The 57,671-nt window shown below is 69.0% G+C and carries 43 protein-coding genes (1 of these 43 running past the window's edge); 23 read left to right on the plus strand and 20 right to left on the minus strand.

The window, feature by feature from the left end:
- Positions 1-1,235, minus strand: a 1,235-nt coding sequence (locus AWC03_RS20005) for a septum formation family protein (protein ID WP_420845684.1), incomplete at its 3' end; no start/stop codon positions are given.
- A gap of 121 nt (positions 1,236-1,356) precedes the next feature.
- On the opposite strand from AWC03_RS20005, the gene serS reads away from it, so the two are divergent.
- The gene (gene serS, locus AWC03_RS20010) at positions 1,357-2,616 is read left to right on the plus strand and encodes a serine--tRNA ligase (protein ID WP_085242459.1); all 1,260 of its coding nucleotides are present in this window, start codon (positions 1,357-1,359) and stop codon (positions 2,614-2,616) included.
- Here the strand turns inward: serS and AWC03_RS20015 are convergent.
- Positions 2,613-3,362, minus strand: coding sequence for an AraC family transcriptional regulator (locus tag AWC03_RS20015; RefSeq protein ID WP_085242460.1), 750 nt, complete (start codon positions 3,360-3,362; stop codon positions 2,613-2,615). The two genes, serS and AWC03_RS20015, sit on opposite strands and share 4 nt — an antisense overlap.
- Positions 3,363-3,416: 54 nt before the next feature.
- On the opposite strand from AWC03_RS20015, the gene AWC03_RS20020 reads away from it, so the two are divergent.
- Positions 3,417-4,001 (plus strand): class I SAM-dependent methyltransferase, encoded by a 585-nt coding sequence (locus AWC03_RS20020; protein WP_085242461.1) that lies wholly within the window; start codon positions 3,417-3,419, stop codon positions 3,999-4,001.
- Here the strand turns inward: AWC03_RS20020 and AWC03_RS20025 are convergent.
- Entirely contained in the window at positions 3,998-4,483 is a 486-nt protein-coding gene (locus tag AWC03_RS20025; protein WP_085242462.1) for a DUF2834 domain-containing protein, read from the minus strand. The genes AWC03_RS20020 and AWC03_RS20025 overlap by 4 nt on opposite strands.
- A gap of 70 nt (positions 4,484-4,553) precedes the next feature.
- Between AWC03_RS20025 and AWC03_RS20030 the strand changes: the two genes are divergently transcribed.
- The 4 genes from AWC03_RS20030 to AWC03_RS20045 all read left to right on the plus strand — a co-directional run bounded on the left by AWC03_RS20030 (position 4,554) and on the right by AWC03_RS20045 (position 11,645).
- On the plus strand, positions 4,554-5,174 hold the full coding sequence (locus tag AWC03_RS20030; protein ID WP_085242463.1) for a TetR/AcrR family transcriptional regulator: 621 nt from the start codon (positions 4,554-4,556) through the stop codon (positions 5,172-5,174).
- A gap of 64 nt (positions 5,175-5,238) precedes the next feature.
- Entirely contained in the window at positions 5,239-6,801 is a 1,563-nt protein-coding gene (locus AWC03_RS20035) for a phytoene desaturase family protein (protein ID WP_085242542.1), read from the plus strand.
- A gap of 169 nt (positions 6,802-6,970) precedes the next feature.
- The gene (locus tag AWC03_RS20040) at positions 6,971-8,413 is read left to right on the plus strand and encodes a condensation domain-containing protein (RefSeq protein ID WP_085242464.1); all 1,443 of its coding nucleotides are present in this window, start codon (positions 6,971-6,973) and stop codon (positions 8,411-8,413) included.
- Between the two features lie 13 nt (positions 8,414-8,426).
- The gene (locus tag AWC03_RS20045; RefSeq protein ID WP_142278445.1) at positions 8,427-11,645 is read left to right on the plus strand and encodes an MMPL/RND family transporter; all 3,219 of its coding nucleotides are present in this window, start codon (positions 8,427-8,429) and stop codon (positions 11,643-11,645) included.
- Between the two features lie 6 nt (positions 11,646-11,651).
- Here the strand turns inward: AWC03_RS20045 and AWC03_RS20050 are convergent, their stop codons facing one another.
- Entirely contained in the window at positions 11,652-12,743 is a 1,092-nt protein-coding gene (locus AWC03_RS20050) for a PE-PPE domain-containing protein (protein ID WP_085242465.1), read from the minus strand.
- Positions 12,744-12,784: 41 nt separating this feature from the next.
- Complete coding sequence (locus tag AWC03_RS20055) at positions 12,785-13,507, minus strand: GAP family protein (RefSeq protein ID WP_085242466.1); 723 nt, start codon at positions 13,505-13,507, stop codon at positions 12,785-12,787.
- Positions 13,508-13,934: 427 nt separating this feature from the next.
- Between AWC03_RS20055 and AWC03_RS20060 the strand changes: the two genes are divergently transcribed.
- The gene (locus tag AWC03_RS20060) at positions 13,935-15,365 is read left to right on the plus strand and encodes a condensation domain-containing protein (RefSeq protein ID WP_085242467.1); all 1,431 of its coding nucleotides are present in this window, start codon (positions 13,935-13,937) and stop codon (positions 15,363-15,365) included.
- Here AWC03_RS20060 and AWC03_RS20065 read toward each other — a convergent pair.
- Together AWC03_RS20065 and AWC03_RS20070 are read right to left on the minus strand one after the other, a co-directional pair.
- Positions 15,348-15,683: a hypothetical protein gene (locus AWC03_RS20065; RefSeq protein ID WP_085242468.1), complete on the minus strand. Its 336-nt coding sequence runs from the start codon at positions 15,681-15,683 to the stop codon at positions 15,348-15,350. The two genes, AWC03_RS20060 and AWC03_RS20065, sit on opposite strands and share 18 nt — an antisense overlap.
- On the minus strand, positions 15,680-17,230 hold the full coding sequence (locus tag AWC03_RS20070) for an MBL fold metallo-hydrolase (RefSeq protein ID WP_085242544.1): 1,551 nt from the start codon (positions 17,228-17,230) through the stop codon (positions 15,680-15,682). The genes AWC03_RS20065 and AWC03_RS20070 overlap by 4 nt, the downstream gene beginning before the upstream one ends.
- Before the next feature lie 414 nt (positions 17,231-17,644).
- Here AWC03_RS20070 and AWC03_RS20075 point away from each other — a divergent pair, with 414 nt between their 5' ends.
- The 4 genes from AWC03_RS20075 to AWC03_RS20090 are packed head-to-tail and all read left to right on the plus strand — an operon-like array spanning position 17,645 to position 20,824.
- Positions 17,645-18,412, plus strand: coding sequence for a lysophospholipid acyltransferase family protein (locus tag AWC03_RS20075; RefSeq protein WP_085242469.1), 768 nt, complete (start codon positions 17,645-17,647; stop codon positions 18,410-18,412).
- A gap of 6 nt (positions 18,413-18,418) precedes the next feature.
- Positions 18,419-19,174, plus strand: a complete 756-nt coding sequence (locus AWC03_RS20080; protein ID WP_085242470.1) for a lysophospholipid acyltransferase family protein — start codon at positions 18,419-18,421, stop codon at positions 19,172-19,174.
- A gap of 14 nt (positions 19,175-19,188) precedes the next feature.
- A complete protein-coding gene (locus AWC03_RS20085) occupies positions 19,189-19,974 on the plus strand; it encodes a lysophospholipid acyltransferase family protein (RefSeq protein WP_085242471.1) in 786 nt (261 codons plus the stop codon).
- Positions 19,975-20,008: 34 nt separating this feature from the next.
- A complete protein-coding gene (locus AWC03_RS20090; RefSeq protein ID WP_085242472.1) occupies positions 20,009-20,824 on the plus strand; it encodes a Cof-type HAD-IIB family hydrolase in 816 nt (271 codons plus the stop codon).
- 11 nt (positions 20,825-20,835) lie between these two features.
- On the opposite strand, the gene AWC03_RS20095 is transcribed toward AWC03_RS20090, so the two are convergent.
- Positions 20,836-22,470: an N-acetylmuramoyl-L-alanine amidase gene (locus AWC03_RS20095; protein ID WP_420845685.1), complete on the minus strand. Its 1,635-nt coding sequence runs from the start codon at positions 22,468-22,470 to the stop codon at positions 20,836-20,838.
- A gap of 131 nt (positions 22,471-22,601) precedes the next feature.
- Positions 22,602-23,606 (minus strand): PirG, encoded by a 1,005-nt coding sequence (locus tag AWC03_RS20100; protein ID WP_211279258.1) that lies wholly within the window; start codon positions 23,604-23,606, stop codon positions 22,602-22,604.
- A gap of 264 nt (positions 23,607-23,870) precedes the next feature.
- On the opposite strand from AWC03_RS20100, the gene glf reads away from it, so the two are divergent.
- From glf to AWC03_RS20155, 11 genes are all read left to right on the plus strand, one after another.
- Entirely contained in the window at positions 23,871-25,067 is a 1,197-nt protein-coding gene (glf, locus tag AWC03_RS20105) for a UDP-galactopyranose mutase (RefSeq protein ID WP_085242474.1), read from the plus strand.
- Positions 25,064-26,959 (plus strand): glycosyltransferase, encoded by a 1,896-nt coding sequence (locus tag AWC03_RS20110; RefSeq protein WP_085242475.1) that lies wholly within the window; start codon positions 25,064-25,066, stop codon positions 26,957-26,959. Before glf ends, AWC03_RS20110 begins: the two co-directional genes overlap by 4 nt.
- Positions 26,952-27,500: a phosphatase PAP2 family protein gene (locus AWC03_RS20115; protein WP_085242476.1), complete on the plus strand. Its 549-nt coding sequence runs from the start codon at positions 26,952-26,954 to the stop codon at positions 27,498-27,500. Before AWC03_RS20110 ends, AWC03_RS20115 begins: the two co-directional genes overlap by 8 nt.
- The gene (locus AWC03_RS20120) at positions 27,493-28,410 is read left to right on the plus strand and encodes a decaprenyl-phosphate phosphoribosyltransferase (RefSeq protein WP_085242477.1); all 918 of its coding nucleotides are present in this window, start codon (positions 27,493-27,495) and stop codon (positions 28,408-28,410) included. The genes AWC03_RS20115 and AWC03_RS20120 overlap by 8 nt, the downstream gene beginning before the upstream one ends.
- Positions 28,397-30,376 carry a terminal beta-(1->2)-arabinofuranosyltransferase gene (aftB, locus tag AWC03_RS20125; protein ID WP_276327148.1) on the plus strand — a complete coding sequence of 660 codons (1,980 nt, stop codon included), beginning with the start codon at positions 28,397-28,399 and terminating at the stop codon, positions 30,374-30,376. The genes AWC03_RS20120 and aftB overlap by 14 nt, the downstream gene beginning before the upstream one ends.
- A 330-nt stretch (positions 30,377-30,706) precedes the next feature.
- Positions 30,707-31,765, plus strand: a complete 1,059-nt coding sequence (gene ag85A, locus AWC03_RS20130) for a diacylglycerol acyltransferase/mycolyltransferase Ag85A (RefSeq protein ID WP_085242479.1) — start codon at positions 30,707-30,709, stop codon at positions 31,763-31,765.
- Positions 31,766-31,922: 157 nt separating this feature from the next.
- Positions 31,923-32,825, plus strand: a complete 903-nt coding sequence (locus AWC03_RS20135) for an esterase family protein (RefSeq protein WP_085242546.1) — start codon at positions 31,923-31,925, stop codon at positions 32,823-32,825.
- Between the two features lie 177 nt (positions 32,826-33,002).
- Positions 33,003-34,013, plus strand: a complete 1,011-nt coding sequence (culp6, locus tag AWC03_RS20140; RefSeq protein WP_085242480.1) for a carboxylesterase Culp6 — start codon at positions 33,003-33,005, stop codon at positions 34,011-34,013.
- A gap of 287 nt (positions 34,014-34,300) precedes the next feature.
- A complete protein-coding gene (fadD32, locus tag AWC03_RS20145) occupies positions 34,301-36,199 on the plus strand; it encodes a long-chain-fatty-acid--AMP ligase FadD32 (protein WP_085242481.1) in 1,899 nt (632 codons plus the stop codon).
- A 13-nt stretch (positions 36,200-36,212) separates the two neighbouring features.
- Complete coding sequence (pks13, locus tag AWC03_RS20150; protein WP_085242482.1) at positions 36,213-41,588, plus strand: polyketide synthase Pks13; 5,376 nt, start codon at positions 36,213-36,215, stop codon at positions 41,586-41,588.
- Between the two features lie 8 nt (positions 41,589-41,596).
- Complete coding sequence (locus AWC03_RS20155; protein WP_142278446.1) at positions 41,597-43,162, plus strand: acyl-CoA carboxylase subunit beta; 1,566 nt, start codon at positions 41,597-41,599, stop codon at positions 43,160-43,162.
- 9 nt (positions 43,163-43,171) lie between these two features.
- On the opposite strand, the gene AWC03_RS20160 is transcribed toward AWC03_RS20155, so the two are convergent.
- Complete coding sequence (locus AWC03_RS20160; RefSeq protein ID WP_085242484.1) at positions 43,172-44,017, minus strand: helix-turn-helix transcriptional regulator; 846 nt, start codon at positions 44,015-44,017, stop codon at positions 43,172-43,174.
- A 112-nt stretch (positions 44,018-44,129) separates the two neighbouring features.
- Here AWC03_RS20160 and AWC03_RS20165 point away from each other — a divergent pair, with 112 nt between their 5' ends.
- A complete protein-coding gene (locus AWC03_RS20165) occupies positions 44,130-45,065 on the plus strand; it encodes an SDR family NAD(P)-dependent oxidoreductase (protein ID WP_085242485.1) in 936 nt (311 codons plus the stop codon).
- 4 nt (positions 45,066-45,069) lie between these two features.
- Here AWC03_RS20165 and AWC03_RS20170 read toward each other — a convergent pair whose 3' ends face one another.
- From AWC03_RS20170 to AWC03_RS20215, 10 genes are all read right to left on the minus strand, one after another.
- Complete coding sequence (locus AWC03_RS20170; protein WP_085242486.1) at positions 45,070-46,842, minus strand: acyl-CoA dehydrogenase family protein; 1,773 nt, start codon at positions 46,840-46,842, stop codon at positions 45,070-45,072.
- Between the two features lie 10 nt (positions 46,843-46,852).
- A complete protein-coding gene (locus AWC03_RS20175) occupies positions 46,853-47,233 on the minus strand; it encodes an FHA domain-containing protein (RefSeq protein ID WP_142278450.1) in 381 nt (126 codons plus the stop codon).
- A gap of 65 nt (positions 47,234-47,298) precedes the next feature.
- The gene (locus AWC03_RS20180) at positions 47,299-47,766 is read right to left on the minus strand and encodes a hypothetical protein (protein WP_085242488.1); all 468 of its coding nucleotides are present in this window, start codon (positions 47,764-47,766) and stop codon (positions 47,299-47,301) included.
- A gap of 123 nt (positions 47,767-47,889) precedes the next feature.
- Positions 47,890-48,396: a hypothetical protein gene (locus tag AWC03_RS20185; protein ID WP_085242489.1), complete on the minus strand. Its 507-nt coding sequence runs from the start codon at positions 48,394-48,396 to the stop codon at positions 47,890-47,892.
- A gap of 158 nt (positions 48,397-48,554) precedes the next feature.
- Positions 48,555-51,767: an arabinosyltransferase domain-containing protein gene (locus tag AWC03_RS20190; protein ID WP_085242490.1), complete on the minus strand. Its 3,213-nt coding sequence runs from the start codon at positions 51,765-51,767 to the stop codon at positions 48,555-48,557.
- Positions 51,764-55,087, minus strand: a complete 3,324-nt coding sequence (locus AWC03_RS20195; RefSeq protein WP_142278447.1) for an arabinosyltransferase domain-containing protein — start codon at positions 55,085-55,087, stop codon at positions 51,764-51,766. The genes AWC03_RS20190 and AWC03_RS20195 overlap by 4 nt, the downstream gene beginning before the upstream one ends.
- A 68-nt stretch (positions 55,088-55,155) precedes the next feature.
- Positions 55,156-55,773, minus strand: a complete 618-nt coding sequence (locus AWC03_RS20200; RefSeq protein ID WP_085242492.1) for a maleylpyruvate isomerase family mycothiol-dependent enzyme — start codon at positions 55,771-55,773, stop codon at positions 55,156-55,158.
- Positions 55,770-56,255: an SRPBCC family protein gene (locus AWC03_RS20205; RefSeq protein WP_085242493.1), complete on the minus strand. Its 486-nt coding sequence runs from the start codon at positions 56,253-56,255 to the stop codon at positions 55,770-55,772. The genes AWC03_RS20200 and AWC03_RS20205 overlap by 4 nt, the downstream gene beginning before the upstream one ends.
- Positions 56,252-56,575, minus strand: coding sequence for an ArsR/SmtB family transcription factor (locus AWC03_RS20210; RefSeq protein ID WP_085242494.1), 324 nt, complete (start codon positions 56,573-56,575; stop codon positions 56,252-56,254). Before AWC03_RS20210 ends, AWC03_RS20205 begins: the two co-directional genes overlap by 4 nt.
- Positions 56,576-56,624: 49 nt before the next feature.
- A protein-coding gene (locus AWC03_RS20215; protein ID WP_085242495.1) for an arabinosyltransferase domain-containing protein crosses the window boundary here: on the minus strand, positions 56,625-57,671 show its final stretch. It continues 2,220 nt past the right edge of the window; 1,047 of the gene's 3,267 nt are visible here — the last part of the coding sequence; the start codon falls outside the window, past its right edge; it ends in the stop codon at positions 56,625-56,627.

The following is a 57,671-nucleotide window of genomic DNA, read 5'->3' on the forward strand; positions in this document are numbered from 1 at the left end:
GCAGCCGGCGGCGGCGCCTGGGGGGCCGGGGAATCCGATGCCGGCGCCTGGGGCGGCGCCACCGCCGGCTGCTGGCCCGGGAGGTGCTGATTGTTCGGAGGGATCTCGGGGGCGGAGCCGGCCGGGCTCGACGGCGACTGAGCCGGCACCTGGAGCGGGATCGGTGTGAGCCGCTCTTCGGGAATGTCGGGCGGCGGCACCGGCGGCTGACCGTTGATGAGCAGCTGTCCCTTGGCGCTGTCGACCAGCGTGGCCCAACCGCCGTTGCCCAGCGTCGCGCCGATGCTGCAGGCGACCTCGCGGCTTCCGGCCGTCCAGCTGGCCAGTGGGACGGTGGGGTAGATCAGCGTCAACGTGGTGGTGCGCAACTTGACCGGCGCCAGGTAGGCGTCCGTCATCTTGGTGCACTGATCCTTGATGAAGCCGTCCTGGTCGGGCTCCGCCGGCAGCGCGCCGGGGAACTTCTCGGCCAGGTTGACCGTGCCCGTCACCTCCATCGCGTGCGGGGCGGCGCACTCCACCGGGGCGTCGATCGGCTGGTTGGTGGTCGCGTCGATGCCCAGGCAGGTGCCGGCCGGCCAGACCTTGGACTGGTCGACGTCGGCGACCTTGCCCTTGAAGGCCTGTTGCTGATTGTTGGTGCCCGGCAGTTGCAACCCGCACAGCATGCGGCGCTCGCCGGACTGGCGCCAGGCCCGGTCCCCGGGCCACAGCAGGCTGACGGTGAACTTGCTGTTGGGATCGAACTTGGGGCCCAGGTAGTTGCGCACCGCGACCTCACACTGCTCCTGGGTGATCTGCTGGATGCGAGCGGGCGACGGGGGAGCGGCGTTGGGGCCGTACTCGGAGCCCGGGAACGTCCGCATGTCGATCGATTCGGCGACCTCGAACTTGTGGTCATCGGCGCAGTTGACGATCTTCGCCGACTCCGGGGTGGCGTCCGGCCACATCAGGCAGTCACCCCCGGAAGCCTTGTTGAAGGCGGCGTCGCTCCTGGTTCCGGTGGTCGGCACCGGGTTCCCGTCGAGATACCCGGACAACCGGCCCTGCCCGGTGCCGCCGATCGGCAGCGCGGTGACCAGGCCGGCAATCAGCAGGGCACCCAGCGCGGTGAGCAGCAGGGCGCGCCTGGTCGCCTGCGCGTGCAGACTCCGCGGCCACCGGAAGCCGGTGGGCGGCTGTTCCGGCGTGGCGGTGGGGGCCTCGGGGGCCTCCGTCTCGGGCGCTTGCGACATCGGCTCCATTCTGACAGCAGCGCTCGCCGTGGCGTGACAAAAGTTACTGATGTGAGTCCTGGGATGAGCCCGGGTGGACGCTCTGCCATCGGCCCGGAGGCGAAAAAGTAGTGTCAGGGCCGTGATCGACCTGAAGTTGCTCCGGGAAGACCCCGACGCCGTGCGCCGCTCCCAGCTCAGCCGTGGGGAGGATCCGGCGCTGGTCGACGCGCTGCTGCAGGCCGACACCGCGCGCCGGGCGGCGATCTCGTCGGCCGATGCGCTGCGCGCGGAACAGAAATCCGCCAGCAAGAGCGTCGGCGCCGCGTCCCCCGAGGAGCGCCCGGCCAGGCTGGCCCGCGCCAAGGAGCTGGCCGAGCAGGTCAAGGCCGCCGAAGCCGAGCAGGCCGAGGCCGAGGCAGCGTTCACCGCGGCGCACATGGCGATCTCCAACGTCGTGATCGAGGGGGTGCCCGCCGGCGGGGAAGACGACTACCGCGTGCTCGACGTCGTGGGCGAGCCCGCCGCGATCGACCACCCGAAAGACCACCTCGAGCTCGGCGAATCCCTCGGGCTCATCGACATGCAGCGCGGCGCCAAGGTGTCCGGCTCGCGCTTCTACTTCCTGACCGGCCGGGGCGCGCTGCTGCAGCTGGGGCTGCTGCAGCTCGCGCTGCGTCTGGCCGTCGACAACGGCTTCATCCCGATGATTCCGCCGGTGCTGGTGCGCCCCGAGGTGATGGCCGGCACCGGTTTCCTGGGCGCCCACGCCGACGAGATCTACCGGGTGGAGGCCGACGACCTCTACCTGGTCGGCACCTCCGAGGTGCCGCTGGCCGGCTACCACGCCGACGAGATCCTGGACCTGTCCGGCGGCCCGCTGCGCTACGCGGGCTGGTCGTCGTGCTTCCGGCGGGAGGCGGGCAGCTACGGCAAGGACACCCGCGGCATCATCCGGGTACACCAGTTCGACAAGGTCGAGGGGTTCGTCTACTGCACCCCCGCCGAGGCCGAGGCCGAACACGAACGGCTGCTCGGCTGGCAACGCGAGATGCTGGCCCGCATCGGGGTGCCGTATCGGGTGATCGACGTCGCCGCGGGTGACCTCGGGTCGTCGGCCGCCCGCAAGTTCGACTGTGAGGCCTGGGTTCCGACCCAGGGCACCTACCGCGAGCTGACGTCGACGTCGAACTGCACGACCTTCCAGGCACGCCGGCTGTCCACCCGCTACCGCGACGAGGGCGGCAAGCCGCAGACCGCGGCGACGCTCAACGGCACGCTGGGCACCACCCGGTGGCTGGTCGCCATCCTGGAAAACCACCAGCAGCCCGACGGCAGCGTGCGGGTGCCCGACGCGCTGGTGCCGTTCGTCGGCACCGAGCTGCTCGAGCCCGTCGGCTAACCGGCCTTCGTCACCGACCGGCCCGGGGTGTGCCCGAACGCCCGCCGATAGGTGTCGATGAAGGCACTCGCTGTGGCCCAACCGCATTCGGACGCCACCGAGGTGACGTCGCGGCGCTCGGCGAGCAGCGCCAGGGCGCGCTGCAGCCGCAGCTGGGTGCGCCACTGCGGAAACGTCATCGCCAGCTCGTCGCGGAACAGGCGGCTCAAGGTGCGCTGGCCCACGCCGACCCGATGACCGATCTGCTGCAACGTCAACGGTTCGCGCAGGTGGTCGGCGATCAGCGCGCACGCTTGCCGCAACCGGCCATCGACCGGAGTGGGAATCCACAGTGGCTCAACGGCGCTGATGGTCTGCAACTGGTCGTGCAGCACGGCCAGCATCCGGTGGTGCTCGGCGGTGTCGGTTGCGCCGGTTTGGGAGCAGGCGATGATGAGTTCGCGCATCAGCGGGTTGACCGCCAGCACGGCCGGTGCCGTGGGGCCGCGGCGATAGCGGCCGGGGTCCAGCGCGACACCGTGAAACTGCGTGTGGCCGTGGAACTTGTGTTGATGCCAGCAGCCCGCCGGTATCCAGATGGCCCGATTCGCCGGTGTGATCCAGGTGCCCGCCGGTGTGGTGACCGAGACCGCGCCCGACGACGGGTAGACGATCTGGTGCAGCGGGTGCCGGTGCCGCTCGATCCGGGCTCCCGGCGGCAGCGCCTGTGCCGACGTCGCCGGCCCGTGATGGCTGATTCCCGACATATCACGGCAGATTATCGGAAGTCCGCAACGCGCTACTCACCTAGCGTGGGTGATATGGCGATGAACCTGGTGCACCGGCGCCGGTGCAGTTCGGCGGGCTGGGAGAAGGCCGTCGCCGAGCAGCTGCTCCCGTGGGCATTGGAAGGCGTCGAATTGGGCGCGCGGACATTGGAAATCGGCCCCGGCTACGGGGCCACGCTTCGCGCGCTCGTCGAGCGCACCGCCTCGCTCACCGCGGTGGAGGCCGACGCCGCGATGGCCGACCGCTTGCGACACCGCTACGGCGAACGCGCCCGCGTCATCCACGGCGACGGCACCGACACCGGGCTGCCCGCCGACCACTTCACGTCCGTGGTGTGCTTCACGATGCTGCACCACGTTCCCGGCGCCGAGTCGCAGGACCGGCTGCTCGCCGAGGCGTTCCGGGTGCTGCGACCGGGCGGGGTCTTCGCCGGCAGCGACGGCGTTCCATCGCTGTCGTTCCGGCTGCTCCACCTCGCCGACACCTACAACCCGATCGCGCCGAAGGACCTCCCGGGGCGGCTCGAGGCCGCGGGATTCACCGAGATCCGCTCGGGCGTCAGCGGCCGTCGTCAGCGGTGGCGGGCCACCAAACCGGTGGGCCGGGCGACGGGCTAGGCGTCCACCGTCTCGCGGGCCTGTTGGTGCCGGCGCTGCCGCTCCATGGTTGCGAAGTAGAACGCGAACCCGAACGTGAAGCTGGTGAAAAGGCTGGACACGAAGTACAGCCACGGGCGCTTCAAACCGCGGCGGTAGCCGTCCACGATGGTGAACAGCGGCAACAGAATGACATTCGCGATCGTGTAATCCTGGCTGGCGGAATCCGCGGCGGGATTGGTGAACATCAGCCGGATGTATTCGGCCCAGCTGCCGTGCTCGCCCCACAACGGATTGGTGGACCCGTGCGAGTACTGCTGGACGTAGGTGATGTTGAAGTACCAACCCAGGGCTACCGAGGCGATGCCGATGACGTAGTACAGGCATTCCAGCGGTGTGAACAGCGGCCCGGCGGCCGGCCGGGCGAACACCTTCGAGTTCGAGGCGACGATCCAGCTGATGACACCGAACCCGAGCACTGCATGCACAAGAAGCGAGACCATGGGCGCAGTCTCACCCCGGACCCAAAGTTTTGTCAATACTGACAAAAGGCGGTTGGGGTACCTTACTTGCATGGTCCGGCCGGCGCAGACGGTGCGCAGCGAGCGCACGCGAGAGGCGTTGGTCCAGGCCGCCATGGTCCGGTTTCTCGCCCAGGGCGTCGAGGAGACGTCGGCCGAGCAGATCGCCGCGGACGCCGGGGTGTCGCTGCGGACGTTCTACCGCCACTTCAAGTCCAAGCACGATCTGTTGTTTGCCGACTACACCGGGCTGAACTGGTTTCGGTCCGCGCTGGACGCCCGGCCCGCCGATGAGCCGATCATCGATTCGGTGCAGTCGGCGATCTTCTCGTTCCCGTATGACGTTGAGGCCGTGACGAAAATCGCCGCGCTGCGGGGCGGCGAGCTCGACCCCGGCCGCATCGTGCGGCACATGCAGGAAGTCCAGGCCGACTTCGCGGGTGTCATCCAGGCGCAGCTGCATAGGCGTAGCTGCAGGGTGGGCGGGACGCTGGACGGGCGGCTGCGGGCCGCGGTGATCGCGCGCTGCATCGCGGCGGGTGTTTTCGGTGCGATGGAGTTCTGGATGCTCGGCGACGATCGGTCGCTGGGCGAGCTGGCGCGGATGTGTCACGCGGCGCTGGAATCGCTGCGCGCGGGGATCACCGACGCCTGGAACACCGACGACGGATAAGAGTTTCGTCATAATTGACAAAACTTCGGCGCCGTGTCAGCCTCCTGTCGTGGAGGGCAGGAACATGACACGGTATGACGCGATAGTTATCGGTGCGGGACACAACGGCCTGGCGGCGGCGGTGCTGCTGCAGAAGGCCGGCTTGCGGACAGTGTGCCTGGATTCCAAGCTCTATGCCGGCGGGATGGCGTCCACGGTGGAGCTTTTCGACGGGTATCGGTTCGAGATCGCCGGTTCGGTGCAGTTCCCCACCTCGAAGGTGGTGGTCGACGAGCTCGGCCTGGACACCCTGCCGACGCTCGACCTGGACGTGATGTCGGTGGCGGTGCGCGGCATCGGTGACGACCCGCTGATCCAGTACAGCGACCCCGTCAAGCTGTTCACCCACCTCAACGAGGTGCACGGGGCGGACGCGGTCAACGGGATGGCGGGGCTGATGGCCTGGAGCCAGGCGCCGACGCGCGCGTTGGGCCGGTTCGAGGCGGGGACGCAACCCAAGACTTACGACGAGATGTATGCCTGTGCTACAAACGAATTCGAGCGCTCGGCCATCGACGACATGCTGTTCGGGTCGGTCACCGACGTGTTGGACCGCTACCTACCCGACCGCGAGAAGCACGGCGCGCTGCGCGGCTCGATGACCGTTCTGGCCGTCAACACCCTCTATCGCGGGCCCGAAACCCCGGGCAGCGCGGCCGCGCTGGCCTTCGGGCTGGGCGTCCCCGACGGGGACACCATGCAGATGAAGAAGCTGCGTGGCGGCATCGGGGCGCTCACCTCGCACCTCGGCGAGCTGCTGGAGAGCCACGGCGGCGAAGTGCGGCTGCGGACCAAGGTGACCGAGATCGTGGTCACCGACGGGCGAGTCACCGGGGTGCGCACCGAGGGCGGCGAGGAGTTGACCGCTCCGATCGTCGTCTCCGGCGTCGCGCCCGACATCACCCTCAACGAGCTGATCGACCCGGCCTTGCTGCCCGGCGACATCCGGGCGCGGTACGCCCGGACCGACCACCGCGGCAGCTACCTGCAGATGCACTTCGCGCTCGAGGAGGCCCCGGAGTTCGCCGCGCCCTACCAGGCGCTCAACGATCCGGCCATGCAGGCGTCGATCGGCCTGTTCTGCACGCCGGAGGAGGTCCAGCAGCAGTGGGAGGACGCCCGGCGCGGCATCGTGCCGGCCGACCCGACCGTCGTGTTGCAGATCCCCACCCAGAACGACCCCGACCTGGCGCCCGCGGGCAAACACGCGGCCTCGGCGTTCGCGTTGTGGTTCCCGATCGAGGGCGGCGCGGACTACGGCGACGCGAAGGTCGAAATGGGCCAACGGGTGATCGACAAGATCACCCGGTTGGCGCCGAACTTCGAGCGCAGCATCATCCGGCACACCACCTTCACGCCCAAGCACATGGGTGTGATGTTCGGCGCCCCCGGGGGCGACTACTGCCACGGACTACTCAACCCCGACCAGATCGGGCCGAACCGGCCCGGGCCGAAAGGCTTCCGCGGCCAGCCGATACCGGTCGAGGGCCTGTACCTGGGCAGCGCGGGCTGCCACGGCGGACCGGGCATCACGTTCATCCCGGGCTACAACGCCGCCCTGCAGGCGCTCGCCGACCGCAACGCCTGACGGTCCGCCCCGGCGCCCTCAGCGCCAGGCCGCACAAAGCGCCCCACAGCGACGCGGGCTAGGCTACCCACGAACCCCAGCACCGCCGGTGTTCGGCGGATCCCGCCGACACGCAGTCAGCTGCCGTTCTCCACGCAGGGCCGTCGGTGCTGAAGCACGGGAGGTAGCAGTGCGGATCGGCCCATTGGATGTCTCCACGGTCGACGACTGGGCGCCGGCGCCCGGCACGTTGTTGTCGTGGCACCCGTCGCCGGCCGCGCGGGAGAGGGCCCTCGCGGCACCGGCGAGCGCCGTGCCGCCCAGCTACGTGCAGGCCCGGCACTTACGGAGCCTGTGCGAACAGGCCGCGCGCGGCCTGGACCATTCGCGGCTGTTGATCGCTTCGGTCGAGGTGCCGGGCCGCTGCGACCTGCGGGCCATGACCTACGTCATCAACGCCCACCTGCGCAGGCACGAGACCTACCGCAGCTGGTTCGAGTACCGCGACGCCGACCACATCGTGCGGCACACCCTCGCCGACCCCGCCGACATCGAGTTCGTCCCCACCGAGCACGGCGAGATGACCAGCGCGCAACTGCGCGACCACATCGTGTCCACCCCCGATTCGCTGCAGTGGGATTGCTTCAGCTTCGGGGTGATTCAACGCCCGGACCGCTTCACCTTCTACGCCAGCATCGACCACCTGCACGCCGACGGGCAGTTCGTCGGGATGGGACTCCTGGAGTTTCAGACGATGTACGCCGAGCTGACCGCGGGAAATCCGCCGGTCGAACTGGCGCCGGCGGGCAGCTATGCCGACTACTGCCTGCGGCAGCGCGACTACACCGAGGCCCTGACCGTCGACTCGCCCGAGGTGCGCGCGTGGATCGACTTCGCCGAACTCAACGACGGGACGTTCCCCGCGTTCCCGCTTCCCCTCGGCGACCCCGCCGCGCCCTACGCCGGTGACCTGCTGGGCGCGACGCTGCTGGACGAGGAACAGACGCATCGATTCGAGACCGCCTGTGTGGCGGCCGGTGCCCGATTCGTCGGCGGCATGTTCGCCTGCCTGGCTCTCGCCGTTCACGAGTTGACCGGCGCCGGAACGTATTTCGCTATCACGCCGAAAGACACCCGCAGCACTCAGGAGGACTTGACGACGCAGGGTTGGTTCACCGGACAGATCCCGATCGCCGTTCCCGTCGCCGGATCGTCGTTCAACGCCATGGCGCGAAGCGCCCAGGCGTCCTTCGATTCGGGCGCGGACCTGGCGCGGGTGCCCTTCGAGCGGGTCGTGGAACTCGATCCGTCGCTGCGCAGGCCCCCGCCGCTGTTCTCGCTGGTGAATTTCTTTGACGCGCAAGCCAGCCCGCTGTCGATGATGACCAAGCTGTTCGAGGGACTGACCGTCGGCGCGCACAGTGACGGCAGGGTCACCTACCCGCTCAGCACCATGGTGGGGCGGTTCGACGAGACGGCTGCGAGCGTGCTGTTCCCCGATCACCCCGTGGCCCGAAATAGCGTCAGCCGTTACCTGGGTGCCCTAAAATCCGTGTGCGTCCGCATCGCCGACGGCGGGGCGGCCGACGGTGCGCGTAACGTCGCCGGGCTGGACCGGCAGGCGGCGTACTGACGCTTGGCGAAGAATGCGGTTTTCCATGTCACTAGCGAAGACTGACCGGGACGACCCGGTGGGCGTCTTCCCCCGCCTCGGGCGCCTGGCCGCGCGAAGGCCGTGGCTGGTGATCGGCGTCTGGATCGCGCTCGCGGGAGTCCTTGCGCTGACCGCGCCGTCGCTGGAAGAGATCTCCCAGCAACACCCGGTCGCCATCTTGCCGTCCGACGCGCCGGTGCTGACCGCCACCCGCACCATGAACGCCGCGTTCGGCGAGGCGGGACTGCAGAGCATCGCCGTGGTGGTGCTCAGCGACGCCAAGGGCCTGAGCGCGGCCGACGAAGCCACCTACCGCAAACTCACCGAAGCCCTGCGCCGGGACACCCGAGACGTGGCGATGCTGCAGGACTTCTTGACCACGCCGCCGCTGCGTGAGCTGATGACCAGCAAGGACCACCAGGCGTGGATGCTGCCCGTCGGCCTGCCCGGCGACCTGGGTTCCCCCCAGTCCAAGCAGGCGTACGCGCGAGTGGCCGACACCGTGCGGCGGACCGTGGCCGGATCCACGCTGACGGCCAACCTGACCGGGCCCGCGGCCACCGTCGCCGACCTGAACGTCACCGGCCAGCGGGACAGGACGCGGATCGAGCTCGCGATCGTCGTGCTGCTGTTCGTCATTCTGCTGGTCATCTACCGGAACCCGGTCACGATGGTGTTGCCGTTGCTGACCATCGGCATGTCCGCGGTGGTGGCCCAGCGGTTGGTGGCCCTGGTCGGATTGGCCGGCCTGGGCATCGCCAACCAGACGGTCATCTTCATGAGCGGCATGATGGTGGGCGCGGGAACGGATTACGCCGTCTTCCTGATCAGCCGCTATCACGACTACGTGCGCCAGGGCGTCGACTCCGACCAGGCGGTCCTCAAGGCGCTGGCCTCCATCGGCAAGGTGATCGCGGCGTCGGCGGCCACCGTCGCGGTCACGTTCATGGGGATGATCTTCACCCAGTTGGGAATCCTGCGAACCGTCGGGCCGGTGCTGGGCATCTCAGTGGCCGTCGTGTTCTTCGCCGCCATCACGCTGCTGCCCGCCCTGCTCGTGCTCGCCGGGCGCCGCGGTTGGATCGCGCCGCGCGGCGATCTCAGCCGCCGCTTCTGGCGGCGGTCCGGCATCAACATCGTGCGGCGGCCCAAAGCGCACCTGCTGGCCAGCGCGCTGGTGCTGGTGATCCTGGCCGGGTGCGCGGGCCTGGCCCGGTACAACTACGACGACCGCAAGGCCCTGCCGGGCAACGTGGAAAGTTCGGTGGGCTACGCCGCGCTGGAAAAGCACTTCCCGGCCAACCTGATCGTCCCCGAGTACCTGTTCATCTCCTCGCCGCAGGACCTGCGCACGGCCAGGGCGCTGGCCGACCTCGAGCAGATGGCGCAACGGGTCAGCCAGGTGCCCGGCGTCGCCATGGTCAGGGGCATCACCCGGCCCACCGGGCAATCCCTGGAGCAGGCCAAAACCTCGTGGCAGGCCGGCGCGGTCGGCGACCAGCTGGACGCGGGCTCCAAGCAGATCGTCGACCACACCGGTGATCTCGACCGGCTGGCGGGTGGCGCGAACGTGATGGCGGGCAAGCTCGGCGACGTGCGGACCCAGGTCAACCAGGCCGTGTCCGCGGTCGGCGGCATGGTCGACGCGCTGGCGGCCCTGCAGAACATCTTCGGCGGAAATCGGGCGCTGGCCGAACTCGATGGCGCCGAACGGCTGGTCAACGGCATGCGTTCGCTCGGCGATGCGATCGGCGCGAACGCCAACTTCGTTGCCGACAACTCTGACTGGGCCAACCCGGTGCTGGCGGCGCTCGACAACAGCCAGATGTGCAGCGCCGAGCCGGGCTGCGTCAACGCGCGCGACGAGCTGCAGCGGCTGGTGACGGCGCGCGACGACGGGACGCTGGGCAAGATTTCGGAGCTGGCCCGCCAGTTGCGGGCGACGCAGGCCATGCAGACCCTCGCGGCGACGGTCTCCGGGTTGCGCCGGGCATTGTCCGCCGTCGTCGGCGCGATGGGCTCGTTGGGGATGGGCAGCCCGGGCGGCATGCGGGCGAAGATCACCTTCCTGCAGCAGGGCACCAACACTCTCGCCGACGGCAGCCGCCAATTGGCCGACGGCGTGCAGCAATTGGTCGACCAGGTCAAGAAGATGGGCTTCGGGATGGGCGAGGCATCCGCGTTCCTGCTGTCGATGAAGAAAGAGGCGACGACGCCGGCGATGGCCGGCTTCTACATTCCCGCGCAAGCGCTGTCGTACGCCACCGGTGAGGGCGGCAAGCCGGGGGCGTTGCCCGGCGAAGTGCGGGGCCTGCTCGGGGGCATGACCGCCGACCAGCTGAAAAAGCTTGCCGGCGCGTTTGTTTCGTCCGACGGACACGCGATGCGGTACTTGATCCAGACCAATCTCGATCCGTTCAGCACCGCGGCGATGGACCAGGTCAACGCGATCAGGGCCGCCGCGCAAGGCGCCCAGCCGAATACCACGCTGGCCGATGCCAAGGTATCGGTGGTGGGGTTGCCCGTCGTGCTCGAGGAGACGCGCGACTACTACGACCACGATCTGCGATTCATCATCGCGATGACCATCTGCGTGGTGCTGCTGATCCTGATCGCCTTGCTACGCGCGGTGGTCGCGCCGCTGTATCTGATCGGGACGGTGATCGTCTCGTACCTGTCGGCCATCGGCATAGGCGTCATCGTCTTCCAGCTGATCTTGGGCCAAGAAATGCATTGGAGCGTGCCCGGTTTGACGTTCGTCATCCTGGTGGCGGTCGGGGCCGACTACAACATGCTGCTGATCTCGCGGCTGCGGGAGGAATCCGCATCGGGAATGCGCTCGGGTGTCATCCGAACCGTGTCCTCGACCGGCGGAGTGATCACCGCGGCGGGTCTGATCATGGCCGCATCGATGTACGGCCTGGTCTTCGCGAGCCTGTCCACCGTGGTCCAGGGCGGCTTCGTGCTGGGCACCGGTCTGCTGCTGGACACGTTCCTGCTGCGGACGGTGACGGTGCCCGCGATCGCCGTTCTGGTCGGGCGGGCGAACTGGTGGCGGCCGCCGCTGTGGGCGGGTGCGAGGCGGTGGGCGCAGCGGTGGCACCGCGAACCGGTCAGACGCAAGCCGCTGCTGCCCGACGCCGAGAAGTCACCGGCGTGGATGGCCGAGCAGCTGGTCGGCTTCTCGCCGCACGAGGGGCTCAGGCTCTAGCCGGCCCTACTTCTTGGCTTTGAGCACCACGCGCACGAGTTTGGGCAACAGGCCCTTGCCGCCCCGGCCGAGTCCCGGTCCCGGCGCGACGTTTCGGGCCAGGTTTGCCACCGCGAACGAGTTGGTGGCCAGGTTGATACCCGCGGTCGCACCGCGGACGGGCCAGACGGCGGCGGAGATCGCCGTCGGGATGTGGGCGACGCCGTTGATCATCTGCACCGGGTTGTGCGCCGGGCCCGGGTCGTAGGCCCTGTCGATCAGCGGCCGCAGCGCCGCGTCGATCGGGCCGACCGCCTCGGGCGGCATGCCCGCCCCGTCGACCAGCGCCCGGGCCAGCGGCAGTTCGGGATTCCGGATGAAATACGTCGTCGAGGTGGCGCCCAGGCTATTGGTCGTCCTCTTGACGTCCCAGGGTGCGACGCGGGACGGGTCGGAGAACGCCGTGGCGGTATGGCCGTAATATCCCCCGGCCGCGACGGCGTTCAGGTCGGCCAGCAGGTTGCCGGGGTGGTTGGGCGGGTCGGAGAACGGGTCGTACTGGCCCACGATGCTGATCGTGTCGTACTGGCTCTCCACCGGAGCCGGGACCGTGTAGTCGATGATCGGCACGTGCGTCCCCGGCCCGAACGCCTTGTAGAGCAGGTTGTTGGGGTTGCCGGCTTTGATGAACGTCAGCTGGTCCGGCGGCGGTGCGGTCGGATCGTGCGCCAGGCGCGCCTGCTCGCGGTCGAGCGCCAGCGAGCCCTGCGACAGGCCGGCCACCGAGATGGGCCCCTGGGTGTTGCGGATGGCGGCGTCGAGGTTGTTCGCACCGGTGTTCACGGAGCTGTTGACGGTCGGCGAATCCAGGCCGGTGACCGGCCAGAAGCTGCCGGGGTAGGGCACGATGCGCCGGACGGCCGCGGGACTGTAATAGTTCTGGTCGATCTGCGGCTGCATCGCGGGATCGAAGTGATACAGCGATCTGAGCGGCCCGTACGGAGAGGGTGCCGTGCCCGGCACTATCAGAGCGGTGTCGGCGTCGGCGACGCCGTCATCGAAAATCGTTGCGCACGTCAGCATTCCCACGGCAAAGGCCCCGGCGAGCAGTTTATTCACGAACTCCCCTCGGACCTGTCGGTAGAGCTATAGCAGGGATGCTACCCCGCGCCGGCGCCGGTCAGCCCGAGCACCAGCATGAAACAGCCTCCGGCCGCGACCAGGACGGCGACGTCGCGGTGGCCGCGGGAGCGCAGCCAGGTTTGCAGCGCGGCCATCAAGGCCCGCGTTTTCTGCGGGGCTGCGAGGTAGCCGATCAGCGGGATCTCGGCCACGGTGAACGCCACCAGGTTGAAGGCCAGCAGGGCCTGAACCTGTGCGACCGGAGCGGCGTGCGAGGCCAGGATGGCCGCCATCGAGCCCATGTAGTTCGCCGACGGCAACGACGCGCCCATCCCGCTGACCGCTGCGACGCTGAGGGAGTCGCCGCCCAGGAACACGCGGGCGCGCTCGGCCAGCCGCTTCCGGGCGCTCGGTGCCTCCCGCTGAAGCAGCACGACGCCCCCACCGCCATCGCCGCTCGCCGCGGCGGGGCGGACGAGGTTGCGCAGCGACCAACGCGTGGCCAAGACGACGGCGATCAGCAAAGCGACCGCCCCGGATGCGATCTGGACCTGCGGCACGCTCAGGTGGCCCACGACCGGCGCTGCCCTGAGCACGAAGAGCACCACCAGACCCGCTCCGACCCCCAAGGCGAAGCCGCCACACAAGAAGACCAGCAGCTGCAAAAGCGGGCGCCGCCTGCTGAGGAGGAGGATCACCAAGCCGAGCCGTATCGGTTCGAAGATCACCGAGCCGGCCAATACCAGCACGGTGATCCACATGCTGGGCAACCGTACCGGACGCGGCCGGGCCCCGTCGGGTAACCCATCCGGCCGAAACCGTCGGCCGCTGATCACGCACCGACGGCGAATCTCGGCGTCTTGCGTTCAGCTGGACGTCATTCAGGCGTAACGCTCCCGAGGGGCTTCACAGTGCGGGTTCAGCCAAAGCGGTTATGCTGAGGATTCCGCAGCTCCATTGCGGCTGGAGAAATCCTGGGGGCGGCCGGGCCTTTCCGTTCGGTGCCCGCCGTTATTTGGTGTCCACCAAGGGATTTCGTGGCGGAGCCGACCACGTCCGGCCGCGGGCAGCGGCGGGCGCGGCTCCGTGGCGGCAGCGCGGACCGTAAGTTGCCTGAAGCATCGCTTTGCGGGGCCGCTCAGCCTGGGGCGATGCCGAGCCGAATAGTGCGGAGGTGCAGGGGATTCAGTGTTTGGCATAACGACACTTCGGGACTGGACACCGCAAGCAAACCCCGTCATCTGCTGGCATGCCTCCGCCGCGGCGAAGGCGAAAGCCGCAGAAGCACCGGTCAGCCCGGTGCCGCCCAGCTATCAGCAAACGCAACATCTTCGGCGCTACAGCGATCACGCGGCGCGGGGCCTGGACATGTCGCGCCTGATGATCTTCACCTGGGACGTCCCGGGCCGCTGCGACGTCCGCGCGATGAGTTACGCGATCAACGCGCACATTCGTCGACACGACACCTACCACAGCTGGTTCGAGTACCGCGATGCGAACCACATCGTGCGGCACACGATCGCCGACCCCGCCGACATCGAACTCGAGCCGATCGACCATGGGCCACTGACCCCGGAAGAGCTGCGCGACCACATCTCCACCCCACAACCGCTGCAGTGGGACTGCTTCTTCTTCGGCGTGGTGCAGAGCGATGACCGCTTCACCTTCTTTGCGAGCATCGCCCACCTGTGCGTCGACCCGATGATCGTCGGCGTCCTCTTCACCGAAATCCATCTGATGTACGCGGCCCTGGTCGGCGGCGACGCCCCCGTCGAACTCCCGGAGGCCGGCCGGTACGGCGACTACTGCGTCCGGCAGCGGGAGGAGATGGACGCGTTGACGGCCGATTCTCCCGAGGTGCGGGCGTGGATCGAGTTCGCCGCCGGCAACGGTGGAACGCTGCCCTACTTTCCGCTGTCCCTCGGCGACCTCTCGGTGCCCTACGCCGGAAAGCTCGTCACCGAGACGTTGCTGGACGAGCGGCAGACGGAGCGGTTCGAGCGGGCCTGCGTCGCCGCGGGCGCTCGCTTCAGCGGCGGGGTGTTCGGCTGCGCCGGCCTCACTCACCGTCAATTGACCGGCGCCGACGCGTTTTCCGTGGTGACCACCACCGACACCCGCAGGACGCCGACGGAATTGATGACGACCGGCTGGTTCACCGGCTTGGTCCCGGTCACGGTCGGTGTGGGCGCGGGTCTTTTCGAGGACGCGGCGCACTCGGCGCAGACGTCGTTCGATTCGGGCATCGAACTCGCGATCGTCCCGTTCGACCGGGTGCTGGAGCTGGCGCCCCCGGAAGCCGGGCTGAGCAGGCCACGGCCCGGCAACTTCGTGATGTCGTTCCTGGACGCGAGCATCGCCCCCCTGTCCTCGGTTGCCAACTCGGACTTGAACTTTCGGATCTACGACGAGGGCAGGGTCTCCCATCAGGTCTCCCTGTGGGTGATTCGCCTTCAGCACGAGACCAAGGTGACGGTGCTCTTCCCCGACAACCCGGTCGCCCGAGAGTCGGTGGGCCGGTACATCGAGGCCATGAGGTCGGCATACGTCCGGGTTGCCGACGGCAGAAGCAGCCAGGCGGTCGCGCACTCGCGCGCGCCGCTAACCGCGCTGACTTAGCAACTCGTCCAAAAGTGCGGTGAACTCCTCCGGCCGTGCCGGTGTGAAGGCCGGGCTGGGCCGAATCCCCGGCACGTCCAACGTGACCAACGTCGATTTGAACGGCCTGCCGACGTCCAGCGGCAGCCAGCGCCGGAAGTCGGAGCTGCCCCAGATCCGGAATCGTTGCGTGAACAGCCCCAGCCCCTCGGCCTTGTACCCCCGGACCTTGTTCAGCGCGATGACTTTCGACGTGCCGGACGGAAAGTGATAGCGGCGCAACGTGATCGCCGCACGGTCCAGTTGGATCAGGCCGTCGTCGTAAGACTGGCCGCTCATGCCCGCGAACTTCGCAACTGGTGGCCCCGCGCGGTCAGGCAGTGCCCGTCGTCCAATCGCCACTGCCAGCCGTGCAGGTTGCAGGTCAACGTGTTTCCCTCGACCACACCGAATTTCGACAGGTCAGCCTTCAGGTGCGGGCAGCGGCGCTGGATCTCCCAGCCCTCCAGCGTGACCGACGACGAATCGTCATGCGTCTCGGCGAACCAGCCGTCGGCGTAGGCGATCCGCTCGTCGGTCAGACACTTGAAGAAGGTGTACAGGTATTCGTTGTAGCCGCCGACGCGCCACGCCCGGAAGCGGGTGGACAAGAAGATGGTGTTGACCCAGTCCGGTTCCCGATCGCGCAGCACGGTGCGGACCAACTCCGGGGCGACCGCGAACCCGTAGCGGCACTTCTCGTCGGGAATGCGTTCGCGCACAGCACGCTTCGGGAAGTCGAGGACGACGGTCTCCGGGCCGATCACGAGTTCGACGGGATAGCCGATGCCGTCGCAGATCTCGTCGCTCTGCGACATGATCGGCTCGAACAGCGCACGCAGCGGCTCGAGCAGTGGCTCTCCGGTGGCGGGCGCCCAGCTCGCCCGTTCCGCGGCCACGACGGGAGCCATCCGCTCGGCGTAGTCGGCGATGTAGGCCTGTTTCCCGGTGGTGAAGATCGCCTCGACCTGGTCGTCGGGCAGTGGGTGGCGCAGCGAATTCAAGGCGGTGCCGGCGAAGTCCGCGGTGGAGCCGGGAATCATCAGCAGGCCGCCGTCGTGCCCGTGGCTGCGCATCTGGTCGAGGAACACCATCTGGTCCGGAAAGATGTTGGCCGCATCGCCGTGGTCGTCGTTGAGATGACGCAGCTCCGGGTCCAGGAAGCACGGCGGGCCGGCCGACGGGATGACCCACGTGGCGCCCACCTGCGCGATGTACTGGCGGGCCCGGTCCATCTGCCGCTGCCGCTTTTGGACACCGAACGACTCCTTGGCGCGGGCCGGCATGTCGTAGACCATCGGGTACCAGATCGCGCCGGAGTACTGCAGCATGTGCACGTCGATGCGCCCGAATGCGGATCCCAACACGTCCAGGTCGACCGGCCGGGCGTCGTTCATGTTGAAAGCCGTTGTCTCCCCGTCGGAAACCACCAGCGCCGAGTCGCCGAGCGGGCCATCGGCCGGCGCGCGCAGGGCGATGATCATGACGTCGAGGTCGCCCTTCGGGCCGCTGACCCGGTGCTTGACCGAATTGGTGGTCTCGAAGAACCGGTGGAAACCGAGCTCTTGCAACGCGTTCCGCAAGTCCGGCACCGGAAAGTCGGGCAGCAGGACGACCGCGTCCTTGTTGACGTGTTCGGCCAGATTCTTGGGGTCGAAGTGATCCTTGTGCAGGTGCGAGACATACAGGTAGTCGCAGTCGCCCAGCCCGTCCCAGTCCAGCGCGCTGTTGTCCGGGAAGGGGAACCACGACGCGAAGTACGCCGGATTGACCCAGGGGTCGCAGAGGATGCGGCCTGCGGGGGTCTCGATGAGAAACCCGGCGTGACCTACGCTGGTGACCTGCACAAACACCTTCCTGGGGTCCGTGACGGCCGATGGCCGGGTAACGGTTTTCCAGCCCCCGAGCTTAGCGCGAGGCGGCATGGTCGGCCCGTCCCACGCCTCGGTGGAACTCGATGCGTCCGGGCCCGGCTCCACGCCGGGGACGCGACGCAACCCGGCTTCAGGCACTCCGCCTCGCCGGCAACGTCCGCGACGCCGGCGCCGGCGACCGTGACGGACCCGGCGCCCGAGTGTTCATCGCCGTTGCGGGCCGTCATGAGCCCGGGTTCGCCGGCCCCGACGACGGCCACCGCCCCGGTGGCGGCAAACCGGCGGAGGACCGCAGGCGTCGGAACGGGGAACGTCGGGGAGGCCAACGGTCGGCCTCTTTCCGGCACTTGGGGTGGCTCACAGCCGGGAGCACTAGGCTGAACAGCTGTGGAACCGGTATACGGGACTGTCATTCAGCTCGCCCGCTTGGTCTGGCGCGTACAGGGTCTCAAGATCACCGTCGTGGGCGTCGAAAACCTGCCCAAGAACGGCGGTGCGGTCATCGCCATCAACCACACCGGCTACCTCGACTTCACGTTCGCGGGTCTGCCCGTCTACCAGCAGGGTCTGGGCCGCAAGGTGCGGTTCATGGCCAAGCAGGAGGTGTTCGACCACAAGATCACCGGGCCGATCATGCGGAGCCTGCGGCATATCTCCGTGAACCGGCAGGACGGGGCCGCGTCCTACGAGGAGGCGGTCAGGAATCTCAAGGACGGTGAGCTGGTCGGGGTCTATCCGGAAGCCACCATCAGCCGCAGCTTCGAGATCAAGGAATTCAAGTCCGGGGCCGCCCGGATGGCGGTCGAGGCCGGGGTGCCGATCGTTCCGGTGATCGTCTGGGGTGCGCAGCGCGTCTGGACCAAGGGGCACCCCAAGAAGTTGCTGCGCCCGAAGGTGCCCATCATCGTGATCGTCGGTGAGCCGATCGAACCGACGCTGGGGGTCGAGGAGCTGAAAGGGCTGCTGCACTCGCGGATGCAACACCTGTTGGAGCGGGCCCAGGAAATGTACGGGCCGCATCCGGCCGGGGAGTTCTGGGTGCCGCGCCGGCTGGGCGGCAGTGCCCCGTCGCTGGCCGAAGCCGCCCGGATGGACGCCGAGGAGGCGGCCGCTCGCGCGGCGCGGCGCGCCCGACCCGCGGGAGCGCCGGAGTAGCCAGCGATGGTGGAGCCGACCTTCCGCACGCTCGAGATTCTGGCTCGGCTGTCGGTTCTGGCCACCGGCACCCGAATCTCTTACGGCGGCGAGGAGAACATCCCGGATACCGGCGGCGCCGTGATCGCGATCAACCACACCAGCTATGTCGACTTTCTGCCGGCCGCGCTGGCCGTGCATCGGCGGCGGCGCCGGCTCAGGTTCATGATCAAGGCCGAGATGCAGCAGGTGAAGATCGTCAACTTCCTGATCAGGCACACCCGGACCATCCCGGTGGACCGGGGTGCGGGGGCCGGCGCGTACGCGGTGGCCGTGCAGCGGCTGCGCGAGGGTGAGCTGGTCGGCGTGTATCCCGAGGCCACGATCAGCCGCAGCTTCGAGCTCAAGGAGTTCAAGACGGGCGCCGCCCGCATGGCCATCGAAGCGGACGTCCCGATCGTTCCGGTGATCGTCTGGGGTGCACACCGGATCTGGACCAAAGACCACCCGCGGGCGCTGGGCCGCGCCAAGGTACCCATTAGTGTGCAGGTGGGGGCGCCGGTGCTGGCGGCCGAAGACATCGCGCGGACCGACGCCGCGCTGCGCGAAGCGATGACCGAGCTGCTGCACCAGGCGCAACGGGGTTACCCGCACGAGCCCGGGGCGTACTGGACGCCCCGCCGGCTGGGCGGAGGTGCACCGACCGTGGCGGAGGCTGCCCGGATGGAGGCAGACGAGGCCGCGGCACGGGCCGCGGGCCGCAGTGGGCGGCCGTCGCGGTAGGCGAAGGAGAATGCATGCCCGAGGGGTTTTACCGGCTGTGCGAGTGGATCGTGCCGCCGATGGTCGCGATGCAGGGGACGACGTTCACCTATCGCGGCCTGGAGAACATTCCCGACCGCGGCGGCGCCCTGCTGGCCCAGAACCACACCAGCTACCTCGACTGGCTGCCGACGCTGCTCGCCGTGCGGGAACGGCGCCGGCGCGCGTATTTCATGATCAAGGCGGAGATGGCCGACGTGAAGGCGGTCAACTACGTGATCAACCACGCTCGGCTGATCCCGGTGGACCGCAGGGCCGGGCACGACGCGCTCGAGGTCGCCGCGCAGCGTTTGCGGCAGGGCGAGCTCATCGGGATGCATCCCGAAGCCACCATCAGCCGCAGCTTCGAGCTCCGGGAGTTCAAGACCGGCGCGGCCCGGATGGCGCTGGACGCGCAGGTGCCGATCGTTCCGATCATCGTCTGGGGTGCCCACCGGATTTGGCCCAAGGATCATCCGAAGAAGGTGTGGCGCAACAAGATTCCGATCACCGTCGCCGCGGGGCGGCCGCTGCCGCCGGACGGCACGCCCGAGCAGCTGAACGCGGCGCTGCGCGGCGCGATGAACGCGTTGCTGTACCGCGTGCAGGAGGAGTACCCGCACCCCGAAGGCGAGTTCTGGGTGCCGCGGCGGCTCGGCGGCGCCGCGCCCACCCAGGAGGATTCGCGGGCGATCCGCCTGTCGGAGTTGCAGGCGCGGATGCAGAAATTCGGCACCGACGGCGTGACGCGTCCGGGACAGAACCAGAGCGGCGTCCATTGATCAGACCGGCGAGCGGTGAAGGCGGACCGTCACGATGACCCTGCCGGCGCTCATAGCCTGCGACGTCGACGGCACCCTGTTCGACGACAACGAGACCATCACTCCGCGCACCCGCGACGCCGTGCGCGCGGCCGTCGCCGCCGGCGCGACCTTCGTCGTGGCGACCGGCCGGCCGCCGCGGTGGATACGCCCCGTCGTCGACGCGCTCGGTTTCGCGCCGATCGCGGTGTGCGCCAACGGTGCCGTCATCTACGACCCCGCGGCCGACCGGGTGGTGTCGACGCGCACGCTGCCGGTCGACACCCTGGCGGAACTGGCGGAGCTCGCGACGCGCGTCATCCCCGGCGCCGGCCTCGCCGTGGAGCGGATCGGCGAGCGCGCCCACGATACGGCGACGCCGCAGTTCGTCAGCTCGCCCGGCTACGAGCACGCCTGGCTGAACCCCGACAACACCGAGGTCTCGATCGAAGACCTGCTCAGCGCGCCGGCGATCAAGCTGCTGATCCGCCGCAGCGGGGCCCGCAGCGCCGACATGGCGGCCGAACTGGCCAAGCATGTCGGCCTCGAGGGCGACATCACCTACTCCACCAACAACGGCCTGGTGGAGATCGTGCCGCTGGGCACCAGCAAGGCCACCGGGGTGGATGAAATCGCCAGGCCCCTGCAGATCACCAGCGAGGAGGTGGTGGCGTTCGGCGACATGCCCAACGACCTGCCGATGCTGCGCTGGGCCGGTCATGGGGTGGCGATGGGCAACGCCCATCCCGAGGTGCTCGCCGCGGCGGACGAGGTCACCGCCGCCAACAACGACGACGGGGTGGGCCGGGTGCTGGAGCGCTGGTGGCTTTGACCCGCTTCTCGCTAAGTGGCGGACGGGTGCGCCGGCAGCGAGAAGTGTTCGGGCGCCACGGTCGGGCCGCTTGGTGACTGCGTCGCGAGTGGAGTCGTGATTCCCTCCGCGACCTCGGTGACGTTTCCGGTGAGCCGTTCGTAGTTGAGCGTCCCGTGTTGGAAGTTCTGCGTAATCTGTAGCGGCTCTTGGATCTCCGCGCTGGTGGGCAAGCCGAGCGGACCGCGTTCGTAGCTCAGCGACGCCCAGGCGTCGTAGATCGCGCCGGTGACGGGTTGGGCACCGGTTTCGGGTGACCAGTACATCGCACCCCGGGCGAACGTCACGTACCGCGCGTCACCCTCCGCGCTGTCTTCCGGGGACGTCGGCGCGCCCAGCACGCTGTTCATCCCGCCGATCGCCTGCCAGTGCTCATAGATCGCGCCGCCCTGCAGGGCCTTGATCAATTCCTCCGGCGGGTCGTTGAAATGCGATGCGACGTCGCGCACTTCGTCCATCAGCGCGTAGGCGGCGTTGCCCGGGCAATCGGTGTTGCCGACGTCGCGGTGGGTGAAGATGGTCGGCAGCGTCGCCACCGAACCCGCCGCGAAGGTGGTGTAGTGACTTCCCGCCGATTCCAGCTGCACCGTGCCCTTCGGATCGACGCCGTCCAGGCCCAGCCGCCAGCCGAGGAGCCGGCCCACCGTGCGCAGCTGGATGGGCGTCGGCGGTACGTCGTCGAAATTCCCGATCATCGCCAGACCCCAGGTGTTGCGGTTGAACCCGCCGGTGTGGAAGGCCTCGACCGCTTTGGTGAGCCCCCCGGCGCTGCCCTCGAAGACCTGGCCGTACTTGTCGACCAGGGCGTTGTAGGCGATGTCGCACCAGCCCAGGGTCTTGCTGTGATACGTGTAGATGGCCTTGACGATCCCGGCTGATTCCAGCGGCGAGTAGTCGTTGCTGCCCGCGGTGTGGTGCACGACGGCCGCGCGAATCCCGTTGTCGTACTGCGGGCTGCCGCATCGCAGCGACTCGTCGGCGCCCCATTCCGCCCGGCTGATGATCGCGGGCGCCTGGCCTGGCATCAAGACCCCCGACGGCGGAGTCCATTGCTTCCTCGCCGGCGATTGCGGCGGGGAGATGAGGATCGCGGAGATGTTCTGCCCGAAAGGTTGTTCCCGCGACGCCGGCTTGTAGCCGAGACCGGCGTCAGTGGTGGGTGCGGGCGGTCCCTGGGTCACCGGGGCATCGATCGGACGGGTGACCGCGATCTGGACGGTCGTCGTGCTGCCGACGAACACCGGGTCGGTGCCCCGGGGTCCCTCGAGTGACCCGGCCGCCGTCACCCCGTCGGGCGCCGCGGTCTCGTACTCGGTCTGATACCAGGGCCCCCACGAGCCGTCGGGGTGTTTCGCCCGCACCCGGGTCGACGTGCCGGCGAGGTCGCCGGTGAGGGCCACCAGTGAAAACGGGGCGGCCTGGCTGATCTCGCGAACCGTGACGCCGCCACCGAGCCCGATCAGCGGCTGTTCGGCCAACTGGGTGTCGTGGGCGGGTGGGGGGCCGATGGTCCCGCGCTCGTGGGTGGTGTCCGCCACCCAGGACACGATGACGACCGTCGCCGCGATGGCGGTGAGCAGCGTCGTCGGCCCGCGACTGGGAGGCACCAGGTGATGTTACTTGTGTTTCTAGTGTTAATGATGAGGCGACACGACCTGGGCGGCGGGAAACTGCACAAAATCGACGGCACCGCAGAAACAATCTGCGGTGCCGTCTGGGTTGGAGGTTCCCCGGAGGTCTAGACGGGAGGCAGGGCCGGTGCCGCGGCCGCGGCGGCCGGCAATGCTCCGGCGGCGCCCGCGGCGGCCGGCAGGGCACCCGCGGCGGCACCCGGCAGGACGCCCGCGGCACCCGGCAGGGCACCGGCGGCACCCGGGAGAGCGCCCGCGGCGCCCTGCTGCATGCCTTGCGTGATCGCCGGCATCACCAAGCCCTTGAGCAGGTCGATGGCCTGACCGGCACCCAGCTGGTTGGCCGCCTGCATGACGTCGTTGACCAGGCCACCACTGCCACCGGAGCTCCCGCTGCCGCCGCCGAGTCCGGTGCCGCCGAGGGGCGAACTGGGCCCGAAGGAGGACGGGTCGCCGAGGATCGGGTAGGTGCCGTCGGCGCCGGGGTCCAAGCTGGCGGGAGCGGTGATCGGCACTTCGCCCGCAGCCGTCGGGCTAGTGAGGCCCGGTGTGACCCCGGCCGGGCTGGTCAGCCCGGGGTTGGAAAGCGCAGGGTTGAGTCCCGCGCCCGGGGTCGCCACCCCGGCGCCCGGTGTGGTCGGCAGCGCACCCGTCGCGGTCAGGCCCGGCGTCGCAGGTGTCAGGCCCGGGCTCGTCAGGCCGGGGCTCGTCAAACCGGGACTGGTCAAACCGGGGCTGGTAAGTCCCGGGCTGGTCAGGCCGGGGCTCGTCAGACCGGGGCTGGTGAGCCCCGGTGTCCCCAGGCCCGGCGTCCCCAGGCCCGGCGTGCCCAGGCCGGGGCTGGTCAGGCCCGGAGTGCCGGCCGCGCCCCCGCCGAGAGCGGGCACCGGCGGCAGGTTGATGCCGAATTGCGACAACCCCTGCGACAGCGCGCCCATCAGCTCCCCGGGCAGGTCGGTCATCACGGCCGCCTGCTTGAAGTCGTGGTGCTCGGCCGGCTTGCTGCCGGCGGTCGATTCGTAGACAAGGAAGTATGCGCAAGGACTCGCCACTGCCACGGCGGCGACCGCGCTCATGGCTGTCGAAAGCTTGCGTCGGCGTCGGTTCGGCACGGAAGTCTCCTCAATCTGGACAACTCAATCTCAACTTGTTGTGTCGGTGCGCTCCGCCGTCCTTCCTGGCGAGATCCACACAGAATCGATGGTACGAGTGAGATTCTTGTGACTAGAGTGGTGATATTGAATCGTGAGGTAATTGCGACCCCGACTGTGATCGCCGCGGTCGAAGCGCCCTGACGGGCCGTCATCGGGCCGAACGCCGATTGCGGGCCTCGCCAAATGGGTTAGGCCCACGCGGTCGGATACCCTAAGCAACCGATGACCGCTCGATTCGATCTCCTCGTCGTCGGCTCCGGATTCTTCGGCCTGACCATCGCCGAGCGCGTGGCTACCCAACTCGGGAAGCGCGTGCTCGTCGTGGAACGCCGCCCGCACATCGGCGGCAACGCCTATTCAGAGGCCGAGCCGCAGACCGGCATCGAGGTCCACAAATACGGTGCCCACCTGTTCCACACCTCCAATAAGCGGGTCTGGGACTACGTGCGGCAGTTCACCGACTTCACCGACTACCGGCACCGGGTGTTCGCCATGCACAACGGGCAGGCCTACCAGTTCCCGATGGGCCTGGGGCTGGTGTCGCAGTTCTTCGGCAGGTACTTCTCTCCGGAGGAGGCCCGCCGTCTGATCGCGGAGCAGGCCGCCGAGATCAAGACCGAGGACGCGCAGAACCTCGAGGAGAAGGCGATCTCGCTGATCGGTCGGCCGCTCTACGAGGCGTTCGTCAAGGGCTACACCGCCAAGCAGTGGCAGACCGATCCCAAGGAACTGCCGGCCGCCAACATCACCCGGCTGCCGGTGCGGTACACCTTCGACAACCGGTACTTCAGCGACACCTACGAGGGCCTGCCGGTCGACGGGTACACCGCCTGGCTGCAGAACATGGCCGCCGACGACCGCATCGAGGTCAGGCTGAACACCGACTGGTTCGACGTCCGGGACCAACTGCGTGCGGAGTCGCCGTCGGCCCCGGTGGTCTACACCGGCCCGCTGGACCGCTACTTCGACTACTGCGAAGGGCGGCTCGGCTGGCGCACACTGGATTTCGAGTTGGAGGTGCTGCCGATCGGGGATTTCCAGGGCACGCCGGTGATGAACTACAACGACCTCGAGGTCCCGTACACCCGCATCCACGAGTTCCGCCACTTCCACACCGAGCGCGACTACCCGACCGACAAGACGGTGATCATGCGAGAGTTCTCGCGGTTCGCCGAAGGCGACGACGAGCCCTACTATCCGATCAACACCGAGGCCGACCGCGCGCTGCTGGCCGCCTACCGGGCGCGAGCGAAGGCCGAAACCTCCTCAGCGAAGGTGCTTTTCGGTGGCCGGCTGGGCACCTACCAATACCTGGATATGCACATGGCGATTGCCAGCGCACTGAACATGTACGACAACACCCTCGCGCCGCACCTGCGCGACGGTAAAGCTCTAGTGGAGGAAGGCGCGGGGGGATGACTGCGGTAAGCCTGCTTTCCAGAATCATCCTGCCGCGTCCGGGCGAGCCGCTCGACGTGCGCAAGCTGTATCTCGAGGAATCGACCACCAACGCCCGGCGCGCCCACGCGACCAGCCGCACCTCACTGGAGATCGGCAAAGAGTCCGAGGTGTCGTTCGCCACGTACTTCAACGCCTTCCCGGCCAGCTACTGGCGCCGCTGGTCGATCTGCACGTCGGTTGCGTTGCGGGTCGAGCTGACCGGGACCGGGCGCATCGACGTGTACCGCACCAAGTCCACCGGGGTGCGAATCTCCATGGAGGGCCGCCAATTCGTCGGCACCGAAGATCAGCCGGCCGTCGTCGAGATCGAGGTTCCACTCAAGCCGTTCGAGGACGGCGGCTGGATTTGGTTCGACATCACCACCGACACCGCGGTCACCCTGGTGAGCGGTGGTTGGTATGCGACCGAGCCCGCCCCGGGCACGGCCAACATCGCCGTCGGCATCCCCACCTTCAATCGACCCGCAGACTGCGTCAACGCGCTGGCCGACCTCACCGCAGATCCCTTGGTGGACGCCGTGATCGGCGCGGTCATCGTCCCGGACCAGGGCGTCCGCAAGGTGCGCGATCACCCGGACTTCCCGGCGGCGGCGGCCGGCCTGGGCGACCGGCTGTCCATTCACGACCAGCCCAACCTCGGTGGTTCCGGCGGCTACAGCCGCGTCATGTACGAAGCGCTGAAGAACACCGACTGTCAGCAGATCTTGTTCATGGACGACGACATCCGCATCGAGCCCGACACCATCCTGCGGGTGCTCGCGCTGCACCGCTTCGCCAAGGTGCCGATGCTCATCGGCGGCCAGATGCTCAACCTGCAGGAGCCGTCGCACCTGCACATCATGGGCGAGGTGGTCAACCAGGCGAACTTCATGTGGACCGCCGCGCCGCACGCCGAGTACGACCACGACTTCGCGGAATTCCCGTTGAACGACAAGAACGCTCGCAGCGCGCTGCTGCACCGACGCATCGACGTCGACTTCAACGGATGGTGGACGTGCATGATTCCGCGGCAAGTCGCCGAGGAGCTGGGCCAGCCCCTGCCGCTGTTCATCAAGTGGGACGACGCCGAATACGGCCTGCGCGCGGGCGAACACGGGTATCCGACCGTCACGCTGCCCGGCGCGGCGATCTGGCACATGGCCTGGAGCGACAAGGACGACGCGATCGACTGGCAGGCCTACTTCCATCTGCGCAACCGGCTGGTGGTGGCGGCGATGCACTGGAACGGTGATGTGTCGGGTCTGGTCCGCAGTCACCTCAAGGCGACCCTGAAACACCTTGCCTGCCTTGAGTATTCGACGGTGGCGATCCAGAACAAGGCCATCGACGACTTCCTGGCCGGCCCCGAGCACATCTTCTCGATCCTGGAATCCGCGCTGCCCGAGGTGCACCGGCTGCGCAAGGAATACCCCGACGCCGTCGTGCTGCCCGCGGCCAGCGAACTGCCGCCGCCATCGCACAAGACGAAGGCGATGAAGCCGCCGGTGAACCCGCTGTCGATCGGGTACCGGCTTGCCCGCGGCATCGCGCACAACGCCACCAGGGCCGACCCCGAAGCCCACCAGCGCCCGGAGTTCAACGTGCCGACGCAGGACGCCCGCTGGTTCCGGTTGTGCACGGTCGACGGCGTCACCGTGACGACGGCCGACGGGTGCGGGGTGGTCTACCGGCAGCGCGATCGGCGCAAGATGTTCGAGCTGTTGTTCGCCTCGCTGCGCCGGCAGCGCCGGCTGGTGAGCCGCTTCGACGAGATGCGCAAGACGTACCGGGACGCGTTGCCGTTGCTGTCCAGCAAGCAGAAGTGGGAGACGGCGCTGCTACCCGCGCACGCCGAGCGCGAGCATGCCTGACGTCCCTCCTTCGACGCCCCCGACGGGCGAGGTGGCCGCGTTGGTGGCCGTGCAGTCCGCGCTGGCCGGCCGCCCCGCAGTGCTGGCTGCGGCGCGGGGGCTGTCCCATTTCGGCGAGCACAGCATCGGCTGGCTGGCCGTGGCGGCGGTGGGCGCGGTGCTGATGCCGAAGCGCAGCTGGGATTGGCTGGTGGCCGGGGCCGGCGCGTTCGCCGCCCACGCGGCCGCCGTACTGGTCAAGCGGGTGGTTAGACGCAAGCGGCCGCACGATCCGGCGGTCGTGGTGAACGTCGGGACCCCGAGCCAGCTCAGTTTCCCGTCGGCGCACGCGACTTCGACGACGGCCGCGGCCATCCTGATGGGCCGGATCACCGGGCTGCCGTTGCCCGCCCTGCTGGTGCCCCCGATGGCGTTGTCGCGGATGCTGCTGGGGGTGCACTATCCCAGCGACGTGGCCTGTGGCATCGCCCTCGGCGCCGTCGTCGCGCGAACAACCGTTCGGCTGCAGGGCCGGGCGCGGGAGGTCTGGGCGAATGAGTGAGGACGTGGTGACCGGGCCGTCGGGCAACCTGGTGGTGGGCGTGGTCAAGGCGATCCGCCCACGGCAGTGGGTGAAGAACGTCCTGGTGCTGGCTGCGCCGCTGGCCGCGTTGGGCGGCCCCGTGCACTACCAGTACCGCGACGTGCTGGACAAGGCCTACCCGGCCCTGGGTGCGTTCGTGGCGTTCTGTCTCGCCGCGTCGTCGATCTACCTGGTCAACGACGCGCGCGACGTGGAAGCCGACCGGGAACACCCCACCAAGAGGTTCCGCCCGATCGCCGCGGGCGTGGTTCCGGAGTGGCTGGCCTACGCGCTGGCGGCGGTGCTGGGAATCGCCTCGCTGGCCATCGGCTGGTGGATCACACCGAATCTGGCGTTGGTGATCGCCGTCTACCTCGCGATGCAACTGGCCTACTGCTATGGCCTCAAACACCAAGCGGTGATGGACATCTGCATCGTGTCGTCGGCTTATCTGCTGCGTGCCATCGCCGGCGGCGCGGCCACCGACATCCGCCTGACCCAGTGGTTCCTGCTGGTGATGGCGTTCGGATCGCTGTTCATGGTGGCCGGCAAGCGCTACGCCGAGCTGCAACTGGCCGAGCGTACCGGGGCCAAGATCCGCAAGGCGCTGGAAAACTACACGAGCACCTATCTGCGGTTCGTCTGGACGCTGTCGGCGACCGCGCTGGTCGTCTGCTACGGCCTGTGGGCGTTCGACCGGGAACGCGGCGCGGCGGGCTGGTTCGTGGTTTCGATGGTCCCGTTCACGATCGCCATCCTGCGCTATGCGGTCGACGTGGACGGCGGGCTGGCGGGGGAGCCCGAGGACATCGCGCTCCGCGACCGGGTCTTGCAGCTGCTGGCGGTGGCGTGGATCGCGACAGTCGGAGCCGCTGTTGCCTTCGGCTAGCCCCGAACTGCAGGCCCTCAAAGCGCGCATGATGCGCAGCCGGCCGGTCGTCAGGCGGTTGGGCTGGCCGGTGTTCCCGTACACAATGCTGGTCCGGGTCAGCCTGTGGATCAGCGTGGCGGTGGTCGCCGTCCTGTTCGCCTGGGGCGCGTGGCAGCGGCGCTGGATCGCCGACGACGGGCTGATCGTGTTGCGCACGGTGCGCAACCTGCTCGCCGGCAATGGCCCGGTCTTCAACCAGGGCGAGCGGGTCGAGGCCAACACGTCGACCGCCTGGACCTACCTGATGTACGTCGGCAGCTGGGTCGGCGGGCCGATGCGCATGGAATACGTCGCGCTGGCACTGGCGCTCACGCTCTCGGTGGCGGGCGTTGCGCTGCTCATGCTCGGGGCCGCCCGGCTGTATGCGCCCAGCCTGCGCGGTCGCAGGGCCGTCATGCTGCCCGCCGGCGCGCTGGTCTACGTCGCCCTGCCGCCCGCGCGTGACTTCGCCACCTCCGGTCTGGAGACCGGACTGACGCTGGCCTACCTCGGGTTGCTGTGGTGGATGATGGTCTGCTGGGCCCAGCCGGTGCGAAACCGCCCCGACCGCAGGATTTTCCTCGGTGCGTTGGCGTTCGTGGCCGGCTTCAGCGTCCTGGTCCGGCCCGACCTGGCGCTGATGGGTGGGCTGGCGCTGATCATGATGCTGGTCGCCGCGCGGACGTGGCGCCGCCGGGTGCTGGTCGTGGTCGCCGGGGGATTGCTGCCGGTCGGGTACGAGATCTTCCGGATGGGTTACTACGGCCTGCTGGTGCCCGGCACCGCCCTGGCCAAGGACGCCGCCGGGGACAAGTGGTCCCAGGGGTTGATCTACCTCTCCAACTTCGATGCGCCCTATGCGGTGTGGGTGCCGGTGGTGCTGCTGGTGCCGCTGGGCGTGCTGCTGCTGGCCGCGCGCCGCCGGCCGTCGTTCCTGCGCCCCATGCTGGCACCCGACTACGGCCGGGTGGCCCGGGCGGTCCAAAGCCCGCCGGCCGTCGTGGCCTTCGTGCTGGTGAGCGGGCTGGTGCAGGCGCTCTACTGGATCAGGCAGGGCGGCGACTTCATGCACGGGCGGGTGCTGCTGGCGCCGTTGTTTTGTCTGCTGGCCCCGGTGGCCGTCATCCCGGTGGCCATACCGGACGGCCAGGACTATTCACGCGAGACGGGGTATTGGGTGGCCGGCGCGGCCGGGGCGCTGTGGCTGAGCGTGGCTGGCTGGTCGCTGTGGGCGGCGAACTCGCCGGGGATGGGCGACGACGCCACCCACGTCACCTATACCGGGATCGTCGACGAGCGCCGCTTCTACGCACAGGCCACCGGGCACGCCCATCCCCTGACCGCCGCCGACTACCTGGGGTATCCGCGGATGGCGGCCATCCTGACCGCGCTCGACAACACCCCGGACGGCGCGTTACTGCTGCCCTCGGGAAATTACATCCAGTGGGACCTGGTGCCGATGCTTAAGCCGCCGCCGGGCAGCACCGACAAGTCCCTCGAAAAGCCGCAGCACACAGTGTTTTTCACCAACCTCGGCATGGTGGGCATGAACGTCGGGCTCGATGTCAGGGTGATCGACCAGATCGGATTGGCGAATCCGCTTGCGCAGCACACGGAACGGTTGAAACACGGCCGGATCGGACACGACAAGAACCTCTTCCCGGATTGGGCGATCGCCGACGGGCCGTGGGTGAAGGTCCCTCCCGGGATCCCGGGATACCTGGACCAGCAGTGGGTCGCGGAGGCGGTCGCGGCCCTGCAGTGCCCCGAGACCAAGGCGGTGCTGAGCTCGGTGCGCGCACCGATGACCCCGCACCGATTTTTCTCCAACCTGCTGCATTCCTATGAATTCACCAAGTACCGGATCGATCGGGTCCCGCGCTACGAGCTCGCCAGGTGCGGGTTACCCCTGCCCGCAGAGGCGCCGCCGCCGCCCCGCGAGTAAGCCGCGCGCAGAAGAATTTTCGACCAATTTCGAAATGATCACGACCGGCGGCCGGTGAAAAATTGCCAGCAACTTCACATTTGGGTCTTTACCAGCTGGCAATGGAGCTCGAGCACATGCGAAAACGCCGCCAAATTGGTCGGTGTTTGGCCTGGAAATCACTGGGTACCGAAGCGCGAGCGGCGCTTTGCAGGCCCGCCTCGATGCGACCCTCGGGGTGAAGGTGTGGTTGACTACACGAGCACTGCTGCGCGGAGATCGTATGCAGTACGACCCAAATCATGGACGCGTCCGGATTTACGGGCGCGCCGAAAGGATGAGGAAGCAAGGATGACGCTTGTCGACAGGTTTCGCGGCGCCGTGGCCGGTATGCCGCGGCGGCTCGTGGTGGCGGCCGCCGGCGCGGCCCTGCTCTCGGGCCTGATTGGCGCCGTGGGGGGCTCGGCGACCGCTGGTGCCTTCTCGCGCCCCGGTCTGCCCGTGGAATACCTGCAGGTTCCCTCCGCCGGAATGGGGCGGGACATCAAGGTGCAGTTCGAAAGCGGCGGCGCCAACTCGCCCGCGCTGTACCTGCTCGACGGGATGCGCGCGCAGGACGACTTCAACGGCTGGGACATCAACACCCCGGCGTTCGAGTGGTACAACCAGTCGGGCATCTCGACGGTCATGCCGGTCGGCGGTCAGTCCAGCTTCTACTCCGACTGGTACAAGCCCGCCTGCGGTAAGGCCGGCTGCGTGACCTACAAGTGGGAGACCTTCCTGACCAGCGAGCTGCCGGAGTACCTGTCGGCGCAGAAGCAGGTCAAGCCGACCGGCAGCGCCGTGGTCGGGCTGTCGATGGCCGGGTCGTCCGCGCTGATCCTCGCCGCCTACCACCCGCAGCAGTTCGTCTACGCGGGTTCGCTGTCCGCGCTGCTGGACCCCTCCCAGGGCATGGGCCCGTCGTTGATCGGCCTGGCCATGGGCGACGCCGGTGGCTACAAGGCCGCCGACATGTGGGGCCCCAAGGAGGACCCCGCCTGGGCGCGCAACGACCCGACGCTGCAGGTGGGCAAGCTGGTCGCCAACAACACCCGGATCTGGGTGTACTGCGGTAACGGCAAGCCGTCCGACCTCGGTGGCGACAACCTGCCGGCGAAGTTCCTCGAGGGCTTCGTGCGGACCAGCAACCTGAAGTTCCAGGACGCCTACAACGCCGCCGGTGGTCACAACGCGGTGTGGAACTTCGACGCCAACGGCACCCACGACTGGCCCTACTGGGGCGCGCAGTTGCAGGCCATGAAGCCTGACCTGCAGTCGGTGCTGGGTGCCACGCCGGGCGCCGGTCCCGCGACCGCCGCCGCTGCCGCCGGGAACGGCCAGGGCGCTCAGGGCGGCCAGGGCACCTAAACCCAAACAGATCGCCACTAGCGGCGGGGACCCCTCGGGGTTCCCGCCGTTAGTCGTCTTGGTGTGTGACTTGTTTCACTACCCCGCGGGCGGGGGAACTACGGCGCTGGCTAGTGTGCAGACAGCGACTAGACGATGGAGGGTGGAGATGAGGGTCGTGCGGGGTATGTCGGCGCTTCTTCGGGTGTTCTCCGTGGCGGCGTTCTCGGTCGGGTTGATCGCTGTGACCGTGACGGGCGGGCCCGCCGGGAAGGCGCGGGCGGCCGGTTACGAGAGCCTGATGGTGCCGTCGGCGGCGATGGGTCGCGACATCCCGGTGGCCTTCCTGGCGGGCGGTCCGCACGCGGTCTATCTGCTGGACGCCTTCAACGCCGCCCCGGACGTCAGCAACTGGGTCACCGCGGGCAACGCGATGAACACGCTCGGCGGCAAGGGGATCTCGGTGGTGGCGCCCGCCGGTGGGGCGTGGAGCATGTACACCAACTGGGAGCAGGACGGCAGCAAGCAGTGGGACACCTTCCTGTCCAGCGAGCTGCCCAACTGGCTGGCCGCCAACAAGGGCCTGGCACCCGGCGGCCACGCGGCCGTCGGCGCCTCGCAGGGTGGTTACGGCGCGATGGCGCTGGCAGCCTTCCACCCCGACCGCTTCGGCTTCGCCGGGTCATTGTCGGGATTCCTGTACCCGTCGAGCACCAACTACAACGGCGCGATCCTGGCCGGCCTGCAGCAGTACGGCGGCGTGGACGGCAACGGGATGTGGGGCGCCCCGCAGCTGGGCCGGTGGAAGTGGCACGACCCGTACGTGCACGCCTCGCTGTTGGCGCAGAACAACACCCGCGTGTGGGTCTACAGCCCGACGAACATGGGCGGTGACGACGCCGCCATGATCGGTCAGGCGGGCGCGGCGATGGGCAGCTCCCGCGAGTTCTACCAGCAGTACCGCAGCAACGGCGGGCACAACGGCCACTTCGACTTCCCGGGCGGCGGCGACAACGGCTGGGGCTCGTGGTCGGGGCAACTGGGAGCCATGTCCGGCGACATCGTCGGCGCCATTCGCTAGCGGTGATCGCGAGCGCGGCGTGGCCGGGCGAAGCGGGTCGCCGCCAAATTCGGTAGCGGATCGCCGCCGTTCGCGGCCGCGCTGGCCGGGTCGCCGGAGCCGGTACCGTGTAGGGGGTGCAGCAGGGGTCGGGAGGACCGCTTGGCTGCGATCCACCGACTCTGCTAGCGGGAGAACATGGCCACCAACGCCCGGCGCAAGCGCCACCGAGCCCTCGCCTGGACCGCCGCCTTGGCGATGGCGGGCGTGGTGTTGTTGGTCATCGTGCTGGTGGTGGTCTTGCTGCGCGGCCACGAGGCGCCGCCCAGCGCGGTGCCGCCCGGCGTGCTGCCTCCACCGTCGACGACCACCCACCCCCACAAACCCCGGCCGGCTTCACAGGACGCGTCCTGTCCCGATGTCCTACTGGTCAACGTCCCCGGCACCTGGGAGTCGGCCCCGCAGGACAATCCGGTCAACCCCATGCAATTCCCCAACGCTTTGCTGCACAAGGTGACCGAGGCGATAACCCAGCAGTTTCCCCCGTCCCGGGTGCAGGAGTACACCACGCCCTACACCGCGCAGTTCCACAACCCGCTGAGCGGTGACACCCAGATGTCCTACAACGAGAGCCGCGCCGAGGGCACCCGCGCGACAGTCCAGGCGATGACCGACATGAACGCCAAGTGCCCATTGACCAGTTACGTGTTGATGGGCTTCTCGCAGGGCGCGGTGATCGCCGGTGACATCGCCAGCGACATCGGCAACGGCCGCGGGCCCGTGGACGACGACCTCGTGCTCGGTGTGACGTTGATCGCCGACGGCCGCCGCCAGCCCGGAGTGGGCAAGGACGTCGGGCCGAACCCGCCGGGGGAGGGCGCCGAGGTGACGCTGCACGAGGTGCCCGTCCTGTCCGGGCTGGGTCTGACCATGACCGGAGCGCGGCCCGGCGGGTTCGGGGCGCTCGACAGCAAGACCAACGAGATCTGCGCACAGGGCGACCTCATCTGCGCGGCCCCGGAAGAGGCGTTCAGCGTGGCCAACCTGCCCAACACGCTCAACACCCTGGCCGGCGGTGCCGGGCAGCCCGTCCACGCGCTGTACGCGACGACGCAGTTCTGGAACCTGGACGGCCAGCCGGCGACCGATTGGACGTTGAATTGGGCGCAGGGACTGATCGCCAACGCCCCGCATCCCAAACATGGATGACCCGGACGCGGGACACAGCCGTCAGGAGCCCGTTGCCGGTGCAGATCAGCGGTACCTTGTGATTTGGTGTGCCGCGGGCCGCCCCTTAACATTAAGAGGAATTTAAGAGCTATAACACTTTTTTGCGGACCCGGTCCTGGTAGCAGCCCAGGGATGACCAGGAGGCCGGCGCCGGTGGCGCCGCGCGAGGACTGGTCCGCGTAGAGATGGAAGCCGTCGGCGTGGCCGACCAGAACAAAAAACGCCGGCGTAGCGCCGGCCTAAAACAGGTGTGACAGGAGAGCGGAATGCCGTACCACAACCCGTTCATCGTGAATGGAAAGATCAGGTTCCCCGACAACACCAACCTGGTCAAGCACGTTGAGAAGTGGGCAAGGGTTCGCGGCGACAAGCTGGCCTATCGGTTCCTCGACTTCTCCACCGAGCGCGACGGCGTCGCGCGCGACATCGTCTGGCGCGATTTCAGCGCCCGCAACCGGGCCGTCGGCGCCCGGCTGCAGCAGGTCACCCAGCCCGGGGACCGCATCGCCATCCTGTGCCCGCAGAACCTGGACTACCTCATCGCCTTCTTCGGCGCGCTCTACGCCGGGCGGATCGCGGTGCCGCTGTTCGACCCGGGCGAGCCGGGCCACGTCGGCCGTCTGCACGCGGTGCTCGACGACTGCACCCCCTCGACGATCCTGACCACCACCGAGGCCGCCGAAGGCGTCCGCAAGTTCATCCGCGCCCGTTCGGCCAAGGAGCGGCCCCGCGTCATCGCCGTCGACGCGGTGCCCAACGAGGTGGCCGCCACCTGGGTCGAGCCGGAGGCCGACGAGAACACCATCGCCTACCTGCAGTACACGTCCGGCTCCACGCGCACCCCGACCGGTGTCGAGATCACCCACCTGAACCTGCCGACCAACGTGCTGCAGGTCCTCAACGGGCTGGAAGGCAAGGAGGGTGACCGCGGCCTGTCCTGGCTGCCGTTCTTCCACGACATGGGTCTGATCACGGCGCTGCTGTCACCGGTGATCGGCCACAACTTCACCTTCATGACGCCGGCCGCGTTCGTGCGCCGGCCCGGCCGGTGGATCCGGGAGATGGCGCGCAAGCCCGAGGACGCCCCGGACAGCGAGGTCATCACCGTCGCGCCGAACTTCGCGTTCGAGCATGCCGCGGTGCGCGGGGTGCCCAAGGAGGGTGAGCCGCCGCTGGACCTGAGCAACGTCAAGGCCATCCTCAACGGCAGCGAGCCGGTCTCCCCGGCGTCCATGCGCAAGTTCTACGAGGCGTTCGCGCCCTACGGCCTGCGCGAAACCGCGATCAAGCCGTCCTACGGGCTGGCCGAGGCGACGCTCTTCGTCTCCACTACGCCCATGGACCAGGCGCCGACGGTCATCTACGTGGATCGCGACGAGCTGAACAAGCAACGCTTCGTCGAGGTGCCCGCCGACGCGCCGAACGCCGTCGCGCAGGTCTCCGCGGGCGTCATCGGCGTCGACGAGTGGGCCGTCATCGTCGACCCCGACACGGCCAGCGAGCTGCCCGACGGGCAGATCGGCGAGATCTGGCTGCACGGCAAGAACCTGGGGCTCGGCTACTGGGGCAAGGAGGCGGAGACCCAGGAGACCTTCCGCAACATCCTCAAGTCGCGCGTCAGCAAGTCGCACGCCGAGGGAGCCGAGGACGACGGGCTGTGGGTGCGCACCGGCGACTACGGCACGTACCACAACGGGCACCTCTATATCGCCGGCCGCATCAAGGACCTGGTCATCATCGACGGCCGCAATCACTACCCGCAGGACCTGGAGTACTCGGCGCAGGAGGCCAGCAAGGCCCTGCGCACCGGCTACGTGGCCGCGTTCTCCGTCCCGGCCAACGAGCTGCCCCAGGTGGTGTTCGACAACCCGCACACCGGCCTCAAATACGACCCCGAGGACGGCTCCGAGCAGCTGGTGATCGTCGCCGAGCGCGCCCCGGGCACGCACAAGCTCGACTACCAACCCATCGCCGACGAGATCCGCGCGGCCATCGCCGTGCGGCACGGGGTCACCATCCGCGACCTGCTGCTGGTGCAGGCCGGGACCATTCCGCGTACCTCGAGCGGCAAGATCGGGCGTCGCGCGTGCCGCGCCGCCTACCTCGACGGCAGCCTGCGCAGCGGCGTCGGTTCGCCGACCGCCTTTGCCAGCTCCACAGACTGAATTCACGAAAAATATGGCTGAGACTGATCACTCCGAGAACCCAGAGAACACCGGCGGCGACGTCCCCGCCAAGAAGGCCGACATGACGGTCCCCGAGATGCGCGAGTGGTTGCGCAACTGGGTGGGCAGGGCCGTTGGGCGCTCACCGGACGACATCGACGAGTCGGTGCCGATGGTGGAACTGGGGCTGTCGTCGCGCGACGCCGTGGCGATGGCCGCCGACATCGAGGACATGACCGGTGTCACCCTGTCGGTCGCGGTGGCCTTCCAGCATCCGACCATCGAGTCGTTGGCGACGCGGATCATCGAGGGCGAGCCCGAAGTGGACACCAGCTCCGACGACGTCTCGGACTGGACGCGCAACGGCCCCGCCGAGCGGGTCGACATCGCGATCGTCGGCCTGTCCACCCGGTTGCCCGGGGACATGAACACCCCCGACCAGACGTGGCAGGCGCTGATGGAGGGCCGCGACGCCATCACCGACCTGCCGGAAGGCCGCTGGGCGGAGTTCCTCGAGGAACCGAGGCTGGCCGAGCGGATGGCGAAGGCCCGCACCCGCGGCGGCTACCTGAAGGACATCAAGGGCTTCGACTCCGAGTTCTTCGCGGTCGCCAAGACCGAGGCCGACAACATCGACCCGCAGCAGCGGATGGCGCTGGAGCTGACCTGGGAGGCGCTCGAACACGCCCGCATCCCCGCGTCCAGCCTGCGCGGCGAGTCCGTCGGCGTGTACGTCGGCGTCTCCAACAACGACTACAGCTTCCTGGCGGTGTCCGACCCGACGGTCGCGCACCCCTACGCGATCACCGGCACCGCGACGTCGATCATCGCCAACCGGGTCTCCTATTTCTACGACTTCCGCGGCCCGTCGGTCGCGGTCGACACCGCGTGCTCGAGCTCGCTGGTCGCCATGCACCAGGCCGTCCAGGCGCTGCGCAACCGCGAGGCCGACGTCGCGGTCGCCGGCGGCGTCAACGCCCTGGTCACGCCCGTGGTGACGCTCGGTTTCGACGAGATCGGCCAGGTGCTGTCGCCCGACGGCCGGATCAAGTCGTTCTCCTCGGACGCCGACGGCTACACGCGCTCCGAGGGCGGCGGCATGCTGGTGCTCAAGCGGGTCGACGACGCCCGCCGCGACGGCGACCAGATCCTGGCCGTGATCGCCGGCAGCGCGGTCAACCACGACGGCCGGTCCAACGGCCTGATCGCCCCCAACCAGGACGCGCAGGCCGACGTGCTGCGCCGCGCCTACAAGGATGCCGGCATCGACCCGCGCACCGTCGACTACATCGAGGCGCACGGCACCGGAACCGTCCTGGGTGACCCGATCGAGGCCGAGGCGCTGGGCCGCGTCGTCGGCCGTGGCCGCCCCGCCGACCGCCCGGCCCTGCTGGGTGCGGTGAAAACCAATGTGGGCCATCTGGAGTCGGCGGCCGGCGCGGCCAGCATGGCCAAGGTGGTGCTGGCGCTGCAGCACGACAAGCTGCCGCCGTCGATCAACTTCGCCGGTCCCAGCCCCTACATCGACTTCGACGCGATGCGCCTGAAGGTGATCGACCAGCCCACCGACTGGCCGCGGTACGGCGGCTACGCACTGGCCGGGGTGTCCAGCTTCGGTTTCGGCGGGGCCAACGCGCACCTGGTGGTGCGCGAGGTCCTGCCCCGCGACGTGATCGAGCGTGAGCCCGAGCCCGAGTCGAAGGTCACCGCCGAGGCGGCCTCGGAAGCCGCTGAGCCCCCCACCATGGAAGCCCACGCGCTGCGCTTCGACGACTTCGGCAACATCATCCCCGACGCCGAAGTGCCCGAGGAGGAAGAGCCCGAACTGCCGGGCGTCACCGACGAGGCGTTGCGGCTCAAGGAGATCGCGCTGGAGGAGCTGGCGGCGCAGGAGGCCGCGGAGCCCACCAAGCCCCTGATCCCGCTGGTCGTGTCGGCGTTCTTGACCTCCCGCAAGAAGGCCGCCGCCGCCGAGCTCGCGGACTGGATGGAAAGCCCCGAGGGACAGGCGTCGTCGCTGGAATCGATCGGGCGGGCGCTGTCGCGGCGCAACCACGGCCGCTCGCGCGCGGTGGTGCTGGCCCACGACCACGAGGAGGCCGTCAAGGGCCTGCGCGCGGTGGCCGAGGGCAAGCAGCGGCCGGGCGTGTTCAGCGTCGACGGGCCGGTGACCAACGGGCCGGTGTGGGTGCTGGCCGGCTTCGGCGCGCAGCACCGCAAGATGGGCAAGAGCCTGTACCTGCGCAACGCGGTCTTCGCCGAGTGGATCGAGAAGGTCGACGCGCTGATCCAGGACGAGCTGGGCTACTCGGTGCTCGAGCTGATCCTCGACGACTCGCAGGACTACGGCATCGAGACCACCCAGGTCACCATCTTCGCGATCCAGATCGCCCTCGGCGAGCTGCTCAAGCACCACGGGGCCAAGCCCGCCGCGGTGGTCGGGCAGTCGTTGGGCGAGGCCGCGTCGGCCTACTTCGCCGGCGGGCTGTCGCTGCGCGACGCCACCCGGACCATCTGCTCGCGCTCGCACCTGATGGGTGAGGGCGAGGCGATGCTGTTCGGCGAGTACATCCGGCTGATGGCGCTGGTGGAGTACTCCGCCGACGAGATCAAGACGGTGTTCTCCGACTTCCCGGATCTGGAGGTGTGCGTCTACGCCGCCCCCACCCAGACCGTCATCGGCGGCCCGCCCGAGCAGGTGGACGCGATCATCGCCCGCGCCGAATCCGAGGGCAAGTTCGCCCGCAAGTTCCAGACCAAGGGCGCCAGCCACACCCAGCAGATGGACCCGCTGCTCGGGGAGCTCGCCGCCGAACTGCAGGGCATCAAACCGATGAGCCCGACGGTCGGGATCTACTCGACCGTGCACGAGGGCACCTACATCAAGCCCGGCGGCGAGCCGATCCACGACGTCGACTACTGGAAGAAGGGGCTGCGCCACAGCGTCTACTTCACCCACGGCGTCCGCAACGCCGTCGACAGCGGCCACACCACCTTCCTCGAGCTGGCGCCCAACCCGGTGGCGCTGATGCAGGTGGGCCTGACCACGGCCGCGGCCGGGCTGCACGACGCGCAGCTGATCCCGACGCTGGCCCGCAAGCAGGACGAGGTCGAGTCGATGATCTCGACCATGGCGCAGCTCTACGTCTACGGCCACGAGCTGGACATCTGGACGCTGTTCAGCCGCGCTTCGGGACCGGCAGGCCCCGAGGATTTTGCGAACATCCCGCCGACGAGGTTCAAGCGCAAGGAGCACTGGCTGGACGTGCACTTCGCGCACGGCAGCAGCTCGGTGCTGATGCCGGGTAACCACGTCGCGCTGCCGGACGGCCGCCACGTGTGGGAGTACAACCCCCGCGGCCTGACGGACCTGCCCGCCCTGGTGAAAGCCGCTGCGGCCGAGGTGCTTCCGGACGCGCAGCTGGCCGCGGCCGAGCAGCGCGCGGTTCCGGGTGAGGGCGCCCGCCTGGTGACGACCCTGACCCGGCACCCCGGCGGTGCTTCGGTGCAGGTGCACGCCCGCATCGACGAGTCCTTCACGCTGGTGTACGACGCGCTGGTCACCCGCGGCGGCGAGGCGGGCGTCGCCCTGCCGGCCGCGGTCGGGGCGGGCGCGGCCATCACGGCCGCCTCTAACGGGGCGGCAGCCGCGCTTGAGGCACCCGCCGACGAGGCCGGAGCCGAAACCCTGACGGACAGCCTGACCAACCGGTACTTCTCGGCCAGCATGGGCAAATGGTCGCCGGACTCGGGCGAGACCATCGGCGAGCGCCTGGGCCTGATCGTCGGCTCGGCCATGGGTTACGAACCCGAGGACCTGCCGTGGGAGGTGCCGCTGATCGAGCTCGGCCTGGACTCGCTGATGGCGGTGCGGATCAAGAACCGCGTCGAGTACGACTTCGACCTGCCGCCCATCCAGTTGGCCGCGGTTCGCGACGCCAACCTCTACAACATCGAGGAGCTGATCAAGTACGCGGTCGAGCACCGCGACGAGGTCGAGCAGCTGCACGAGCACCAGAAGACGCTTACGCCCGAGGAGATCGCCAAAGAGCAGGCCCAGCTGCTCAGCGGGGCAACGCCGGCAACGGCGGCCGCACCCGCGCCGGACCCGCTGGGGGCACCTCCCGCTCGCGGGGGAGCCGAGCCCGAAACTCAGCCCGCGCCGCCGGCGTCCGACGCGACGGTCCCGCCGCCGCCGACGGATCCGTCCGGCCCGAAGGGGGCGGCGACCAACGGCGCGAAGCCCGATCTCGCGGGGGCGCTCAGCCAGGAGGCGGTGTCCAGGGCGCTGAATTCCGATGTGCCGCCGCGTGATGCGGCCGAGCGGGTCACCTTCGCCACGTGGGCGATCGTCACAGGCAAGTCGCCGGGCGGCATCTTCAACCCGCTGCCCAAGCTCGACGAGGACACCGCGGCCAAGATGGCGCAGCGGCTTTCCGAGCGCGCCGACGGCACCGTCAGCGCCGAGGACGTCCTGACGTCGGACACCATCGAGGCGCTGGCCGAGAAGGTCCGCCAGTACCTGGAGGCCGGCCAGATCGACGGCTTCGTCCGCACCCTGCGGGCGCGCCCCGAGGGCAGCTCGAAACCCGCGGTGTTCGTGTTCCACCCCGCCGGCGGTTCAACGGTGGTCTACGAGCCGCTGCTGAACCGGCTGCCCGCGGACACGCCGATGTACGGGTTCGAGCGCGTGGAGGGCACCGTCCAGGAACGGGCCGCCCAGTACGTGCCGAAGCTGTTGGAGATGAACGCGGGCAAGCCGTTCATCCTGGCCGGCTGGTCGCTCGGCGGCGCGCTGGCGTACGCGTGCGCGATCGGCTTGAAGCGCGCGGGTGAAGACGTGCGCTTCGTCGGGATGATCGACACCGTGCGCGCCGGCGAGGAGATCCCCCAGACGCAGGAGGAGACCCGCAAGCGCTGGGACCGGTACGCGAAGTTCGCCGAGCGCACCTTCAACGTCGAGATTCCGGCGATCCCCTACGAGCAGCTCGAAGAGCTCGACGACGAGGGCCAGGTCCAGTTCGTGCTGGACATCGTCCAGCAGAGCGGCGTGCAGATCCCGGGCGGCATCGTCGAGCACCAGCGGACGTCCTACCTGGACAACCGGGCGCTCGAGACCGTGCAGATCGAGCCGTACGACGGCCACGTGACCCTGTACATGGCCGATCGCTACCACGACGACGTGATCGAGTTCGAGCCGCGATATGCGGTCCGCCAGCCCGACGGCGGCTGGGGCGAATACGTGGCCGACCTCGAGGTGGTACCCATCGGCGGCGAGCACATCCAGGCCATCGACGAACCGATTATCGGCAAGGTCGGTGCTCACCTCTCCGACGTGCTGAATAAGGTGGAGGCCGAAACCAGTCAGACGAGTGAGGTGGGCAAGTAGTGACGGAGATGGCGCCAGCTCCCAGTCAGCACACCACCGCCGAGAAGCTGGCCGAGCTCTACGCTCGCCTGGAACTGGCCAAGGAGCCCGGCGGCGAGAAGGCCGTCGCCAAGCGTGACAAGAAGGGCATCCCCAGCGCCCGCGCCCGCATCCACGCGCTGGTCGACCCGGGCACCTTCATGGAGGTCGGGGCGTTGGCCAAGACGCCGAACGACCCGAACGCGCTCTACGGCGACGGCTGCGTCACCGGGCACGCGATGATCGACGGCCGGCCGGTGGGGGTGTTCTCCCACGATCAGACCGTGTTCCAGGGCACGGTCGGCGAGATGTTCGGCCGCAAGGTGGCCCGGCTGATGGAGTGGTGCGCAATGGTCGCCTGCCCCATCATCGGCATCCAGGACTCCGGCGGGGCCCGCATCCAGGACGCCGTCACGTCGCTGGCGTGGTACGCCGAGCTCGGCCGCCGCCACGAGGCGCTGTCCGGGCTGGTGCCGCAGATCTCCCTCATCTTCGGCAAATGCGCTGGCGGAGCGGTCTATTCGCCGATCCAGGACGACCTGCTCGTCTCGGTGCGTGACCAGGGCTACTTCTTCGTCACCGGCCCCGACGTGATCAAGGAGGTCACCGGCGAGGAGGTCACCCTCGACGAGCTGGGCGGCTCCGACGCGCAGGCCCGCTACGGCAACATCCACCAGGTGGTGGACTCCGAGGCCGAGGCTTTCCAGTACGTGCGCGACTTCCTGTCGTTCCTGCCGTCGAGCACCTTCGGCCAGCCGCCGATCGTCAACCCCGGGCTGGAGCCGGAGATCACCCCGACCGACCTGGAGCTCGACGCGATCGTGCCGGACTCCGACAACGCGGCCTACGACATGCACGAGATCCTGTTGCGCATCTTCGACGACGGGGACTTCCTCGACGTCGCCGCGCAGCACGGCCCGGCCATCATCACCGGCTACGCGCGTGTCGACGGCCACCCGGTGGGGGTGATCGCCAACCAGCCCATGTACATGTCGGGGGCGATCGACAACGAGGCGTCCGACAAGGCGGCGCGGTTCGTCCGGTTCTGCGACGCGTTCAACATCCCGCTGGTCTTCGTGGTGGACACCCCGGGCTTCCTGCCGGGCGCCGAGGAGGAGAAGAGGGGCATCATCAAGCGCGGCGGCCGGTTCCTCTACTCGGTGGTCGAGGCCGACGTGCCGAAGGTGACCATCACCGTGCGCAAGTCCTACGGCGGCGCCTACGCGGTGATGGGGTCCCGGCAGCTGACCGCCGACTTCAACTTCGCCTGGCCCACCGCGCGCATCGCGGTGATCGGCGCCGAGGGGGCCGCGCAGCTGCTGATGAAGCGCTTCCCCGATCCGACCACGCCCGAGGCGCAGCAGATCAAGAAGGACTTCATCGAGGGCTACAACCTCAACATGGCGATCCCGTGGACCGCCGCGGAGCGCGGGTTCATCGACGCGGTCATCGACCCGCACGAGACCCGGCTGCTGCTGCGCAAGTCGCTGAAGCTGTTGCGGGACAAGCAGTTGTGGTTCCGCACGGCACGCAAGCATGGGTTGATCCCGGTCTAAGCGCGAGTACTAGTCGACCAGCGACTGGGTCCCCAGGACGATGGCGAGGGCGAGCCTCTCGGCATCCTCGGTGCCGGGTTCGGCGGTGTAGATCATGATGCGGATGTCGTCGGCGGCGACGATGAACGTGTCGCAGGCGAGCGCGATGTGGCCGACCTCGGGGTGGTCGATCACCTTGTGCCGGCCGAAGTCGTGGTGCGGCTGCGGCGCGCCGGCTTCCCAGAGTTCGACGAACCGCGGGCTGTGCTCGGCAAGTTCGCGGATCAGCGACTTCAACCGCTGGTCGGCGGGATAGCGGGCGGCGGTCAACCGCAGGTCGGCTACCAAGCCGGCCTCGAACTCGGCTCGCTCCCGGGGCGTGTGGATGGCTCGGGTGCCGGGGCCGATCAGGTTGCGCCAGAGGCTGTTTCGCTCGTTTCCCCGCCACGCCGTGGTCGGTCCCATCAGCGCGTCATACGGAGGGTTGGCGACCAGGAGTGTCCAGGTGGCGTCGTAGACGGCGACCGGCGTGTTCGCCAGGCGGTCCAGGATTCGCTGGACGCTGGGCGTTACCCGCGACGACACCATGTGCTGCCCGGGCGTGGCGTGCCCGGCCAGCCGGAAAAGCAATTCGCGCTCGGAGTCGGAGACGCGCAACGCACGAGCGAGGGCTTCGACGACCTGGATCGAGGGTGAAGTGGCCCGGCCCTGTTCGAGCCTGGTCAGGTAGTCCACCGAGATCCCGGCCATCGCCGCGAGCTCTTCGCGGCGCAGTCCCGCCGCTCGCCGGCGCCCGCCGACCGGGACGCCGACCGCGGCGGGCGCAACCCGGTCGCGCCACTGCCGCACCGTTCGCCCGAACCCCCACGTTTCCATCCCTCCACTGTGCGCGACGCCGGCGTCATGGGAAAGCGGTTGTCCTGGCCCTGCCAGTCCTACGAAAACGGGACGACTACCTGAATATCCGGCGAGGGCCAAGACTGCAACCATGAACGACATCGCTTCCGGAACCGTCTTGCTCACCGGGCCGACCGGCGGCCTGGGAAAGGCTGCGACGCTGGCCATTGCCCGTCGCCCCCCGTCCGATCGTCCCGATCTGCTACTGGTGGGCAGGCCGGGTCAGGCGCTGACCGCGGTGGCCGACGAGGCCAGGTCGGCGGGCGCGACCGTGCATGAAATCGCCTGTGACCTTGCGCGGCTTTCCGACGTGCGCAGCGCGGGCCGGATGGCCAAGGATCTCCTGCTGTCCGGCGCGGTGCGCCCGCTGCGCGGATTCGTGGCGAACGCCGGGCTCGGGTTTGCCGACACGCACAACGCGTCAGCCGACGGATACGAGCTGACCTTCGCCGTCAACTACCTGGCGCATGCGCAGCTCATCGGGGACCTCCTGGGCTCATTCTCCGTGCCGGCCCGGGTGGTGCTCGTCGGCTCGAACACCTATTACCAGAACGTGTTTCGCCGGTGGCTGCGCGTCCCGCCGGCGCGCTGGCGCGATCCGCTGGAGCTTTCCCGGCCCACCCCCGCGGACACGCCGTCGACATTCGAGCAATCCGGGATCGCCTATTCCAACTCGAAACTCGCGCTCCTGTATTACGCCCACGAACTGCAACGGCGCGCCCCCGCCGGAGTCAACGTGACGGTATTCGAGCCGGGCTTCATGCCGGGCACCGGGCTGAGCAGGGCCCAGGGCCCCGCGATGCAGCGGGTCGGGCGCGTCATCGAGCGAATCCCCGGGGTGTCCGCCCCGCGCCGGTCCGGCCCCGCGCTGGCATCGATCGTGCTCGACAGTCGGTGGGCGCATCTGCGCGACGGCGCGTTCGTCGTGAAAAATCAAGAGCGCCAGGTGGAACCGTTCGCGCAGGATCGTCAACGCGAAGCGCGGCTGTGGGAGGCCACCACCGGACTGCTCGACGCCGCCAAGTGACCGTCTATTCCCTCAGCGCGCCGTGGGCCAGTTCGTCGAAGCGCTCCAGCGCCTCGTCGCGGTCGGCATCGATGCCGCGCAGCGCCCCGCGGTCGGCGAGATACCGCTGCGCGTGGAGCCGGGCGACCAGCGCCTTGCGCTCCCCGCCGCGGGCGGCGCGTTCCCAGGCGGCCTGCTCGATGAGCAGTGCGCCCGCGTAGACGTCGCCCATGAATTGGGCCAGCGGGAACAGCCGCGCCTCGGCCAGGTCGCGGTCCAGTTTGGACCAGGCGGTGATCGCCGCGTCCAGGTCCTCGATGCGCCCCGCGACCAGCCGGGTGGTGTCGTCGTCGTCGGAGACCGAGACCGCGTCGCGCAGCCGCGCCAACAATGCCTCGTGCGCGCGGGCCTGTTCGATGCCGCGCCGCACATCCAGGCACAGGATATTGTCGGGCCCCTCCCAGATGGTGTTGACCTGGGCGTCGCGCAGCAGCCGGGCCACCGGCCAGGTCTCGATATAGCCGTTGCCGCCGTGGATTTCGATGGCATCGGACGCCGCGGTGATCCCGATCCGGCACACCTTGAGCTTGGTGACCGGCACCGCGATGCGCTGCCGCATGCCGCGGGGCTGGTGGTGATTGCTGGCGCCGGTGCCGTCGAAAACCATTGCCTGCGCGGCTTCGACGTCCACGATCAGCTCGGCGAGCTTGCGCCGCATCAGCGGCTTGTCGATGAGCGCGCCGCCGAACGCGTGCCGCCGCCGGGCATAACACAGCGACTCGACCAGGGCACGGCGCGCGTTGCCGAGCCCGAACAGGGCGATGCCCAGGCGCGCGGCGTTGGTCAGCTCCATCATGCGGCCCAGCCCCTTGCCGTCGGACGGGCCCGCCTCCCCGGTCGGTTCGCCGGACAGCAGAAACGCCTCGGCGTCAACGAATTCCACCTCGCCGGACGCCACCGAGCGGGTGCCGAGCTTGTCCTTGAGGCGGCGCACCCGCACCCCGTTGCGCGACCCGTCGCGGCGGGTGCGCAGCACCAGGAAGTTGGCGACGCCGCGCGTGGAGTCGGGCGCTCCCTCCGGTTTGGCCAGCACGACGAACGCCTCGCCGGCGCAGTTGGAGGCAAACCACTTGAAGCCGTTGAGAATCCAGGAGTCGCCAACGCGTGTCGCCGTGGTCTCCAGCGCGCCCAGGTCCGAACCGCCCGTGCGTTCGGTCAGCAGCTGCGCCGTCTCGCCGGCCCACTCGCCCGAGGCGAATTTGGCCAGCACGTGGTCTCGCACGTCGGCAGGCGCGTAGGCGGCCACCAGCGACTGGACCATGCCGCCGCCCGTGCCGAGCGCGCAGCCCATCCCGATATCGGCCTGGTTGAGCAGATAATTCGACGCGAACAGGCCCAGACCCGAGCTCACCTTGGCGCCCCGCGCGTCGTTGCGCAGGGCCTGCTGGGCGTCCAGGACCGCGCGCTTGGACTGGGTGAAGGAGGCCGGCATGACGACCTCGCTGACGTCGTGCCCCCAACGGTCGTAGCGCTCCAGCCGGGGCGGGTTGCGGTCGGTCTCCTCCGCCCATCTCGCGACCGGTCCGCCCATCAGCTCGCCCATGCGCACCAGGTGCGGCTCGACGACCGCAAGCTCGTCGGGCTGCAGGTAGTACGCCATGGTGAACTGCAGCGTGGGATCGGTGAGGTACCAGTTGAGACCCACGGCCCCGCGGTAGTTCTCGGTCCGGTAGCGCTGCGCCTTCTCCTCGGTGGAGAAGGGCAGCCGGTCCACCGCCTCAACGGCGTAGTCGCTCATGGCAGAGACGCTACGCGTTGGCGAGGAAAAGCAGGCGCACCCGGCCGAGCTGGATTTCGTCGCCGTCGGTCAGCACGGCGGAGTCGACGGCCTCGCGGTTGAGATACGTGTGGTTCATACTGCCCACGTCGACGATGCGGAATTCGCCGCCCTCGCTGAGGAATTCGGCGTGCCGGCGGCTGACCGTGATGTCGTCGAGGTAGATGTCGCTTTCCGGATGCCGACCCGCTGACATCACGGGTTGGGTCAAGGCGAACCGCGACCCGGTGTTAGGCCCGCGCGTGACGACGAGCAGCGCGGAGCCCGGACTCAACGGCGGCCTGTTCTCGACCGCCGCCTCCGCGGCGGCAGTTGCCGGCGCGTCGAATTCGGCGGTGACGGCAGTGCCCATGTCGCCGGTCAGCTCCTCCGAACCCTCCCGCTCGGTCGGCCGGCGCGGCGTCGACTCCTCGTCGCTCACGCGGCGCGAGGCAGGTCCGGATTCGCCGCTGCCGCTTGCGATGTCGGCCGCTGCGGTGCGGGCGCCCAGCCGACGTAGGCCAGGTAGAGGCCGACGAAGGCGAAGATCACGCACAACGTGATCCACCAGGCCTGCGCGCCGATCATGTCGTTCGCCAGCGAGGCGAAGAACTTGGGAAAGGCCACCAGCAGCACCCCGCGTAGCACGATCAGCCAGCCGAGCAGGGAAACGATGACGGCCGCGGCGCCGCGCCAGCTCTGGTGCGCCGCAACGATGCTCAGGCCGAACAGCAAGATGAAGGCGCCCGACACGAAGGTCCACATGGAATTCGCCTCGAACTGCGACAGCAGCGACTGCATGTCGGAGGCGCGCGCCACCGCCGTCACGTCGACGACGAGGAGGAAGGGACCGAGCACGCGCGAGAAAAAGCGCGTCGCGGTCTGTGACTGGGGTGAATCGTTCATTGCCGTGCCTCTCATCCGCCGCCGGTCATTCGGCGATCCCCTTTATCGGAGCACTTGACCGAGGCGGCGAGATAGGGACTTTTGGCACTCCGTCGGCCGACCGAAGTTATGGCGGGGCGGCGGTTATACCGGCGCCACGAACTCGGAGGTGTAAAACTCCGCCGGATTCTGCGAGTTCGCGTTTCGCCGCTCGATAATCACCCACACGCCGGTCGTGCCGGGCCGAATGGTGTCTTGCACGGTCGCCGTGCCATTGCCCGCCGCGTCGGTGTCCATGCCGGAGAAGGCGGTGCCCGGGTCGCCGGGTCCGCACGTGCTCGCCGCCGGCCGGGGCATCTGGATCAGCCCGACGTCGAAGTGGGTGCCGGGCTCGGGTTCGTCGTACAGATGCACCTCGGCGACCGCTCTCGACCCGGAGGTATTGATCAGGGCGGAACCGGTGCCGAGCATCGGCCGCGGCACCTGGGGCGCGACGCTGACGCGGCTGAAATCGCAGCGCCGCAAGTAGTTGTCCAGGGCTACCGTGGTGCCGCCCTCGGCCGCCGCCCCGATGATCTCGAACGTGGCCGCCGGGGTGATCACCGTGATGGTCACCGCGGCACATGTTCCCAGCCTTCTCAGCGCGCTCATGGGGTCACCTATTGTTCCTGTGTGAAGTGGATCACAGCGAAATAGGTATTAGCCCGGGTGCGGCGAAATCAAACCTTTTTTCAAACAATTACTCAATCGTCAATTTCCGCGCTTTATTTGGCGGCTGACGAATTACGGCCAGACTCCGATAAAGCCCGTCAGGGTTTAATGCGGATGGGCCCCGGAGACCACCAGCCGGTGCGGGTCGCGGTGCCGAGCTCGAGCTGCGCGGGCTGGGCATCGGCGACGGTCTCGAACTTGCGCAGCGAGCCCCAGTCCCGTCCCCAGTCGTGGGACAGGTAGGTCGACATCACGTGCGCCCGTAGCAGCAGGTCGGTGATGCCCAGCAGGCCGCCGTTCACGCCGTCCTGCCAGGTGTCGGTGTCCTGTTTCTTGGCGTTGTAGTCCGGGGTGATGCGGAACTTGGGGATTTCGGTGACGCCGTTGACGTGCAGCATGGGCTGCTGGCACGGGAAGGCCAGCCCGACCGCCCAGTCCATCAGCACCGGCTGTCGGGAACCCACGTACTCCTGCAACGAGCGCAGTTCCGGCACGCGCGGCGGGGTCAGCGCGATCCAGTCATCCGGCGTCAGGGACAGGTCCTCGGCGACCACGCGCACCGCGACCGCGTCGGCGGGGATCTGGGAGCGGGGGAACCGAAGGTTGCGCCACACCTTGGGCTGCTGACCGTACAGGTCGTAGGGCACCAGCCTTCCGGCCGGCAGCACGGAGCCGTCGGGACCGGGCCTGCCGATTTCCAATTCCACGGTCTGCCCGTTGGTGTGGTGATGCAGGATGCTGTTGCCGGCGATCGTGCCCGCGGCGGTCACCACCACCAGCGGGTGGGCGTCGTCGGGCTTCGGCAGCTGGTACCACGCCGAGGTCAGCTTGCTCTGCTGTTGCGCGCCGGTGGTGTAGCTGCCGGCCAGCGGAACCTGATCGGGGTTGAGGCCATAGGGCAGCGGCACCGTCGACCCGTTGATGCCCGGCGCCGCCAGTTTGAGCGGCGCGTCCCAGTCGTAGTCGGTGCCGGGCTGCGGCACCGATGTCTCCTTGACCGACTCGGCCAGGGTGCGGTCCGGCACGCCGTTGGGGGTGAAGCCGGTGGGGTTGACACCGCCCAGCGGGCCCAGGGGGCCCCAGTTGCCGGGCAGGGCCGCCATGAAGCCCGCGTTGCTGTCAGGCTCGACGAGAATGTCGTCGGCCAGACCGCATCCCCCGCTGAACTCGCGCAGGTTGTCCCAGGCGTTGGAGTAGGTGGGGTACTGACGGACGATGCCGGCCACCATGGAGGCCACGAACACCAACGCCATGAAGCCCGCGGCAATGGGGATGGGCGCCGCCGTCAGCGCTCGCGCCAGTCGGCCCTCGCCATGGCCGGTGTCGGCGAAGTGCAGCCACGCCGCGTACACCGCGGCGATCACGAACAGCACGAAAAATATTGTGCTGACGGTGATTCCGCCGACCTTCGGCATGCTGCTGTTGAACGGCACACCGTAGCTGGAGACGTACCACCAACCGTTGGTGGTGGCGAAGCACAACGCCAAGATGAACAGCACCGCCGCCAGGAACGCCATCCGGTTTCGCGACCAGCGCAGCACCTTCGGCGACACCAGCACCGTCGTCAGCGCCGCCATCGCGGCGCCCACCGCCGCGAACAGCCCGAAGTGGTGCACCCACTTGGTCGGGGTGAACATCAGGAAGAACATGGTGCCGAAGATGACGCCCATCAGACGCCAGGCCGGTCCGCGGGCGACCCCGGGAACCCGCTTGCGCCGCAACATGATGAACATGGCGGTGAAGAGGCACAGCGCGGTGATCAGGAAGCCGAAGCGGCGCGAGAGCGAGCCGTCGACGGTGGGCAGGATCAGGTAGTAGTAGCGCAGGTTCTCGGTGTACCAGGCCTGGCTGGGCCCGATGTCGGTGCGAATCCTGGTGGCCTCCAACACCGTTGCCAGCGTCTGGTCGGCGAACACCACGGTCAGGATCACGGTGCCGGCCGCCAGTATCGGAGCCACCAGCGGCAGCGTGCCGACCAACCGGTGGCGGCGCACCAGGATGCGCAGGATCGGGCGACCGCCGGCGACCAGCGCGGCGACCGCGATCAACCCGGTGGGCTGGACACCGAGCGTGAACGCCGCGGTGATGACCGCCAGCGCGGCGGGCGTCAGCCTGCTGTAACGCATCGAGCGCTCGATCAGCACATAGGTGACCAGAGAACCGAGGGCGATGATCGGCTCGGGGCGCAGGCCGTTGTCGAAGGGCATCCACGCGGTCAGCAGCACCATGCCCGCCGCCCAGTTCGCGGCCTTGCTACCGGCCACCGCCGGACCCAACCGGGGGAGCACCTCACGCGAGAGCAGCAGCCAGCACAGGATTCCCGCGATCAGGTCGGGTAGCCGCATCCACAGGCTCGCGTCGGTGACGTGGGTCATCAGCGCCAGCAGGTTGTAGTACCAGCCGAAGGGGTCCTCGGGGCTGCCGAACCAGCGGAAGTAGTTCGACATGTAGCCCGCGTGGTCGGCGACCCGGGCCATGCCCAGGATGTAGCCGTCGTCCGACGAGTTCGCCCCGATCACATGCCAGAGCACGAAGCCAAAGATCACCACGACGTCGGCCAGGGTGAACGTGCGCCAGTTCGCGGGTATGAGCCGCCGCATGCGGTGGCCGTCCAATTGGTCGAGGCGCCACAGCGCGACCAGCGCGACGATGGTGGACACGATCGCCAGCACCATCGCAGCCAGTTTCAGCGTCGTCGGCGTGGTGGAGAACCGGGTGTCGATGGTCGCCGAGAACTTCAGGCCGGGCGGGGCGGGGCCGCTGAGATCGGTGAACACCCCGACGATCTGCGGCCGCAGGTTCGGGTCCGGGAAACCGCCGCCGATCGGTCGGCCCGCCGAATCCTTCAGCCCGACGAAGGTGGCGAAGGCGCCGGCCTTCGTCGAGGTGATCTCGATTCTGGAACATCCGGGGGCACCTGCGGCTCCTGCCACCTGATCCCGCGGCGCGCTGGCGATCACCACGTTGCGGTCGGTGACGTCCACGCGCTTGCCGTTGACGACGACGAACAGCGCGTTGAGCGCGGCGTCCTTGCCCTTCTTGGGCGCCGTGCTCAGCACGACGCCGCCTTCCGGCGGCAGGGCTCGCACCGCGGAGCAGGGCACGGTCGCGGTCACGTCGACGGGGGTCAGCGAAATCAGCGGTGCCGTAACGCTGTTCAGCAGGCCGTTCTGTGGCCAGTTGAGGGTCGCGGTGGTCTGCACGACCGGCAACAGCGGGGTGGCCACCGACAGCACGAACCCGATCAGGCCCGCGATGGTCGCCACCCAGCGCGTCGTCCGCACATCCCTGTCGGCCGTCGTCACGCTCATGGGAGTGCCCGAATCGGTCCCTGCCGGCTCCAGCCGTGCACTGTCATCACACCCTGTTCGATCACGGCGTCCGGCGCCTGGTCAGCCGGCACCAGCCGGAAGTACTGCTCGACGGATCCCCAGTCGCGGTACCAGTCGCCACGCAGATACGTCGAGATCGTCGACGTACGAAGCATCGCCTGGGTGACCAGGAACGGGCCACCGGCCTCGCCGGCCTCCCACCCGTTCGACGACGACGCCGTCTGCTTGTGGTCGGGCAGGATGCGGTATTGCGGAAGTTCGGCAACGCCAAGGTGTTCGGAGAACGGCCGCTGGCACGGGAAGTTCGCCGCCGTCGCGATGTCCAGCAGCACGGGCGCGCGCGACCCCATCAGCTGCTGCAGGGTTTCCAGCACCGGCACGCGCGGCGGCGTGAACGCGAACCACTGATCCGAACTCAGGTTCGGGTCGTAGGCGACGATGCGCGCCACGTTGGCCTCGGGCGGCGCCCAGGTCAGCGGGAACCGCAGATTGCGCCACGCCGGCTCGGGGCCGATGTCGATCGGCTGCACCTCGGCCAGCGGCTGGGTGGTGCCGTCGGGGCGGGCGACGCCCCACTGCAGTTTCAGCGACTGCCCGTAGGTGAAGGTGCCGTCCTCTTTGTAGGACCAGATCGCGCCGGACGCCGACACCACGACGATCGGGCGGTCCGGGGTGCGCGGGGGCAGCTGATACCAGGCCGAGGTCGCCGTGGCGGCCAGCGAGTTCTCGCCGTAGCTGCCCATCACCGGGGTGCGGGCCGGGTCGAGGCCGAACGGCAGCGCCGCGTGTGAGCCGTTGACTCCGGCCGGGCCCTTGCCGCCGGCCGTGCCCGCCGAGTCGCTCATCGCGGCGTTGGGCTTGTTGGGTGACGCATCGGAATTCACCACGCCCGGCTTGGTCACCACCGGATACGACCTCAGGTCATCGCCCACGCCGTCGGGTTTGAAGCCCACCGGGTTGAGCCCGCCGAGCGGGCCGTCGGGGCCGAAGGTCTGCCCGGGCGCCGGCGCCAGCATGCCGGCATTGGGGTCGGGCTCGGTGAGCACGTCGTCGGCCATGGCGCAGCTCTGCGGGGACAGCCCCGAGCTGATGGCGGCGAGATTGGCCTTGGCGGTGGTGTAGAGCGGGTAGCGGAACACCGCGCCCTTGGTCAGCGAGGCGACCTCGCCGACCACCATGATGGTCGCGACCACCAGCAGCGGGGTCGAGGCCAGGACGCGGTTGCGCCGGTTGTCCTCGACTTCGGTGTGGCCGGCGTAGTCCATGCGGAAGTGCTGCCACGCGGCCAGCAGCCCGGTGAGGATGGACAGCGTCAGGAACATCGACGTCACCGGATGGCTCGCGATCACCGGCTGGATGTCGTACCACGGCACCCCGTAGTTGCCGACGTAGAACCAGCCGTTGACGCCGGAGGTGGCCCACGCCAGCACGAACAGCAGCGCGGTCACGTACAGCGTCAGGTTGCGGCGGTTGTGCAGGCCAATGCGCGCGAGGGCGAACGCGGTGACCGCGCCCAGCGCCCCGGCCAGTCCGGCGAAGGCGCCGAACTGAACGGCCCACTTGGTCGGGGTGAACGTCAACAGCAACAGGCCGAGCGCGGTGGTGCCGATCAACCGCCACGCCGGGCCGCTGGCCAGCCCCGGGACCCCGCCGCGGCGCAGCAGGATGACCAGCATCCCGAACAGGCACAGGAAAAGGACGAGCACCGCGAATCGCCTGGACATGGATCCGTCGGGGTTGGACTCCACCGTGAGGAAGTAGTAGCGCAGCCAGTCCTGGTACCAGGCGATCGTCGGTCCGACCTTGTATTTGATGCGCGCCGACTCCGCGACGGTGGCCAGCGTCTGACGGTGGAACACCACGACCGTGATGAGGGACAGCGACGCCACCAGCACGGCCAGCGGCGCCAGCAGCCCGTCGGTCGCCCGGCGGCGCCGGATCGTCCGGGCGATGGCGCGTGCTCCGGTCAGCAGCGCGGCGACGGCGATCAGGCCCTGCGGTGCGAGCGTCGCCGTGAGCATTGCGACGAAGACGGCCACCGCGGCCGGGGCCAGCCGTTGCAGCGCGATCGACCGTTCGACCAGGATCCAGGTGACCAGCACGCCGAGGGCGATCAGCGGCTCGGGCCGCAGCCCGTTGTTGAACGGCAACCAGGCGGCCAGGAACACCGCACCCGCGGTGAACACCGCGACCCGGTTGGCCGCCAGGCCGCCCCGGCCGGGCCCCAGCCTGCGCAGGATCCAGTGGCTGATCACCAGCCAGCAGGCGATCCCGGCCAGCGTGGCCGGCAACCGCATCCAGACGCCGGCGGTGCTCACCGACGCCAGCCTGGACAGCACCCCGAGATACCAGTCGAACGGAGCGTCCGTCGCGCCGAAGTAGCGGTAGTAGTTGGCGATGTAGCCGGCCTTGGGGGCGACGCGGGCGATGGTCAGGTTGTAGCCGTCGTCGGACGAGGTGGCGCCGATGACGTGCCAGAGCAGCAGTGTCGCGATCACCCCGGCGTCGGCGATCCAGGTGGCGATGCCGACGCGCCGCCAGGAGCTCCACCGCACCCGGGGGCGGTACCGGGACAGCCTGGCAATCGGTGTCCGCCAGTTGACCAGCGTGCCGCCGCGGCTGTGCCGGTCGAGCGCGGCGAGCGCGACGACGGCGGTCAGGACGGCCAGGGTGCCCACCAGCATCGCCAGCCGCTTGAGGGCGGTGGGGGCGGTGATGAATCGGGTGTCGATGTCGACGCGGGCGGACAACCCCGGCTGGGCGGGCACCTTCAGGTCGGTGAAGATCCCGCCGACCTGCGGCTTCTTCTCCGCGGACAGGGTTCCGGAGGCGCCGGGGATGCCGACGAACTCCGCTCCCGTCCCGCCGGTGTTCGCCCAGGCGTGCAGCACGCTGCAGCCCCCGCCGGCGACGGCGGGCCGCGGCGCCACCGCGGCGACGGTGTCGCGGAACGCGACCACCACCGAGTCCTTGTCGGCGCGCACGAACAGCCCGTTCTTGCCGGCGTCGATGCCCCCGGCGGGCAGCGTCGAGACCACCAGGCCGCCGCCGGCGGGCAGGGTGGCGATCGCCGCGCACGGGACGGAGATGTCCAGCGCGCGGGGCGCACCGGACACCAGGGGCGCGGTGACCTGGGCGACGTGCCCGTCCACGGTGCCCTGCGGCCACAGCACCGTCGCAGTGGTTTGGCTGACCGGGAGCAGCGGGACGAGCACGCACAACAGCAGTCCGACGATTCCGGCGCCGGCGGCCACCAACCGTGGGATCCGCTGCGATCGCTGATTACCGTCGGGGGACACGAGGCTCGATGGTAAGCGAAGCCGCTTTGTCCGCTGAGGACGCGGGGCCGGGGGCGGGCCGCGCAGGTTCAGCGGACGAGCCGCGCGGCCAGCGTCTGCAGCCCGGGGCCGGCGAGGTCGGCCAGGGCGGCGGGCCGGCCGGTCATCGCCATGAGGAGCGTCTCGCCGGGCCCGGTGACCTCCGGTCCGTGGCCGTGTTCCCAGTCGACGTCGGTGGCGCGCAGGCGCAGGCCCCGGATGCGGCGGCCGGCGCCGAGCCTGGGGTTGCCGGGCACCAGGGCCAGGACCTGCTCGAGCCGGTCGGCCGGGACGGTGCGGGGCCGGCCCAGCGCGCGGCGGATGTCCTGATGATGGATGGTGCCGTCGACGAGCGCGATCATCCCGCCGAAACCGGCCGTCAGCCCGCGCGGTTGGAGGTGGGCGCGCAGAAAGTCGAGCAGCTGTGGGGCACTGAAGTCGGTGAACTCGTCGACGCCCACCTGGTTGGCCCGCACGACCCAGCCCTTCGCGAAGCGCTTGAGCAACCCCAGTGTGCCGAGCTCTTCGTAGCTGATCATGTGCGCGACGACGTCTTTGACCGTCCAGTCGGCGCACAGGCTGGGCGCCTCCCACTCCTGCGGCGTCAGCGTCGCCAGAAATTCCGCCAGGTCGGCCCGCTCGTCGCGGGCCATGCTCATCAGCGTCATTGCCGGCTCCCGGCGGGCAGCAGGCGGGCGTAACGATCGAGGTACAGCGGCCAGCCCGCGTCACCGGCGACGCCGTCGGCGACGGATTCCCATCCGGGGCCGTGGCGGTCCAGGTGGCGATGCTCGAGGTCGACGCGGGTGCGGTTGTCGGATTCCGCGGTGAAGCGCACTTCGACCTCGCTGGTCCTCGACGGGTCGGGCTCCAGTTGCCAGGTGGGGCCGATGTCCCAGGTGAACACCAGGCGGTGCGGCGGCTCGTAGGCCAGGACTCGCGCCCAGCGGCACACGCTGCCGTCGACGCCGCGGTCGTAGATGTGCCCACCGACCCGGGGCTCGAAGACCGTCTCGGCGATCGGGACGGCCAGCAGGTTGTGCTCCCGGGGCTTGAAGTCGCCGAACTGCGCGGTGAAGACGGCGAACGCCCGCTCGATCGGGGCGTTGACGACGACGTGGTGTACGACGTTCGGAATGCGCTGCGTCACAAGTCTTCTCCTTTACCCTCATCGATCTTCTGCGCGTAGCCGGCCAGCGCTCGCGTCCAGAACCGGTCGAGGTCGGCGCGCAACGCCTCCAGGCCAGACGGGTCGAGTTGATAGACGCGACGGGTGCCCGCGGCGCGGTCACGCACCAGTCCGGCGGACTTGAGCACCTTGAGGTGTTGTGACACTGCAGGCCGGCTGACGGGCAGGTCGCGAGCCAACTCGCCGACCGCCGACGGGCCGTGCGCGAGACGTTCGACGATGGCCCGCCGCGTTCCGTCGGCCAGGGCCAGCCACACGTCGCCGCTTTGGTAAGTGGCCACGAACGGTAAGTCTACGCTTACGGATGAGTGCCGGGCAAGGCCCGGCTGACTAGGTCTTGCGCAGCGGCGCGGGATTCCACAGGCCGCTGCGGGTGGCCGTCCCGAGCTGCAGGCGCGCGGGCTGGGCGTCGGCGTAGTACGGCGTCAACCGTTGCAGCGAGCCCCAGTCGCGCGACCAATCGTCCTTCAGGTAGGTGGCCATGGTCGTCGCCTTCACCAGCAGCTCGGTGACGCCCAGCGGGCCGCCGCCGTTGTTGTCCATCACCGGCGAATTGGCTTCGGCGCCGAAACGGTCCGGCAGGATGCGCCATTTCGGGGTCTCGTCGACACCGTTCTGGTGTCCGAACGGCCGCTGGCAGGGGAAGGCGAGGCCGACCAGCCAGTCCAGGAACACCGGGTCTTTGGAGCCGACCACGTCTTGCAGCGTGCGCAGCTGCGGAATCCGTGGCGGTGTGAGCGCGATCCAGTGCTGCGGCGCCAGGTCTTCGTCGTCGGCGACCAGCCGGATCTGGGTGGCGCTGCCGGGGATGGCCGACAGCGGCAGTCGCAGGTTGCGCCACGCCGGGGAGGCCCCCACGTCGGCGAACTGGAACGACCCGCCGGCGTGTCCGCTCGCGGCTTCCTGGTCGGTGGCCCACTGGACCTGGACCTCGCGCGGGTCGAAACGGCCCGCCGCGCTCACCACCAGCAGCGGCCGCGCCTGGTCGCGGCTGGGCAGCCGATACCAGCCCGACCGCAGGTGGGCCGGCACCTGAATGCCCGGGCGCCAGCTCCCCAGCACGGGCGTGCGGGCGGGATCCAGGTTGTAGGGCAGCTGGGCGACCGAACCGTTGATCCCCGGCGCCGGGGTGGTGCCGCCCTCGGTACCGGCCTCGGCGCCGGTGACGAGCTTGTCGTCGTTGATGAAGCTGCGGTCACCCGGCCGCTCCATTACCGGGTCGGCCCGGACGTCGGCGGGAATCCCGTTGGGCACGAAGGCTTCCGACAGCCCCGCCCCCAGGGCGTCACCCACCGGCGCGCTCACCGGTGCGAGCATTCCGGCGTTGGGGTCCTGCTCGACCAGCACGTCCTCGGCGAGTCCGCAGGACTTGCCGGT

Source organism: Mycobacterium europaeum (assembly GCF_002102155.1).
Taxonomy (GTDB): domain Bacteria; phylum Actinomycetota; class Actinomycetes; order Mycobacteriales; family Mycobacteriaceae; genus Mycobacterium; species Mycobacterium europaeum.

Coding starts and splice junctions, on each gene's coding strand:
- AWC03_RS20015 (WP_085242460.1), bottom strand. CDS start 3,362: ATGTCGGGAATCAGCCATCACGGGCCGGCGACGTCGGCACAGGCGCTG.
- AWC03_RS20020 (WP_085242461.1), top strand. CDS start 3,417: ATGGCGATGAACCTGGTGCACCGGCGCCGGTGCAGTTCGGCGGGCTGG.
- AWC03_RS20025 (WP_085242462.1), bottom strand. CDS start 4,483: ATGGTCTCGCTTCTTGTGCATGCAGTGCTCGGGTTCGGTGTCATCAGC.
- AWC03_RS20030 (WP_085242463.1), top strand. CDS start 4,554: ATGGTCCGGCCGGCGCAGACGGTGCGCAGCGAGCGCACGCGAGAGGCG.
- AWC03_RS20035 (WP_085242542.1), top strand. CDS start 5,239: ATGACACGGTATGACGCGATAGTTATCGGTGCGGGACACAACGGCCTG.
- AWC03_RS20045 (WP_142278445.1), top strand. CDS start 8,427: ATGCGGTTTTCCATGTCACTAGCGAAGACTGACCGGGACGACCCGGTG.
- AWC03_RS20055 (WP_085242466.1), bottom strand. CDS start 13,507: ATGTGGATCACCGTGCTGGTATTGGCCGGCTCGGTGATCTTCGAACCG.
- AWC03_RS20065 (WP_085242468.1), bottom strand. CDS start 15,683: ATGAGCGGCCAGTCTTACGACGACGGCCTGATCCAACTGGACCGTGCG.
- AWC03_RS20080 (WP_085242470.1), top strand. CDS start 18,419: ATGGTGGAGCCGACCTTCCGCACGCTCGAGATTCTGGCTCGGCTGTCG.
- AWC03_RS20085 (WP_085242471.1), top strand. CDS start 19,189: ATGCCCGAGGGGTTTTACCGGCTGTGCGAGTGGATCGTGCCGCCGATG.
- AWC03_RS20090 (WP_085242472.1), top strand. CDS start 20,009: ATGACCCTGCCGGCGCTCATAGCCTGCGACGTCGACGGCACCCTGTTC.
- glf (WP_085242474.1), top strand. CDS start 23,871: ATGACCGCTCGATTCGATCTCCTCGTCGTCGGCTCCGGATTCTTCGGC.
- AWC03_RS20110 (WP_085242475.1), top strand. CDS start 25,064: ATGACTGCGGTAAGCCTGCTTTCCAGAATCATCCTGCCGCGTCCGGGC.
- AWC03_RS20115 (WP_085242476.1), top strand. CDS start 26,952: ATGCCTGACGTCCCTCCTTCGACGCCCCCGACGGGCGAGGTGGCCGCG.
- AWC03_RS20120 (WP_085242477.1), top strand. CDS start 27,493: ATGAGTGAGGACGTGGTGACCGGGCCGTCGGGCAACCTGGTGGTGGGC.
- ag85A (WP_085242479.1), top strand. CDS start 30,707: ATGACGCTTGTCGACAGGTTTCGCGGCGCCGTGGCCGGTATGCCGCGG.
- culp6 (WP_085242480.1), top strand. CDS start 33,003: ATGGCCACCAACGCCCGGCGCAAGCGCCACCGAGCCCTCGCCTGGACC.
- fadD32 (WP_085242481.1), top strand. CDS start 34,301: ATGCCGTACCACAACCCGTTCATCGTGAATGGAAAGATCAGGTTCCCC.
- pks13 (WP_085242482.1), top strand. CDS start 36,213: ATGGCTGAGACTGATCACTCCGAGAACCCAGAGAACACCGGCGGCGAC.
- AWC03_RS20155 (WP_142278446.1), top strand. CDS start 41,597: ATGGCGCCAGCTCCCAGTCAGCACACCACCGCCGAGAAGCTGGCCGAG.
- AWC03_RS20160 (WP_085242484.1), bottom strand. CDS start 44,017: ATGGAAACGTGGGGGTTCGGGCGAACGGTGCGGCAGTGGCGCGACCGG.
- AWC03_RS20165 (WP_085242485.1), top strand. CDS start 44,130: ATGAACGACATCGCTTCCGGAACCGTCTTGCTCACCGGGCCGACCGGC.
- AWC03_RS20170 (WP_085242486.1), bottom strand. CDS start 46,842: ATGAGCGACTACGCCGTTGAGGCGGTGGACCGGCTGCCCTTCTCCACC.
- AWC03_RS20175 (WP_142278450.1), bottom strand. CDS start 47,233: ATGGGCACTGCCGTCACCGCCGAATTCGACGCGCCGGCAACTGCCGCC.
- AWC03_RS20180 (WP_085242488.1), bottom strand. CDS start 47,766: ATGAACGATTCACCCCAGTCACAGACCGCGACGCGCTTTTTCTCGCGC.
- AWC03_RS20185 (WP_085242489.1), bottom strand. CDS start 48,396: ATGAGCGCGCTGAGAAGGCTGGGAACATGTGCCGCGGTGACCATCACG.
- AWC03_RS20190 (WP_085242490.1), bottom strand. CDS start 51,767: ATGAGCGTGACGACGGCCGACAGGGATGTGCGGACGACGCGCTGGGTG.
- AWC03_RS20200 (WP_085242492.1), bottom strand. CDS start 55,773: ATGACGCTGATGAGCATGGCCCGCGACGAGCGGGCCGACCTGGCGGAA.